We start from the raw sequence: 54,793 nt of genomic DNA on the forward strand, positions 1-54,793 counted from the left end.
TTTGGGGGTCAGCACGGATTGGACGCCGCCGTCACCCGAGCCACGATGGGCGGGAACGGAGGCGTTTCCATGGCTTTGGCAGACCGTGAACGGCGTGAGCTCGAGGAGATCGAGCAGCACCTGCTCGACGAGGACCCCGAGCTCGCGGCCAAGCTGACCAGACCCTCGGTGATCACGTTCCTGTTCGGTGGCGCGCTGCGGGCACTCGGCGTGCTCGCCTCGTTCCTCGGTGGTCTGCTCGTCGTGATCGCGGGGGTGACCTGGTCCTCGACACCGGTGATCCTGGCGGGAGCCCTGGTGTGCGTCGGGGTGTTCGCGAAGCTCTTGGTGCGGGCCCGCCAGGGCTAGAGGATCGGCGTCAGTCGTCCGGTAGCGGCTCGGTCGAGCCCTCGGCCAGCGCCCGCCTCACCTTGCCCATGATGCCCTTGACCAGCTCACCGTAAGGGTCGTGGCCCAGCGCGTCGGACGTGGCCTGTGCATTCTCGAGGAACTCCCGGGCGCTGGTCGCGTCGCCGAGTCGCCGGTGGTCGTCGGCGAGACTCAGGTACAGCGACGGCATGAACCCCCGAACCTGCAACGACTGGTCGAACCGCTGGGCGCGCTCGTCGCTCACGCCCCGGACCGCGGCGAGGGCGCGTTCGTCCCACATCAGCTCATCGCGTTGGTCGGCCTGCAGATCCGCCAGGAAGTGCGCGATCACGCAGCGGTGGAAGTCGTCGCCCCCGCCGTGCTCGACCTCGGCCCACATCGACTCGAGCTCCTCGCGGGCGGCGTCTCGCTCACCCGCTTGCCCGCGCTGCACGGTCGCCGTGATCCTGGCCATCAGGTCGTCCGCCATCCCAGCCCGTCTCCTTCGCCGGCCGCGGTCACTTCGGCGTTGCGACGATCAGGTCCGCGATCGCCGAAGGTGGTGCGGCCACGCCGGGTCCGCCGGCGTCCACCCAGTCCGCCACGCCGTGCAGCGCCTCGTCGTCCAGGATCGAGCCTACCCACACGGGTTTCGCGCCCGCGGCCCGTGCGGACGGGCTGGGCTGCACGACCACCACGTTCGACACCTCGCACGCGTCCAGGCAGTCGGCGACCTTGACGGTGGCGAGGCGGGAGCGCAGCAGGTCCAGCTGGCGGTCGTGGTCGACGTCAGGGTGCTTGCGCTCGGTGCCGCAGCAGCAGCCGCGGCACACGGTGATCCGTGCGGTCATGATCTCTGTCTACTCACTCGCGCACGGGATAGGGCGTGAACGTGCTGTGGTTCTCATCGATCGACAACGTTCGGCCCACCTGGGGGAACGCTCGCTGCGCGCACCCCACGCGCGGGCAGGTCTTGCAGCCCGGGCCGATCGGGACGGCCGCCTCGTGGTCGTCGAGGTCGAGGCCCGCCGAGTAGACGAGGCGGGAGGCGTGGCGCAGTTCGCAACCGAGGCCCACCGCGTAGGTCTTGGTCGGCGTGCCGTAGCGGTGGGGACGGCGGGTCACGGTGCGGGCGATCCAGAAGTAGCCGCGGCCGTCCGGCATCACGGCGATCTGCCGCAGCACCCGGCCCGGCGCGCTGAAGGCCTCGTAGATGTTCCACAGTGGACACGTGCCGCCGGTGCGGGAGAAGTGGAAACCGGTGGCGGACTGGCGTTTCGACATGTTGCCGGCGCGGTCGATGCGGATCAGGGAGAACGGCACGCCGCGCGATCGGGGGCGTTGCAGGGTGGAGAGGCGGTGGCAGATGGTCTCGAAGCCCAGGCCGTAGTGGTCGGTGAGGCGTTCCACGTCGTAGCGGAAGCGTTCGGCGGTGGCGAGGAAGTCCTGGTACGGCAGGATGAACGCGGCCGCGAAGTAGTTCGCCAGGCCGATTCTGGTGAGGGTGCGGGACTGCGGGTTGCGGACCTCGGCGGCCAGTGAGGTGAGCAGGTCGCCGTGTTCGGCGTAGGCGAGCTGGACGGCCATGCGGAACGCCTGCTGGCCCGGTCGCAGGCCGGCGGAGAGGTGCAGCACGCGGGTGTCCGGGTCGTAGCGGTGGCGTTCGTCCTGCGTTTCCAGGTGGGCCACGCGGATTCCGTGTGCGGCAAGGCGTTCGGTCAGGACCTGACGCACCTCGCCGCGGCGCAGGCGGCATTCCAGGGCCAGGCTTTCGGCGGGTTCGTCCAGCACACCGATGTAGTTCTGGCGTTCGTAGAAGAAGTCGCGGGCGTCCTCGTGCGGCATCGTGACGGCCTGCGGGGAGTCGCGGTCGCCGGTGAGCAGGGCCAGTTGTTCGGAGGCCTCGCGGTAGCGGCGGTGCAGGGCGATGACGGCCCGTGCGGCAGCGGGGGAGGAGTCCGCCAGTTCGGTCGGCACGGCCACGCCCAGGTCGGAGAAGACCTCGCGGAGCTCGGCGACCAGGCGCGTGACGTCGTCGTGGGCGAAGAAGGTCGCGTCGACGCCGAACGCCTCGGTGATCTTGAGCAGCACCGGCACGGTGAGCGGGCGGGCGTTGTGCAGCAGCTGGTTGAGGTAGCTGGGCGAGATCTCCAGCAGGCGCGCGACCTCGACCTGGCTCAGCGCGCGGTCGGCGATGAGCTGCCGCAGCCGTGGTCCGGCAAAGGTCTTGTCCACGGCTGCGAACTATAGCGAACCCGGCGATTGGCAACGTTCGCAAAATCGTGGAGGAAACTTGGCAGATCTTGGCTGATTGCGGCCCTCGACCAGCATTCCAGCGCCGACCTACGGTCAACGGCAACCGATCGACGAGCTGTTGGCAAGGAGATGCGCGATGACCGAGGCGAACGAGCTGGCGCGGCAGTGGTCCACCGACCCGCGGTGGCAGGGCATCGAACGCACCTACAGCGCGGAGGACGTGCTGCGGCTGCGCGGCACGGTCGTCGAGGAGCACACGCTCGCCCGGCGCGGCGCCGAGAAGCTGTGGGAGCTGATCAACACCGAGGACTACGTCCACGCCCTCGGCGCGCTGACCGGCAACCAGGCCGTGCAGCAGATCAAGGCGGGGCTGAAGGCGATCTACCTGTCCGGCTGGCAGGTCGCGGCCGACGCGAACCTCTCCGGCCAGACCTACCCGGACCAGTCGCTCTACCCGGCCAACTCGGTGCCGCAGGTCGTCCGCCGCATCAACAACGCCCTGCTGCGCGCCGACCAGATCAGCCACTCCGAGGGCGACCACAGCGTCGACTGGCTCGCCCCGATCGTCGCCGACGCGGAGGCCGGTTTCGGCGGCAACCTCAACGCGTTCGAGCTGATGAAGGCCATGATCACGGCCGGGGCGGCGGGCGTGCACTGGGAGGACCAGCTCGCGTCCGAGAAGAAGTGCGGCCACCTCGGCGGCAAGGTGCTGATCCCGACCGAGCAGCACGTCCGGACGTTGAACGCGGCCAGGCTCGCCGCCGACATCGCGGGCGTGCCGTCCGTGATCGTCGCCCGCACCGACGCGCAGGCCGCCACACTGATCACCAGCGACGTCGACGAGCGCGACCGCCCGTACATCACGGGGGAGCGCACCGCCGAGGGCTTCTACCGCGTCACCAACGGCATCGACCCGTGCATCACCCGCGGCCTGGCCTACGCGCCGCACGCCGAGCTGCTGTGGATGGAGACCTCGAAGCCGGACCTGGAGGTCGCCCGCGCGTTCGCCGAGGCGATCAAGGCCGAGTACCCGGACCAGCTGCTCGCGTACAACTGCTCGCCCTCGTTCAACTGGCGCAAGCACCTCGACGACGCCACGATCGCGAAGTTCCAGCGCGAGCTCGGGCACATGGGCTACAAGTTCCAGTTCATCACGCTCGCCGGCTTCCACGCGCTGAACCACTCGATGTTCACGCTCGCCCAGGGCTACGCCGAGACCGGCATGACCGCGTACGTGGACCTGCAGGAGCGCGAGTTCGCGTCCGAAGTGGACGGCTACACCGCGACCCGGCACCAGCGCGAGGTCGGCACGGGCTACTTCGACCTGGTCAGCACCGCGATCAACCCGGCCAGCGGCACCACCGCGCTGAAGGGCTCGACCGAGGAGGAGCAGTTCTGATGCTCAGCCACCGCATCGAGGTCGTCGGCGCGCACGACCCGACGATCCTCACGCCCGAGGCGCTCGACCTGATCGCCCGCCTCGACCAGGCCTTCGCGGGCCGCCGTTCCGACCTGCTGGCCGCCCGCCGCCGGCGCCGCGACGAACGTCAGCCGCTCGGCTTCCTCGACGGCACGCGGCACATCCGCAACGCCGACTGGACCGTCGCGGGGTACGCGCCGGGCCTGGAGGACCGCCGGGTCGAGATCACCGGCCCTCCCACGCCCAAGATGACCGTCAACGCCCTCAACTCCGGCGCCAAGGTCTGGCTCGCGGACTTCGAGGACGCCACCTCCCCGACGTGGGAGAACGTCATCGGCGGCCAGCGGAACCTCCTCGACGCCGTCGAGGGCAGGCTCGACTTCACCGAGAACGGCAAGCGCTACGCCGTCGGCGACGACCCGGCGACGATCGTGGCCCGCCCGCGCGGCTGGCACCTGGTCGAGAAGCACGTGGTGGCCGACGGGCGGCCGGTCGCAGCCGCGTTCGTCGACTTCGCGCTGTTCCTGGTGCACGCGGGCCGCAGCCGCCCGTACTTCTACCTGCCGAAGCTGGAGAGCCACCTCGAAGCCCGGCTGTGGAACGACGTCTTCGTGCTGGCGCAGGAGATCCTCGGCATCCCGCGCGGCACGATCCGCGCCACCGTGCTGATCGAGACGATCACCGCGGCGTTCGAGATGGACGAGATCCTGTTCGAGCTGCGCGAACACTGCGCGGGCCTCAACGCGGGCCGCTGGGACTACCTGTTCAGCATCATCAAGACGTTCCACGACCAGTCGTTCCCGGACCGCGCGCGGCTCACCATGACCGTCCCGTTCATGCGCGCCTACACCGAACTGCTGGTGCGCACCTGCCACCGGCGCGGCGCGCACGCCATCGGTGGCATGGCGGCCGCGATCCCCAGCAAGGACGCGGCTCTGAACGCCGCCGCGTTCGAGAAGGTCAAGCAGGACAAGGAACGCGAGGCCGCCGACGGCTTCGACGGTTCCTGGGTCGCCCACCCGGCGCTGGTCCCCGTCTGCCGCGACGCGTTCGACGAGGTCCTGGGCGGCTGGCCGAACCAGCTGGGCCGGCTCCGCGAGGACGTGGAGGTCAGCGCCGCCGACCTGCTCGCGTTCGACACGGCGGGCGACGAGGTCACGGAACCGGGGCTGCGCAACAACATCGCGGTGGCCGTGCGCTACCTCGACGCGTGGCTCGGCGGCACCGGCGCGGTCGCGCTCTTCGGGCTGATGGAGGACGCCGCCACCGCCGAGATCTCCCGCTGCCAGGTGTGGCAGTGGCTGCGGCAGGGCCTGTTCACCCGCGAGCTGGTCGAGAAGATCCTGGAGGAGGAGCTGATCGGCCTCACCCACGGCGAGGCCGTGCGCGCGTTGTTCACCGACGCGGCGCTGGGCGAGGACCTGCCGGCGTTCCTCACGCCGCGCGCCTACGCCCAGCACCTCACTCGTCAGAAGGCCTGCCCACGGGTTTGAGCGGCGTGACCTGGATGGGAAGGGGATGTGGTGCCGTCGACCGAGAACCCGGTCAGCGGCACCACTACAAGTACGCCAACCAGGCTCGCAGGTCGAAGACAGCCACCCGGTGCCCCGTGGTGACGATGAGCTCGCCGGACGGACCCAGGGCGAGGCCGCGCACGTAGGAGTCGAAGTAGAACTTCTGACGGGGCGTGGGGTTAGGTGGGACGAAGACGCGGAGCACACCGTCGATACCTGCTGTGAGAAGCACAAGGCCGTGTTCGCCGCTGTGAAGAAGAAGGGCGCTCGTGTCGTTGAGGGTGGCATCAGTGGCGAAGACGGGCCAGCACTCCGGCAGGGAGAAGATGGTGGTCTCGTAAGGGCCCGCGACCACCGCCAACGATGTGTCGACGAGGTTCACCGGGTCGTAGTCGTCGCTGCTTCGGATCCGGTCGCTGAGAGCCCGTCCGGACGCGACTGCCCGCAGTTGCAGGCTCCCCCAGCGCCGATAAGCGGCGACGAGCTCTCCGTCGACCTGACTGCAGGACAGGGAGAACGTGACCTGTTCGAGGTCCTGCGAATCCACCAAATCGGCCCCGGATCCGTCGGAGATGTCCCAGACGCGGTAGCTGCAGTCGCCTTTGGACGACCTCTGACGAGACGGATTGTCGCTGCCGATCGTGAGCAGGAAGGTGCGCCCCTTTTCGGCTCCGACGCTGAGGCTCGCGGTGTATCCCTCATGCGCCAGGAACTCCTGCCTTATTTCCAGGTTCCCGTCCAGGACCACGACACGATTGCGATCGATGACTGTGGCCACGAGGTCCGGCGGCAGCATGGCGATCCTGCCGGCGCCGCCGCGGACTTTGCGCCGGACCGCGATCTCTCCCGTCACCAGGTCGCGGAGCACGAGTTCGTCAGCTCCACCCGTGACGATGTGGGGGCGGCCTTCGTGCATCACCCAAGCCGCACCCGTGGTGGAGTCGGACGTGGCGTTGCGGCCTGCCCAGCGCAGCGCGTGGGAGAGCGTGTGCGGAGGTACGTCGGCGAGCAGTTCTTGGGCGATGTCCTCCCTGCCTGTGGTCACGGCTTCCAGATGGAGCACGACCCGACGTTCGGTTAGCCCTTCCGGCAAGGTCCACAGCTCAGGCCCGCAGATTGCAGCGGCGTTCTTGGAGATTTCGGACGGAGTCCGGCTGAGCGCGCGCTGAAGCGAGTAGGTGCTCGCGTGCAGAAGACACGTGAGGTCCTGCAGGAACTCGTCGCACCGGCCCACGGCGAGCGCGTGCACCAGCAGGTGATTCCGCGTGTAGGCGCTGGCCCCGAGCCAGCCGTCGGCGACTTCTGCGGCGAAGGCCGTGACGATCGCGTTGTGGGCTTTCGCGGGATAGATGTGGTGTTCGCCCCGCGTTCGCAGGTATTCCCGGAACGAGCGGTGCCCGATGCGGAAGGGTCCCTCGGGCAGGTCGCCGTGCAGGTGTGCGTAGCAATCGACAAGGACGTCATCGACGACGTCGTCGACCGTTGGCTGTTGGGGAAGCATGGCGCCCACAACCGCGATGAGCTGCACTCGGGTCAGACCATCTCCTTGGGCCTCGGCGATCGCGCCGAGTACCGGGCGGTAAGCCTCCCGCCACGGCGCCGGTCTTCGGCCGATGTGGCGCTTGAGGAATGCCCGGTAGAGCTCCGCCAGTCCGACGGGGAGGTCCCAGGTTGTCACGGTGCCGGAGGAGAGGAATTCGGCGACGGCGTGGACCGCGTAGAGGAAGCTGCCGTGGCTGCTGGCCGCGATGTGCGATGCCTGCTGTGCGTTCCCACCGAGCGACAGTCGTGCGTATTTCTCGATGTCGTTCTCACCCCGAGGCTGGTCAGCGGTGAGGTCGAACCGGCACGGGTTCAGGTCGCGGAGGTGGTCCGCTGCCTGACCGGGGCGGGTGGTGACCACCAGGCGCAGACGCGGTGCCGGGATGAGGCTCTCGTCACTGAGCAGGTGGGCGAGGTGGTAGCCCGGATTGCCCTCGACGGCCTCGTCCAGCCCGTCGATCAGGATCACGACGTCGCTGAGCTTGCCCTGCTGTTCCAGGTCTTGGAAGGGGCGGCGGATCGCACGGTTCCACGCCTCGCGCGGGTCGGGTTCCTCCAGCGTGAGGTGCTTGAACAGGTAGATCTTGGCGCCGGAATCGGCCTTGCCGATGTTCTGGCTGAACGTGATGGGGGCGGTGGCATGGCCAGCGCGCACCAGCGCCTCTGCGTAGTCAGGAATTCTCTTCGCGAGTTGGTCGGCCAGTTCTGCGATCACCTGGACCGGGCTGATGCTCTCCACGTCGTGGTGGCTGCACCAGTGTGCGGCGTGCAGGGCGAGCCGGGAGCAGCCCGCGGGTGCGTTGATCTTGCCGTGTGCAATGGCGTTCAGGCGCTCAGCGAAGGCGGACTTTCCAGCACCGGGACTTCCCGTGATCACCAGGCAGGGCGAGTCGCTGGTGGCCCACTCGTGCACACGGTGGAAAGCCCACTCGCGGCCTACGAACTCCTGCTGTGCCTCAAGCGGTGACATTGCCGTCGTAGCCGATGATCTCGGAGCCTGATCCAGCTCGTTTGACGTCCTGGTGGATGTCGACCGAGCCCGAGGTGGGGCCGCCTCGGTAACCGATCATCTTGCCGTTCACGTGGTCAGCGCTCTGGCGTACTTTCACACCGCTGTCGGCAGCTTGCGGGGAGCGGGCGCGCCATGCTTCCAGGGCCGCGAAGCAGACGACCAGGACCGTCGTTCCGACGATGATCGCTGGGGCAGGGCGGCCGGTCGCCAGGTTCACGCCGACGGCCACGAGCGAGCCGGTGATGGCCGACGTTGCCGCGAGCGCGGAATGCGATCGTCTCATGGCTCTAGAGACGTGCTGGAGGCGGCTGGAGTGCCTTGGCGGGCGGAAGATCACTCGTGTGGGCGACGCGTGCCCCGTGCGCATCGGCGGACGGGGCACGCGCTCGTCACGGGCAGGCAGTGAACAGCCTGCGCGTACCAGGGCCGGTGTAGGCGGCGCGGTCGGAGAACCGGCAGCCGAAGGTGTCCGCCGAGGGCGAGCCGATCGCGTCACCTGCCGGTTTCCTGCCCCGGTCGGTCCACGCCACGAGGTCGTCCCAGGCCGTGCCCGCCTCCGCCGGCGAGAACTCGCAGTGGTCGACCGTGCGGATCGCCCGTTGCACCAGCCACTTCGACTGGCCGTTGCGGGCCACGTCGTCGCGGTAGGCCTGTTCCATCGAGAACGGCACGAAGAGGTCGCCCAGGCCGTGCAGCGAGACCACCGGGACACCCGGCCTGCCGGTGATCTTCGGGATCTCGGTCAGCGACGGCGTGAGGCGGGAGCGCCAGTCGCGCGGTGCGACCCGCTGGACGGTGCGGTTGAGTTCGGCCGGCTGATAGCGGGTGAAGAGGTTGGTGGCCAGGCGGGACGGGTCGAACGCGAGCGGCGCGGCGTCGTTGGCCGGACTGGCCAGGCCGAACAGGAAGTCCTTCCAGTACGCGAACGCGGGGGTGGCGCCGGGGCGCGGGCCACCGCTGCGGTCGATGACCGAAGCGCGGAACTGGGCGCCCTGGGGTGTCACGGTGTCCGGGCCGCCGGGGACGAGGGTCGTCGTGCCGAGCTTCTGCTGCATGGCCGGGACCACGGCGGTGAGGTAGTCGGCGGGAATCGGGTAGGCGCGAGTCCTGGTGAGCGCCTGCGCGGTGAGCTGGTAGTCGAGGAAGAAGTCGAACAGCTCGTGGTCGCCGAGCACGCCGCACATGGGCAGCGCACCGTCGTAGAAGCCGGGGAACTGCTCCAGCGACCGGCCGATGACGTGGCCGCCCATCGACACGCCCGCGATGAGCACCTGCTTCGGCTTGGCGACGAGCTTGCCGAAGTGCTTGGCGAGGTCGTGCGTGGCGAGCACACCGGCGCGCACGTCGTAGCCGTTGCCGTAGTAGGAGGACGCGGCCCACGCGTAGCCCTGGCTGAGCACACGTGTGCGCAGGCCGTACGCGGGTGGGTCGACGGTGAGCACGGTGCCGGTGCCGCGGTAGCCGTGTGCCCACATGGCGAGCTTGCCGTTCCACTTGGCGGGCACCTCCACGATGTACGCGGAGTGCTCGTGGATGCCCTGGAGCACCCTGGTCGGCTGCCCGTTCACCACTTCGGGGGTGAGCGGCGGGTTGTTGACCGTGTAACCGGGCAACGGCTGGTCACCGGGCACGCCCCGGTCGGCCAGCGCGGGCGGCGCTCCGGCGAAGAGCACCAGTCCCAGCAACGACACCACGACTCGTGTGCGCATGTCGTCCATTGGACTCCTGCACACGTGTCGGCTCTACGGCCGATCGGAGCGGATCCGTGGGGTAGCGTGCCCGTCACGGCTTCGATCTTCTGGGGGAGCGGCATGACGGACGGCACTGCGGAGACCGGCGGCGTGGACCTGAGCCGGCCGAGCGCGGCACGGGTGTACGACTACTACCTGGGCGGCGCGCACAACTTCGCGGTGGACCGCGAGATGGCCGAACGAGCGATCGGCCTCTGGCCGGACCTGCCACAGATCATGCAGGCCAACCGCGCGTTCCTGCGCCGGGCGGTCGGCTACTGCGTCGACAACGGCATCCGCCAGTTCCTCGACCTGGGCTCCGGCATCCCGACCGTGGGCAACGTGCACGAGGTGGCCCAGTCGCTGGCCCCCGACGCGCGCGTCGTCTACGTGGACAACGACCCGGTGGCCGCCGCGTACAGCGAGAACATCCTGCGCGGCAACGACCTGGCCGCCGTGGTCCAGGCCGACCTGCGCCGCCCCGACGAGGTGCTGAACAGCCCCGGCGTGCGCGCGTTGCTGAACTTCGACGAGCCCGTCGCCGTGATGATGGTCGCGGTGCTGCACTTCGTCCCGGACGAGGACGACCCGGCCGCGATCATCGCGAAGTACCGCGAGGTGATGGCGTCCGGCAGCTACCTGGTCCTGTCGCACGCGAGCCAGGACGGCCAGCCGGGCCAGGCGGACTCGCACCAGGACCTGTACCGCCGCACCGCCACGCCGATGACCATGCGCACCAAGGACCAGGTGACGGCCCTGTTCGACGGCTTCGACATCGTCGAGCCGGGCGTCGTGTACTTCCCGGAGTGGCGTCCGGTCGCGCCGGAGGACGTCGACGGCAACCCGGAGCGCTTCACGGGCCGCGCGGCGGTCGGCCGCAAGGACTGATCGCTTGTCCGTGCTGCTGCTGACGGGCCCACCCGGCGCGGGCAAGACCACGGTCGCCGGGCTGTTGGCCGCTGATGCGGCGCGGCCGACCGTGCACCTGGTGACCGACGAGTTCTACCGCGCGATCCGCACTGGTTTCGTGCTGCCGTTCCTGCCTGAGGCGCAACGGCAGAACGAGGTGGTGATCGACGTGATCGCGGGCGCGGTGGCTACTTATGCGCGTGGCGGTTACGACGTGGTGGTGGACGGCATTCTCGGTCCGTGGTTCCTTGCTCCGTTCCGTGCGCTGGATCTTCCGGTCACGTACGTCGTGCTGCGTCCTTCGTTGGAGACGACCGTTGCGCGCGGTACTGCTCGTGGTGGTGCCGAGTTGACGGACGTCGAGGCGATCACGGGCATGCACAAGGCGTTCGCCGATCTGGGCGAGTTGGAGCGTTGTGTGCTCGACAGCGGCGGCCTCACCAGCGCGGAGACCGCCGCACTGGTCGAGCGGGTGGTCGCGGCGGGCACGCATCTGCTCTGACGAACGCGTTTCGCGGACTCGCGGTTTCATGATCTGCCAAGCTGGGCCGCATGGGGAACAGGGCGCGCTTCGCCGCGATCGCCGCCGTCGTCCTCGCCCTGGTGGCGTGGGGAGCGTGGGTCGGCTGGCGGCGCTACACCCTCGCGTACCTGCCGCCGGACAGCGTCTTCGGCAACACCGGCTACGTCTACGACCCCGGGACCGGGCGCAGTCAGCGGGTGCTGGCACCGGGGCCGATCACGATCTTCACGTTCCCCGCGCTGATGCTGGTGCTCGCCGCGTTCACGATCTCCATGGTCCGGGGACACCTGCGCGACATCGGGATCGGCTGGCGCGCGCTGCGGGACCGGCCGCTCGGCCTGGGCCTCGCCACCGCCCTCATGTTCCTGATGGTGCCGTGCTGCGTGTTCGTCCCGTACTGGATCCACACGGCCGGTGCGGACATCTCGCTCTCCCGGTACCTGGAGATCGGGTTCTTCACCGACATCCCGGTGACGGTGACGATCGGCGGGGCGATGCTCGTCGCCGGGGTGTTCCTCGTGGTGGCGGCACCGTGGTTGTTCGACCTGTTCCCGCGCCTGCTCCGGTTGATGGCCGTGCGGCGGATGATCAACGCGGGCAGGGCGGCCGAACCCGGTGTGCAGGCCGAGGTGGCCCGGCTCGAACGCGAGTTCGTCCAGTACCCCTACCGCAGCCAGCTCACCATGACCGTGCTCGCGCGCACCCAGCTCGCGAAGCTGGACGACGGCGAACCGCTCGACGACGCGATGCTGCGCACCATGGCGACGCTGCCGGGCCTGGAGGAACGGTCCTGGAGCCACGTGCTGTCCCCGATGCTCGACGACGTCGACGCGCGCTACCAGTTCGCTGAAACGCTGGTGACGGCCCACGTTCGGACGGACGCGGGGGCACACCTCGACGTCGCGATCCGGCTCCTCGAAGGACTGCACAGGCGGCCGCACTTCACCGTCCGCAAGGCTCAGCGCGCCAAGATCGCGTTGACGCTCGCGCACGCCCTGGTCCTGCGCGACACGCCCGCCGACACCGCCCGCGCGCAAGTGTTGATGGAGAAGGCCGCGCAGGCGACCCCGGACGAGGCCCGACTGATGCGCGCGATCCTGCTGATGCCGACCGACCTGGACGAGGCGATCACGCTGCTGCGCGAGATCGGCGAGCCGGAGGAGATGCGGCTCGCCGGCGCGCTCGTCGTCCGCTACGAACGCGACCAGGACCCGGCGGACCTGCACGAGGTCGTCGGGCTCACCGGACGGTGGCTCGCCGAGCCCGGCGAGGACCGGTCGGACGTCCTCGACCACCGCCTCAACGCCCTGGGGCACCTGGGCGACTTCGAGTCACCGGACCTGCTCGACGCGCTCGAACGGGTGGACGCGCTGCCCGCCCCGCCGTGGCAGCTCGTCCACTTCGCGACGGCGATGCGGGGCATCCGCGCGTTGGAGAGCGGCGACTCGGACGGCGCGCTGGCGCACTTCGAGCAGGTGCTGCGGATCGTGGTCCGGGCGGCGTCGCTCGGCCTGAGCCGGGCGGACCGGCAGGCCGTGCTGAACCAGTCACGGCTCGCGCCCGCCACCGTCGCCACCCTCGCGCTCACCGCCGGCCGCGTCGAACGGGCCGTCGAACTGCTGGAGCTCAGCCGGACCGTCATCTGGGCTCAGGTGCGGGAGCTGCGGACCACGACCGGCGACGAGCCGCGCATCGCCGAGATCAGCGCGGCCCTGCAACAGCCCGGACACGACGCCGGAGCGGACGACGACCTGCTCGCCGGGCACCGGCAGGCCGTGACCAGAGCGGAGCTGGCCCGCGAGTGGGACGAGCTGGCGCAGCGGCGGGCGTTCGGGCACGAGATCCGGTTCGCCGACCTGCGCGAGGCGGCCGCGGACGGCCCCGTCGTGCTGGTCAACGCCAGCGCCGAGCGGTGCGACGCGATCATCGTGTTGGCGGACGGCGCTCCCGTGCACGTGCCGCTGCCGGACCTCACCGAGGACGACGCGCGGGCGTGGGCCGAAGGGTTGCTCGACGCCCCGACCCGGCGGATGAACGCCCGCGTCATCGCGCCCCGGCTGTGGGACGCCGTCGCCGCGCCCGTGCTGGACGCCGTCGAGCCGCACCTGGGGCAGGACCGGCGGATCTGGTGGTGCCCGACCGGCGCGCTGACACCGGTGCCGTTGCACGTGGCGGGCCGCGACGAGGACTCCGTGCTGGACCGCGTCGTCTCGTCGTACACGCCGAGCCTGTGGTCGCTGCTGGACGCGCGCCGCGCTCACCGGCCCGTCGCGGAGCCGTCGATGCTGATCACGTCTTTGGAGGAGACGCCGCCGGGTACTTCGTGGGCGCCTCTGCCGCACGCCGACGAGGAGGCCTCGTTGCTCGCCGCACGGGTGGCCGGTGCCGTTCGGCTCGCGGAGGGCACGGCCACCGTCGCCGCCGTCAAGGCCGCGTTGCCCGGCAGCACGTGGGCGCACTTCGCGTGCCACGGCGACATGAACGGCCTCGTGCTGCACGACGGAAGCCTCGGCCTGGACGAGCTCGCCGGGATGGAGACGGGCGCGAACGAGGTGGCGTTCCTGTCCGCGTGCGTCACGGCCGTCCCGGACTCGGCGAACCTCGACGAGGCGCTGCACCCGGCCGCCGCCCTGCACCTGCACGGGTTCTCGCACGTCGTCGGCACGTTGTGGCACATGCGCAGCGAGGACGGCCCGGTCGTCGCCGACGAGTTCTACACGCACCTGCTCGCCGGAAGTTCGCCCGCGCTGGCGTTGCACGCGGCCCAACGCGCGCTGCGTTCCCGTGCCCCGCAGGACCCCGCACGCTGGGCCCCGTTCGTGCACATCGGACCTTGATACGGTGATCCACCGAGGGGAGTGGGGAGATGCCGTCGTTCTTCCGCCGTGGCAGGCAGGAACCCGAACCGCCGCCGCGCCCGGCCGAGGCCGCGCTGGCCGTCGCGTGGTTCTGCGACCGGCTTCCGGCGTTGCGCGCGCGAGCCGACCGGCTGGGCTGGCGGCGTGAGCTGGAGGCCGAGGTCGAGGCCGTCAAGGACGGACGACCCGCCCGCGAGGCCATGCACAACCTGATGCTCGACGACTTCGGCACCGACCGCGGTGACGGCGCGGCAGGCCTGCAGGCGCTGTGGGACCCGGCGCCCATCGGCCAGCGGTTCGCGTGCCCGCGCCACGCCTGCCCCGACAGGGGCCGCGGCGCCGACGCGTCCGAGCCGTGGTGCCACCTCGACGACCGCCCGATGACGCCGTCCACCCACCGGCTGGACCCGTAGTGGACAAACTGCTGTCCGGGCTGGGCACCAAGCTGGCCGAGCGCTGGATCAACCTGCTCGCGTTGCCGGGCGTGCTGTTCACCGTCGTGCTGGCGTTCGCGTGGTGGGTGCAGCCGGTGGGCGCGCTCGACGTGACCGCGATCGTCCGCCGCCTCGGCGAGCTCGCGGTGCCGAAGCAGAACGGGCAGCTGGCGTTGCTCGCGGCGGGTGGTGCCGTGGTCGCGACCGCGTGCGCCGGCCTCGCCGCCGAGCTGAGCAGGTTCGTCGCGCGGATGTGGACCGGCAACGGCCGGGTGGCGTCGTTCGTGTTGCGTCCGTTGCTGCGCCGCCGGGTTCGGCGGGCTCGTGCCGCCGCGCCCGCCGGGTACGACGTGCCGGAGAGGTACCTGCCCGCCCGCGCCACCAGGGTCGGGGACGCGCTTCGGCTGGCAGAGCAACGGGTCGCCGCGCAGTACGGGGTGGCGTTGATCCGGGTGTGGCCCCGGCTGTGGCATCTGTCCAGTTCGGACGAACGCGCGATGACGCAGCTGGCGTGGGACCGTTACACGGCAGCGTCTCTACGTGCGTCGTGGGCTTTTGGCTACCTGCTGGTCGGCGTGTTGTGGTGGCCTTCCGTCGTGGTGGCCCTGGTGTTGTACGTCAGCGCGGTGGCGTCGGCTCGTCGTGCGGCGGAGGACCTGCGCACGGCGATCGAGGCGTTGGTCGACGTGAAGCTGGTGGTGCTGGCCGGGGCCGTCGGGGTTCCCCTGGCGCACGGCAGGTTCACGGCGAAGGACGGGGCGGCGCTGGAAGCGGTGCTCGACAAGGGCACCTATCTGATGAAGTGATTCCGGGGGAACGAATGTCCGACGCTGCGGCGCACTACGCCGCGCTGCTCGCTGAGGAGGTGCTGCCCTCGCAGGCCTTCTGCCTCCAGCGGTCCGGCGAATCGGTGCTGCGCGAGGGTGCGGAGTCGGCGGCGGAACGCGCGTGCGTCGCGACCGGCGTGGAGGACCGGGCCGTGTCACCGCGGCGGCAGGCGGCGCGATGAAGCGCGTCGTGATCCTCGGCCGGGGAGGGGCGGGCAAGTCGACTCTGGCCAGGGCGCTGGGTGCGGCGACCGGCCTGCCCGTGGTCGAGCTGGACAAGCACTTCTGGGGCCCGAACCTGGAGGCGACGCCGCTCGAGCTGTGGGAGGTCGTCCAGGGCGAACTGGCCGCCGCCGACGAGTGGGTCATGGACGGCGACCTCGGCCCGTACGACGCGCTCGACGTCCGCCTGCGCCGCGCGGACACGGTGATCCTGCTCGACTACTCGTTCCCGCGCTGCGCCTGGCAGGCCCTGCTGCGCTCGCGCGAGAACCTCGACTTCTGGCGCTGGGTCTGGTCGTGGCGCCGCCGGCACCGGCCAGGCCTGCTGAAGGCCGTCTCCGCCGCGGACGTCACCGTGCACGTGTTCAAGGGTCCGCGGGCTACGGCGCGGTTCGTGAAGGAGGCAAGTCCGTTGGGGTGGTGAGCACCCCGGTGGTCGTCTCGGCCGGCCTCGACGGCGCACCCGGCTCGGGTGTGGTCGGAGGTCCGGGCAGCAGCGCCAGGGCCAGTGCGGCGACGGCGGCCGTGGCGACCGCGGTGCCCACCACGGCGGCGGTGCGCCGGCGGGACCGCACCGCCCGGCCGCGCCGGATCACACCCGCGGCGCCGTGGGGGTCCGGCGGCACCGCTTCCCCTTGCAGGGTGCGGAAAGTGGCGCGCAGCGTGTCCTCGTGCTCCATCACACCTCCAGCCGTGAGTGCCCGAACCCCGGACCGAGCCGGTGCCGCAACGTCTGCAACCCCTTGCTGCTCTGCGACTTCACGGTGCCCGTCGAACAGCCGAGCGCGGCGGCGACGTCGTCGATGCTCATGTCGTTCCAGTAGCGCAACACCAGCACAGCGCGTTGGCGCGCGGGCATCTTCGCCAGCGCGTCCCACACCACCAGCCCGTCCTCCGCGTCCGGCGCGGTGAACAGGCTCTCCGGCGGCGCGTCGGTGAGCTTCTCCCGGCGCCACCGCACCTTGCGGCGTTCGGCGAGGAACGTCCGCACCACGATCTGCTGGAGATATCCCTCGATCCCGCTGTGGTCGGCGAGCTTCGGCCCCACCAGGTACAGCTTCAGGAACGCCGCCTGCACCACGTCCTCGGCCTCGTGCCAATTACCGCACAACAGGAACGCCGTGAAGCGCATCGGCTCCTGGCGCCGGTCGTAGAGCAGCGCGAACTCCGCCTCCCAGCCCGGCGTCATCGGGTCTTCATGTCGTCGGTCCTGATCACGGTCGGCCGCTGCTCGGGAGGCCGGTCGACGTCCACGAGGGTGAGCGCGGCGAGAGCGAGAGCCGCGACGGCCAGCACGAAGACGGTCACCGCGATCACCAGTCCTGTGCGCACTGCCCGAACCCCGAACGTCAGTGGCACCTCCGGCGGATGCCCTCACCCCTATGAATGCGGCCGGACGACGACGGGGTTGCCCTGACTTTTCTGGCGGTTGACCGGGCGGTGCCGGATCCAAGACCATGAGAGCGTTCTCACGGATCGTCCGCGACGTCGGGGGTGGTCGGTTTGCTGCATCTGTTGGTGACCCTGCTGATGGTTCTGGCGCCGGCCGCGCCACCCGGCACCGCGACAGCCGCACCTCCCAGCCCAGCCGGATTGCCCTCCGCCCCGGCCGCACCGCCCTCCACAGCCCCTCTCGTCGCTGCTGCGGCCGTGTGCCTGCTCTCGTGCGACACCCTCGACCCCTCGCGGGCCCAGCAGGAGACGTTCCCGGTGCCCGAACGCCTGATCAACGGCCGCCGTCTCGTCCTGCACGCCTCCGACCGCGACGGCATGGCCTGGGCGAGCATCGACAACGGTGTCACCGGCGACTCCGTCTGGCTCGACCGCTCCTGGGACGGCGGCGCCACCTGGGAAGGCCTCCTCGGCAGGGCGAGCATCCCCGGCACGTGGACCGGCACCAGAACCCTCATGTACAACGTCACCGACCCCGGCCACCACCGGCGCGGCCTGCTCCGGGCGTGCGGCGACGCCAGGGCCGTGACCTGCACCGACTGGATCTATCCGACGGTGTGCGACGTGCTCTGCGACCGCACCAGCCCCACGCAGGCCCTCAACCCCGTGCAGCCGGTGCCGCCCACGACGTTGTACGGCCGCACGATCCGCCTGCAGACCGACGCGAACGGCATGGCGTGGGCGAGCATCGAGGCGGGCGGCGCCGGGGACGAGGTGTGGCTCGACCGCTCCTGGGACGCGGGCGTCAGCTGGCCGGGAGGCTCGTCCCTGGGCCGCACCGCCACCCCGGCAGGCGCGACCACGACCCGGACCAGCATGTTCGCCACCCGCGACCCGCGCGGCCGGCACTACGGCGGAGCCGTGCGGGCGTGCGGCAGGGAAGCGGCCCATCAGGAAGGCAGCTGCACGGCCTGGGCACGACCTACGCCGAGCCGTGCGCGCGCTGCGGCTGACGCGCTGCTCTACGACTATGAGCCGTCCACGGCGTGGTGGCAGTCGAGTTGGTGGAACTCGGCCACGACGCTCACGGCCGTGATGGACTCGGGGATCCGCGACTACGACTGGGTGATCGCGCGGACGTTCGACGTGAACCGGGTGCCGTTCGCGGCCGGGCAGCGCAGCACGGACCCGATCGAGGGCGACTTCATCAGCCGGTCGATCGACGACAGCGCGTGGTGGGGTCTGGCGTGGGTGGCGGCGTACGACTACACGCAGGACCGGCGTTACCTGACCATGGCCACCACCATCGCGACCTACGTGCACCAGTACTGGGACACACGGACGTGCGGCGGCGGTGTGTGGTGGGACAGGGAACGCACCTACAAGAACGCCGTCACGAACGGCCAGTACGTGAGGCTGACGGCGTCGATCAGCCGCCGTACGCCCGGCGACACCGTGTGGCTGCAACGCGCGCGCACGGCCGCCGACTGGTACCTGGCCAGCGGGATGATCAACGCGAGCGGGCTGGTCAACGACGGGATCACGCAGGACTGCCGCAACAACGGCCAGACGGTGTGGACCTACAACCAGGGGCTCGGCATCGGCGGGCTCACCGAGATCTACCGCGCGACCGGCGACGCCAAGTACCTCACGGCCGCGAAACGGCTCGCCGACTCCGCGATCACGGGCCTCACCCGCAACGGCGTGCTCACCGAGTCGTGCGACCCCAACGCGAACTGCGACGACAACCAGAAGCAGTTCAAGGGAATCTTCATGCGCTACCTCAACGACCTCTACAAAGCGACGAACGCGGTGGTCTACCAGCAGTTCGCGCGCCAGCAGTCCGACGCCGTGTGGGCGTCGGACCGCGACGCGCTGAACCGCATCGGCCAGCGCTGGTCCGGGGGCACCCCGAACCAGCGGGACTGGCGCACTCAGGCGAGCGGGCTCAACGCCGTGCTCACGGGGTGATCCGGTAGGCGTCGATCATGCCGACCGACGTGCTGCGGTTGACGACGCGGATGGTGTGCTGGGCTCTGGTGAGGCCGGACTTCTGCCACACCACCTGCTGCACCTGCCGGGTGCCTGTCGCCCGGAGGTCCACTGTGGCCTGGAAGACGTTGTCCAGATAGACGTCGACCGTGCCCATGTCGCCGTTGCGTTCGGAGATGTACTCGATCGCCGTGCCGGTGAACGTGTACGTGGCCGCGGCGTTGACGGTGGTCGAGTGGTGCGTGTCGTCGTTGTAGTCGCCGTAACCGCGGTTCGTGGTCAGGTGCCAGTTGTTGTCGTAACTGCCCTCGGTGTTGTTGATCAGACCACCGCCCGAAGCGTTGAGCCCGAGCGTGGACGCGGTGCCGCTCAACGACTTCGCGACCTGGTTCTGGCTGCCGGTGAGCCGGGTGGTCGCGTACGAGGTGAGCGGCTTGGCCGTCCGCTCGACGACGTACGTGCCGCCCGTGGCCGTGGCGAACTGGAACTCGGCCGCCGACGTCGTCAGCAACACAGCGTTGTCCGACGTGCGCCGGACCCGGACCTGCTGCGTGCCCCACGGGTTCACGACCTGGGCCGTCGCACCCCACTGGCTGCGCAGACCGACGTACTTGGTCTCGTTCGCCTCCCGCTCGCTGCTGACGAGGAACCCGCTCTTCGCCAGCAGCGTGAACTTGCCGACGAACGACGAACTGGTCGGAGCCGCCGGGAACACCCGGATCTTGTCGTTGTACGACTGCAGCAACGCCTCGTTCATCGCCGACAGGTGCACGCCGTGGTACTCGAAGACGCCGTTCGTGTTGTTGGTGAACCCGTTGGGGTAGTTCTGGTACTGCTGCAACATCCGTTTCATGCCGCTGAACGTCTGGTCGCCGAGCCCGAGCCGCGCGGCCTGCACGGCGTCGTTCGCCCACACGTTGCCGTACGGGAAAGGCCTGGTGTTCCACGTGTTCAGCGCGGTCTGGTAGTCGGGGAAGCCGATGCCCGTGACGTTGTACGGCCAGATGAGCTCCGCCGCCACGTTCTCGCCGTTGCGGGTCTGCGACAACGGCGGCTGGTGTGCCAGGTACGCACCGTTCTGCTGCGGGTAGGGCACGAGGTTGTTCAGGATCTGCTGCCACTCCGACCGCAGGTTCGCGTCGAGCCCGAGCTGCTGCGACACCTGCAACGCGATCGGGAACAGGCTGCGCACGGCCGCCAGGTCGGTGATCGCGTTGCGCACGTTCCAATACGTCTCGTGCGCGTGCGAGTTGGCCATGTAGTACTGGCCGTTGGCATCGACCGACAGCGTGCGCGAGTAGAACTTCGCCACCTCGCGGATGTACGGGTACGCCACGTTGCGCAGGTAGTTGGCGTCGTTGGTGTACCGGTACTGCAGGTACATGTTGAACGCGGCCTCGTAGCCCGTCGACAGCACGTTCTTGGTGAAGTCGCTGTTGACCGTGCCGCGCGCGTTGCCGTCCCACCCCATCGTTTCGGGCACCCACAACGCGTCTATGCCGTACCGCGTCTGCGTGTACGCCTTCAACGCGCTGTAGTTGCGGCTGTAGAGGTTGTTGAACGTGTTCATCAGGTCGACGTGGTTCGACGCGAGGAACGAGTTGTAGACGTCGCGCTGGTTCCAGTACCAGTACGCGTTGCTCCACTTCGTGCTGTCCCCGGTCGCGCGGAACACGCCGTTGATGAAGTGGAACGGGTAGTTGCCGTACCCGCCGGCCGCGATCAGGTACGTCGACAGGTAGTACACGTTCTCCAGGTAGTCGGCCTCACCGTTCAGGCCGCCGTACTGGACGAACGACTTCTGCCAGAAGCTGTGCCACCAGTTCCGGTAGTTGTTGTACGTCGTGGTGTAGCCGGTGGCCTTCACGGCGTTGAGCGCCGTCCGGGCCTGGTTGATCGAGTTGTTGCTCGGGGCGTTCAGCCGCGTGGAGACCGTGAACCACACGGTGTAGCTCGACGACGGGGTGATCGACAACCTGACGCGACTGTTGTTGATCACGGACGCGGTGTAGCTCGCGCCCTCCACGGTCGCCGCGAGCGTGTACCCGAAGCGTTGCGCGTCGGTCTGCCCGCGGCTGATCCCGGCGCCGGTCGAGTCGGCGTAGCTGCTGACGGTGCGCCAGGTGTTCATGTCCGGCACGTCACCGCTGTTGCCGAGGTTCGCGACGTCCCACAACGACAGCTCCAGCGTCACGGCGCTGACGCCGCTGCGGCCGTCCTCGACGTGGATGCCCATCACCTCGGAGTTGGGCTGCCCCATGATGGTGACGGTGCGGTTGTTGTCGTACTTCGTGGTCAGCGTGCCGTCGTAGAGCGACAGCCGTTGCTGGTAGGTGCTGTAGCTCGCGTCCATCGCGGGGGTGGTGGCGAGGTTGACGATGCCGGCGCCGAACGCGGTCTGCTGCGAGGCGTCCACGTTGGACACCTGCATGTTCAGGCCGCCGGACTGCCACACCATGGCGCCGGTGCGGCCGTTGCCGACGGTCAGCCCGTAGTTCGGGTTCGAGTTGGGGCGGTTGTAGACGACGTCGTGCTTGGACAGGTAACCGGCGTGGTCGACGTCCAGGCGGCCCGCGGAGTTCGAGAACGCGGCGTCGCCGGGAGCGGCGGTGGCGGGAGAGATGGTGAGTGAGGCGCCTACGAGCACGGCGGTGGGCAAGAGACGGGACAACCTCATCTAGCACCTTCCGAAGCAGGATGAAGGTGAACGGGTCCCCAGTGAACATCCGATGTCTCGCGGCCGTCAAGGCGCGGATCGCCCATCTTGTACCGGGATTTTCCGGAACAGGTCCGACCAATGCAGGGCTGCCGCTGCTCGGCCGGTCTGCCTGCCGCCTCGTTGCCCTCGTGCCCGGCGCGGCCTGACGCGGGCGCCGTCGGGCGGTATTTCCGGACACCGCCGACAGTGATTCGCTAATTCGATCTGGGGCACTGTCACTCGCCGAACGAATGCGAAGAGCAATTTGCGCCACGAATGATGACGTCGGCCCCTGCTGGCGGTTCCGAGGTGTACTCGCGTCACCCGCCGAGGTAGCGGGTCACCATGTCGACGAGCTCGTTCTCGATGGTCTCGACGTCGCGCTTCAGTGCCGCCAGCCGGTGCGTGTTCAGCTCGACCGTGAACACGACGAGCTCGACCGCGGTGTCCAGGTCGCGCACGTGCACGTCGGGGTGGCGGGCGAACACGTCGCGCACCTGGGCGACGCGTTGCGCGCCGTGCCGGGTGATCGTGTCGCGCAGGGCGTCGGAGACCTGACCCTCCTCGATCATGATCCGCAGCAGCCGCGGGTCGTCGCGGTGGTTGTCGATCGCGTCGCGCACGAGGGCCCGCACCACGGACTCCAGGCTGCCCGGCGAGAAGTCGAGCCGGTCGGCGTCGGTCCAGGTGCCGCGGTCGATGTGCCGGACCATCAGCTCGGCCAGGATCGCGTCCTTGTTCGGGAAGTACTGGTACAGCGATCCGATCGACACGCGTGCGCGCTCGGCGATGCGGTTCGTGGTGCCGGCGGCGTAGCCGTGCTCGGAGAAAACGTGAGCAGCCGCGGTCAGGATGCGGTCCCGGGTGAGCTCCGCGCGGACCTGGCTGGGCTTGCGACGTGGCCCTACGTCGCGGCTGTTCGTCGGCATGGTCGGCCCTTCGAAAGCGAGTATCCAGGAACTGAGCAAAAGCTCATAATAGTGCTATGAGCTGGGAAAACAATGTCCTTACGACCGCTGATGCCGTGGCGGAGGTGGTCGGGCGCCCACCTGCGGTGATCATGAAGAAGCAACTCGGGGCGTTGGACGACGGGTGCGTGACGGTGCTCGCGCGCAGCCCGGTCGCGGGGTTCGGCTACCTGGGGGCGGACGGCGTGCACCGGACCACGTACGTGGGCGGGACGCCGGGGTTCGCAAAGGTGCATTCGCCGACGCGGATCTCCTTCGCGCGGTGCGAGGAGGCGGACGGGCCCGCGTCGATGGTGTTCCTGTTGCCCGGGGTGGGGGAGACCCTGCGCGTCAACGGGACCGTGCGGCGAGGCCGGTTCGACATCGAGCAGGTGTACGTGCACTGCGCGCAGGCCGTGTTGCGGTCGGGGTTGTGGCAACCGCCGGCCCGGCCGCAGGGGTCGCCCGGCGGTGCGCTCGTGGCTGACGGTCCGCTGGGATCGCCCGGCATCGCGGACTTCCTCGCCTCCTCACCGTTTCTGGTGCTGTCCACTTGGGACGGTGACGGCGGCGGCGACACCAGTCCCCGCGGCGACCAGGGAGCGGTCGCGCGGATCGTCGACGGCCGCACGCTGCTGATCGCGGACCGGCGCGGCAACAAGCGCGCCGACACGTTGCACAACCTGTTGCAGGACGACCGGATCTCGTTCGCCGCGCTCGTGCCCGGCCGCACGGGGGTGCTGCACGGGCGGGGGCGTGCGGTGATCACCGTCGATCCCGTGCTGCTGGAACCGCTGGCGCTGCGGGGAATGCCGCCGCACGCCGCGTTGCTCGTCGACGTCGAGGCCGCCGAGCTGAGCGCGAACGACGCGGTGACGCGAGCCCGGCTGTGGACCGCCGCGACGCCGGACGACGTGCCCGACCTGATGGCGCTGGCGAGCCTGCACCTGGCCGCCAACTCGCGGAACAAGCTGCTGGTGCGACTCGCGAAACTCATGCCCGCGCGGTTGATGAGGGTCGCGATGAACTTCGCCTACCGCTCCGGCCTGCGCAAGGAGGGCTTCGACGTCGCGGACGTCCAGCCGCGCGCCGCCGAGGTGGACCCGTTGCGCGAGGTGCGGGTGGTCGAGGTGCGGGAGGAGACGCCGAGCGCCGTGACGCTGGTGCTGGAGGGCGACCGGCCGTTCGACTTCCGGCCCGGCCAGTTCTTCACGCTCGTCACGGAGATCGACGGCGTGCGGGTGCGCAGGCCGTACTCGGCGTCATCGGCGCCGGGGACGGCGAGGCTGGAGGTGACGGTCAAGCAGGTCGAGGGAGGCCTGTTCTCCCACCACGTCCGCTCGCTCGCGCCCGGCGACCGGCTGTTCGTGCGCGGCCCGTCCGGCGACTTCCACGCCGAACCCGGCCACGAGGTGGCGTTGATCGCCGCCGGCAGCGGTGTCACGCCGATGATGAGCATCATCCGCACCCTGCTCGCGCAGCCCGGCGGACGGATCTCCCTGCTGTACAGCACCAGGACCGAAGAGGACACGATCTTCGCCGCCGACCTCGCCCGGCTCGGCGCCGAGCACCCCGAGAGGCTCGCCGTCACGCACGTGCTGACGTCCCGCGACGGACGGCTCGACGCCCCCGCCGTCCAGAACTGGGCGGCCAACCTGGGGCCGGGCGCGAAGTTTTACCTCTGCGGTCCCCAGGCGCTGATGGACGTCGCGGTGAAGGCCCTCGACCTGCCGGACGGCCGCCTGCACGTCGAGAGCTACGCCAACGCCGTGACCGCGGCAGGGTCTCCCACGCCGCAACGGATGCGCGTCGAGTCCGGCGGGCGGACCGTCGGCGAGGCGATCGTGGAGCCGGGGCAGACGTTGCTCGACGCCGGGCTCGCCGCCGGACTGCCGATGCCGTACTCGTGCACGGTGGGCAGCTGCCACGAGTGCGTCGCGAAGCTCCTGAGCGGCACGGTGTCGAGGCAGGACGACGGCCAGGTGCTCACCTGCACGAGCGCGCCGCTGACCGACGTCGCACTGGAACTCTGAGGTCGATTCGAAAAATTGATGCCCACTATTTTGTCAAGTATTTCGGAGGTGAATTCCGTTAACGGTGGAGTGCGCGCGGGCGAAATAGCTGAAAATGCCCCGAGTGAGGAGCCGGACCATGGCCGAGGCGATCACCGACGCGCACGTTTCCGCTGTTCTCCGTGTTTTCGTGCGCGGCTGCGGGCCGATCGTCCAGAAACTGCGGGAAGGCGACCGCGACGACCGCGGGGTGGACTGGTGGATGAATCACGTCGGCCGGCTGACCGCCGCGGTGGCGGCGCTGCCCAGGGTCATGGGCCCGGCCGGGGACAAGCTGCCGCTGGCCGACCTGCTCGGCTCCGCGGGACAGGGGTTGCTGCTGTGCGCCATCGCGGCCGAGCACGACGTCGACGACCTGGGGACGAAGGTGCGGCTGCTCGCGTCCGTGCTGCTCCACCGGGACATCGACCCGGCGATCGCCGCCGGTGGTGACGCCGGGACGGACGAGGAGACCGCCGGACGGTGGGCACTCGCCGAGGAAGTCGGGACGAAACCTCTCGGGTGGACGCCCGCCGAGGCGGGCGAGAAGGTCCCCGCGGGGCTCGCGCCCGTCGACGAGAAGCCGGCCGGGCGGTGGGCTCTCGCCCGCAAGGACTGGAAGGGCGTGGCGAAGCGGGCGATCACCGAGCTGCCTGCCGCCGGCGGTGGCAGGGCCGTGGCGACCGCGTACCTGCTCCGGCAGCAGGGCCACCTCCTCGCCGCCGTCACCGAGGAGCTCGGCCACCGTCCGCAGGGTGGCGCGATCCACCAGGCGTTGGGCAGACTGCCCGTCGTCGGGGTGCCGATCGGCTACCTCGGCGAGCGGGCGGCGCTGAAGCAGTGCGCCGACGACGCGGCGAAGTGGCTCGCCACCACAGGCTGAAACGGGCCCTCCGGTCAAGGGAAAAGATGGCCGATGTGCGCCACCCCGTTCGTCTTGTCCACGTCAGCGGCGTCTCATTAGCGTGGGTTCTCGTAAGGCCGAACTTCCTGCCGGCACAAGGGTTGCCGGGGCCCGGAGGACTCAATGACGAGCTCGGCACTGCTCTCGGTTCAGGGACTGGTGAAGCGCTTTCCCGGCGTGCTGGCACTGCAGGGCGTGGACTTCGACGTGCGTGCCGGTGAGGTGCACTGCCTGCTCGGGCAGAACGGCGCGGGCAAGTCGACGTTGATCAAGGTGCTGTCCGGCGCGCACCGGCCGGACGAGGGGGAGATCCGCTGGCGCGGGGAGGTCGTGTCGTTCGGCAACCCGACGGCGGCGATGCGCAGCGGGGTGGCCGCGATCTACCAGGAGCTCGACCTCGTCGCCGGGTTGTCGGTGGCGGACAACGTGTTCCTGGGGCACGAGCTGGCGACGGCCGGGTTCACCCGGCGTGCCGAGGCCAGGCGGCGGACGAGGGAGCTGCTGGTACGACTGGGACACCCGGAGATCTCGCCTGACCGCGACGTCGGCCGGTTGTCCGTGGCGCACCAGCAGATCGTCAGCATGGCGCGGGCGTTGTCGCTGGACGGGCAGCTGCTGATCATGGACGAACCGTCGGCGGTGCTCGACCCCGACGAGGTCCGGGTGCTGTTCGGCATCATCCGGGACCTGACGGCGCACGGGGTCGCCGTCGTCTACATCTCGCACCGGCTCGCCGAGATCAGGGAGATCGGCGATCGGGTGACCGTGCTCAAGGACGGCCGCACCGTCGCGACGGGACTGCCCGCGCGCGAGGTGAAGACGTCGGAGCTGATCGGGTTGATGACCGGCCGGGTGCTGGAGAACGTTTACCCGCAACGGAAACCCGCCGACGCGGCCGCGCCCGAGGTGCTGACGGTGCGCGGGCTGGCCGACGGCAGTCGCTTCGAGGGCGTGGATCTCACGGTGCACGCCGGCGAGGTGGTCGGGCTCGCCGGACTCGTCGGCTCCGGGCGTTCGGAGATCCTGGAAACGATCTACGGCGCCAGGAAGCGGGCGGCGGGCACGGTCGAGGTCGACGGCAGGGCGCTGCGGCGGGGGAGTGTGGGCGCGGCCGTGCGGGCAGGCATGGGACTGTGCCCGGAGGAGCGCAAGAGCCAGGGACTGCTGCTCGACCAGGCCGTGTTCCGCAACATCACCGTCTCGTCGATGTCCGCCTTCGCCCGCTTCGGGTTCCTCGACGACGGCGCCGAACGGGCCCGGTCGCGCGAGCTCACCGAGGCGCTCGACGTCCGGCCCGCCGGCGTCGACCGGGTGGTGCGCGGGCTCTCCGGCGGCAACCAGCAGAAGGTCGTGCTGGCGCGGTGGTTGCTGCGCGAGTGCCGGGTGCTGCTGCTGGACGAACCCACCCGCGGCGTCGACGTCGGCGCGCGCAGCGAGATCTACGAGCTCATCCGCGACCTGGCCGACCGGGGTGTGGCCGTGGTCGTCGTGTCGAGCGACGTCGAGGAGGTCCTGGGGCTCGCCGACCGGGTCCTGGTGGTGCGCGAGGGCCGGGTGGTGCACGACGGCCCGGCCGACGAGATCGACGAGTCCCGGGTCCTCGACCTGGTCATGGAAGGACACGCCGCATGAGCGAGAACACCGCCGTGCCCACGCAGAAGAGCCCGCCCGTCACCAGGACCTCCGGCTTCTCGGCCCTGCTCGGGTCGGCGGCCGGGCGCAACACCGGCCTCGTCGTCGCGTTCGTCCTGCTGTGCCTGGGCGGGGTGATCACCGCGGGCGACCGGTTCGCCGACGTCGACAACGTGCTCACCATCCTGCGGCTCGCGGCCGTGATCGGCGTCGTGAGCATCGGGATGACGTTCGTGATCACCGGCGGCGGCATCGACCTGTCGGTGGGAGCGATCGTCGCGCTGTCGTCGGTGTGGGCGACAACCCTTGCCACCCAGGGGATCGCGAACGACACGCACTGGATCGTGATGGTGTTCACCGCGTTGCTGGTGGGCGGAGCGTGCGGACTCGTCAACGGCGCGCTGATCGCGTACGGGCGGGTCGTGGCGTTCATCGCGACCCTGGCGAGCCTCGCCGCCGCACGAGGCCTCGCCGAGATCATCTCCAACCGCAAGACCCAGATCGTGAACGTGCCGGGCTTCGCCGCGTTCTTCGACGCCTCGATCCTCGGCGTCCCGGTGCTCGTGGTGATCTTCGCGCTGGTCGCCGTCGGCGGCTGGGTGCTGCTCAACCGCACCACGTTCGGCCGCAGGACGTTCGCCGTCGGCGGCAACCCCGAGGCGGCCCGCCTGGCGGGCATCGACGTCAAGCGGCACACCGTGATGCTCTACACGCTGCTCGGCCTGTGCTGCGGGCTCGCCGCCGTCATGCTCGTCGCCCGCACCACGACGGGAAGCGCGACGCACGGCGGTCTCTACGAACTCGACGCCATCGCCGCGGTCGTCATCGGCGGCACGCTGCTCTCCGGCGGTCGCGGCACGATCGCCGGCACCGTCTTCGGCGTCCTGATCTTCACCACGCTGTCGAACGTCTTCACCCTCAACAACCTCTCCATCTCCGCCCAGGCCGTCGCGAAGGGCGCGATCATCGTGGTCGCGGTTCTCCTCCAGCAGCGACTGGCCCGCCGCAGCGGCGCTTGACGCCGCGACACCCGACCGCTGCCACCCGAGGAGACCAGAAACCCATGCAGTTCAAGAGAGTCGCTCTGCTCGCCGCCGCGTCCGCACTGGTACTGGCCGGATGCACGGGCAACACGCCGGAGAGCCAGGGCGGGAACAACCAGGGCGGCGGCGTCAAGGTCGCCAACGACGAACCCGGCAAGAAGGTCGTCGTCGGCTTCTCCGCCCCGGCCGCCGACCACGGCTGGATGGCCGCGATCACCAACGCCGCCAAGGCCGAGGCCGGCAAGTACTCCGATGTGGAGCTCCGCGTCGTCGAGGGCACCAACGACGTCAACCTCCAGATCAGCCAGGTCGAGACGTTCATCAACGACAAGGTCGACGCGATCGTGCTGCTGCCGTTCGACGGCGCCGCGCTCACCCCGGTGGCGTTGAAGGCCATGAAGGCCGGCATCACGGTGATCAACGTCGACCGCGAGTTCGACAGCCCGTTCGCCGCCCGCTCCACCGTGCTGGGCGACAACTACGGCATGGGCGTCTCGGCGGGCACGTACGTCTGCGAGAAGCTCAACGGCAAGGCCGACGCCGTGGTCGCGGAGATCGCGGGCATCGACTCGCTGCCGCTCACCCAGGACCGCAGCAAGGGCTTCGCCGACGCGTTGCAGGGCTGCGGCCTGAAGGTCAGCAACCGCGTCGCCGCCGAGTTCACCGTCGAGAGCGGCGAGCGGGCCGCGGCGAACCTGCTGCAGGCCGCCCGCAAGATCGACGCCATCTGGAACCACGACGACGACCAGGGCGTCGGCGTGGCCGCCGCGATCAAGAACTCCGGCCGCAGCGAGTTCTTCATGGTCGGCGGCGCCGGTTCGGCCAACGTGATGCGCGAGATCAAGGCGGACAACGGCCCGCACAAGGCCACCGTCATCTACCCGTCCACCCAGGGTGCCGACGGCATCCGCCTGGCGCGGCTCGCGGTGCAGGGCAAGAGCCTCGGCGACCTGGTCGAGGTGGAGGTCCCGCGCGAGGTGCAGCTCTACGCCCCCGTCGTGACGAAGGACAACGTCGACCGCTACCTGCCGACCGCCTTCGAGTCCTAGGCACCCGCCTTCGGCACCGGCACAAGGAGAACCGCACGTGACTGAACTTGGCATCGCGATGGTCGGCCACGCGTTCATGGGGGCAGCCCACTCCCAGGCGTGGCGGGTCGCACCGCGCTTCTTCGACCTGCCGGTGCGGCCGGTGATGTCCGTGCTCGTCGGCCGCGACGCCGACCGCGCCCGCGCCGCCGCCGACCGCCTGGGCTGGGCGGAGGCGGCGACCGACTGGAAGTCCGTGCTGGAACGCGACGACGTGCACGTCATCGACATCTGCACACCGGGTGACACGCACGCGGAGATCGCCATCGCGGCGCTGGACGCGGGCAAGCACGTGCTGTGCGAGAAGCCGATGGCCAACACCGTCGACGAGGCCGTCGCGATGGCCGAGGCCGCCGCACGGGCCGCCGAACGCGGCGTGCGGGCCATGGTCGGCTTCACCTACCGCCGCACGCCCGCCCTGGCGCTGGCCCGCGACCTGGTCGCGCAGGGGCGGCTGGGACGGATCCACCACGTCCGCGCCCAGTACCTCCAGGACTGGATCGTGGACCCCGAGGCGCCGTTGTCCTGGCGGCTCGACAAGGAGAAGGCCGGGTCAGGTGCCCTGGGAGACATCGGTGCGCACATCGTGGACGCGACCCAGTTCATCCTCGGCGACACCATCACCGAGGTGGTCGGCACGCTCGCGACGTTCGTGTCGCAGCGGCCCATCGCCTCTGCGCACTCCGGTCTGTCCGGTACCGCCGCAACCGGACAGACCGGGCCCGTCACGGTGGACGACGCCGCGTTGTTCCTGGCGCGGTTCGGCGGCGGAGCACTCGGTTCGTACGAGGCGACGCGCTTCGCCAACGGTCGCAAGAACGCACTGCGGATCGAGGTCAACGGCGCGGAGGGGAGCCTCGCCTTCGACTTCGAGGACATGAACGTGCTGCAGTTCTTCGACGGCAAGGAGGATCCGGCGGTCGCGGGGTACCGCCGGATCCTCGTCACCGAGCCGAGCCATCCGTACGTCGGTGCCTGGTGGCCCGCCGGGCACGGCCTCGGCTACGAGCACGCGTTCACCCACCAGGCCGTCGACTTCGTGCGGGCGGTGGCGGCGGGCACCGATCCCGCGCCGACGTTCGCGGACGGGCTCCAGGTGCAGCGCGTTCTCGCCGCCGTTGAGGCAAGCTCGGCATCCCGCACGTGGCAGCAGGTTTAGGAGGAGACCGGAGATGGCCCGTCCGATCACGTTGTTCACCGGCCAGTGGGCCGACCTGCCGTTCGAGGAGGTCTGTCGGCTCGCGTCGGGCTGGGGGTACGACGGCCTGGAGATCGCCTGCTGGGGCGACCACCTCGACCCGTGGCGCGCGGCCGAGGACGACGACTACGTCGCGGACCGGCTCGCGATCCTCGCCAAGCACGACCTCAAGGTGTGGACGATCTCCAACCACCTCACCGGCCAGGCCGTCTGCGACGACCCGATCGACGAGCGGCACCAGGGGATCCTGTCCGCGCGCAACTGGGGCGACGGCGACCCCGAGGGCGTGCGGCAGCGGGCCGCCGAGGAGATGAAGATGACCGCGCGGGCGGCCGCTCGTCTCGGCGTCTCGACCGTCGTCGGCTTCACCGGGTCGTCGATCTGGAAGACCGTGGCGATGTTCCCGCCCGCGCCGCAGTCGATGATCGACGCCGGCTACCAGGACTTCGCCGACCGCTGGAACCCGATCCTCGACGTGTTCGACGAGGTGGGCGTGCGGTTCGCGCACGAGGTGCACCCGTCGGAGATCGCGTACGACTACTGGACGACCGTGCGCGCGTTGGAGGCCATCGGGCACCGGCCCGCGTTCGGGCTGAACTGGGACCCGTCGCACTTCGTGTGGCAGGACCTCGACCCCGTCGGGTTCCTGTGGGACTTCCGCGACCGGATCTACCACGTCGACTGCAAGGACGCGCGCCGTCAGGTCGGCAACGGGCGCAACGGCCGGATGGGCTCGCACCTGGCGTGGGCGGACCCTCGGCGCGGATGGGACTTCGTCTCGACCGGACGCGGTGACGTGCCGTGGGAGCAGTCGTTCCGGATGCTCAACACCATCGGGTACGACGGTCCGATCAGCGTCGAGTGGGAGGACGCCGGGATGGATCGCCTGCTGGGCGCTCCGGAGGCGCTGGAGTTCATCCGCCGCAACGCTTTCGACCCGCCCTCCGCCGCGTTCGACGCCGCGTTCAGCTCGGGTGGGTGAGACGGCGCTCGTCTCCGCAGTTCCTGGCCGATGTGACAATTGTTCGATGGAGAGCTCCTTGGGTGTCGAGGCGGGATCGCCGGCCGCAGTGCTGCGCATGCTGATGGACGGCAACCCGCGCACCCGAGCGGAGATCGTGGACGCGACCGGTCTCGCCCGGTCGACCGTGCGGGCGAGGCTGGACCTGCTGGTGGCGGCGGGACTGGTCACCGGCAGCGGGACGGGCGAGTCGACCGGCGGGCGCCCGGCCGGCCGGTTCGGCTTCAACCCGCGCGCGCACCTGGTGCTGGCGGCCGAGGTGGGCGCCACGCACGCGACGGTCGCGGTGTCCGACCTGGCCTGCCAGCTGCTGGCCGTGGCGCAGGTGGACCTCGACGTGGCGGACGGGCCCGCGGTGATCCTGCCGTTGCTGGTGGCGTCCTGGCGGTCGTTGCTCGAGACCGTGGACCCCGCCGAGATCGCCGGGGTCGGGATCGGGTTGCCCGGGCCGGTCGAGCACTCCACCGGGCGGCCGAACAACCCACCGATCATGCCGGGGTGGGACGGGTTCGACGTGCCCGCGGCGATCGCGGCGGAGTTCGACGTGCCGGTGCTCGTCGACAACGAGGTCAACCTGATGGCGCTGGGCGAGCACACGGCCTCGCACCCGGACGTGCGGCACATGATCGTGGTGAAGGCCGCCACGGGCATCGGTGCCGGTCTGATCAGCAACGGCGTGCTGCACCGCGGGGCGGCCGGAGCGGCCGGGGACCTCGGGCACATCCGCGTGCCGCAGGGCGGCGAGGCGCTGTGCCGGTGCGGCAACACCGGGTGCCTGGAGGCGGTGGCGGCCGGTCCGGCGCTGGCGGAGCGGCTGCAGTCGCTGGGGCACCCGGCGTCGTCCACAGCGGACGTGGTGAACCTCGTGCGCGGCGGCAACCTGGAGGCCGGCCGGGTCGTGCGGCAGGCAGGGCGCGACATCGGTGAGGTGCTCGCCGGGTGCGTGAGCATGTTCAACCCGTCCCTGGTGGTGATCGGCGGGCTGCTGGCCGACGCGGGCGAGATGCTGCTGGCGGGCGTGCGCGAGTCGATCTACCGGCGGTCGCTGCCGCTGGCCACGGAGAACCTGCGGATCGTCGCGTCGGGCGCCGGGGTGACGGCGGGCGCACTCGGTGCGGCGGCGATGGTCGTGCGGCACGTGCTGTCGCCCGAGGTGCTGGACGCCCGGCTGGAGTCGGTCGCGGCAGGGGAGGTGCTGGTCTCCCGCTGACTATTGGCGGTGCTCAGGCCGAAGAGGGCCACGATTTGGCAACGACGTCCGGACTTTTGATTGACTGCCGCCAATAGTCCGACATACCGTCGTCATATGGCTGTGACCCGTGTAACACCGGGGGCCCGCACGGAGCCCACGGTGGCGACCCAGCGCCTGCTGGGACTCATGCGCACCGGCGCGACCGACCGCGCGATCGCCCGCGAGCTGGACGTCAGCCTGCGGACCCTGAACCGGCGCATCTCGCGCCTGCAGTCGTTGCTGGGGGCGCAGTCCCGCTTCCAGCTGGGCGCGCTGGCCACCGAACGGGAATGGCTCGCCGCAGTTCCGTCATCGGGCGAATGAACCCGCTCGCCTTTTTGTAGCCTGTTCACGCGGGCGTCCGGGGGAACCCGCGCCGGTCGGCGCGCGTCGACTCGGTGGGACACAGGGCGCTCGGGAACACGGGGACGATGACGGAAGAGACGTTCGGGCCGTACCGGATCGAGGAACTCCTCGGTCGCGGCGGGATGGGCGAGGTGCACCGCGCCTACGACACGGCACACGACAGGTTCGTGGCGCTGAAACGCCTGTCGCCCGGCTACCACGACGACGAGGACTACCGGGCCCGCTTCCGCCGCGAGGCGCAGATCGTCGCCCGACTGCGCGAACCGCACGTCATCCCGATCCACGCGTACGGCGAGATCGACGACCGCCTCTACCTCGACATGCGCCTGGTCGAGGGCGCCGACCTCTCCGACCTGATCCGCTCGACGCCCCTGGAGCCCGCCCGGGCCGTCCGCATCGTCGAACAGGTGGCGAGCGCCCTCGACGCCGCCCACGCCGACGGCCTGATCCACCGCGACGTGAAGCCGTCCAACATCCTCGTGACGTCCGGCGACTTCGTGTACCTGGTCGACTTCGGCATCGCCCGCAGCGCCTCCCCGGCCGCCACCTCGCTCACGGCTTCCGGCTCCGTCGTGGGCACTTTGGACTACATGGCGCCAGAACGCTTCGAAAGCGGCCCGGTCGACGGCCGCGCCGACGTGTACGCGCTGGCCTGCGTGTTGTTCGCCTGCCTGTCGGGACGCCGCCCGTTCACGGCGGACGGCACGGCGGCCCAGATCTGGGCACACCTGAACGAGGCACCGCCGAAGGCCTCGGTCCTGAACCCCGCCGTGCCGGTGGGGGTGGACGAGGTCATCGCGCGGGGGATGGCGAAGAAGCCGGCCGATCGGTACGCGACGGCGGGGGAGTTCGCTCGGGCGGCGGCGCTCGCGGTGGCAGGCCCGGTCACGCCCGCCGGTGGGCAGCCGATCCCCGGGACACCGGCGGGAGGCCTGCCGGGCCTTGCGGCACCAGCGACGCCTGCGGGTGGTCAGCCCGGTCTCGTCACGCCTGTGGGAGGGTCGCCGGGGTCCGCCATACCCGGTGGTCAGCCTGGGCTTGCGACTCCTGCGGGAGGTCAGCCGGCACTGGGGACGCCTGCGGGTGGTCAGCCGGGGCGTGCGATGCCTGGGCAGCCTGGCTTCGCTGGTCCGGGGGCGGTGGCCGGTGGGATCGCCACGCCGGGAACCCCGCCCGCCGGACAACCACGACCCGCGACCCCGCCCGGCGGCTACCCCGTGTCCTCGCCGGGCGGGCCGTCCACGGCCAGCCCTCCCGGCGGCGTTCCCCAGCCGATGACAGGGCCGGCGGTCGGCGGGCCCCAAGCCGCGTCCGGTCCGTTCCCCCGCCCCGCGGCCCCTCGCCCCACCACACCCGGCGGTCCTCAGCAGTGGACCTCGCCCCCGTTCCAGCCCAGGCCCCAGGCGGACCGCTCCACCAGGAAGCACCTCGCCCTCGCCGGCAGCGCGCTGGCCGTGGTGGCCGCGATCGTCGCCACGATCCTGATCGTGTCCAACAAGGACAAGACCCTCGGCAGCGGCACGTCCACCAGCAGCACGCCGACCAGCACGTCCAGCACCACCACGACGACCACGACCACGACGACCACCACCAAGCCCCCGTCGCCGCAGGACGACGCGCTCCAGGCCGCGCTGCCCGCCGTCTTCAAGACCTCCAACTCGTGCCTCACCATCACCCCGGACAAGGGACCCGTGGCGGCCACCCGGTGCGGCAGTGCGAACGCCCCTGCGGACTCCCGCTTCCCGCCGCCGACCGAGGCCGAGTTCCGGCTGTTCGCCGACCGGGCCGCGCAGGACGCCTACTTCCTCGCCCTCGTGACCAGCAAGGGCATTCCGCGCAACGACGAGCGCGGCGGTTGCCGTCCCGACGTCGACCCCATCCACTACGCGCTCTACTGGCGCAACACCTCAGGGCCGCTGCCGGGCGAGTTCACCACGTGCTTCCTCAACGACGGCAAGGCCGAGGTGTGGTGGGTCGACAGCAAGAAGCTCACCATCGGCACGTTGAAGCGACCGGGCGACCTCACCGTGCTCGGCAAGCTCGACCTGTGGTGGAACACCAACATCCTGTCGGCGGAGAACTAGGCCAGGTCCGCCTCCAGCCACGGCACGATCGCCGCCACGAAGCCGTCCGGGCTGGTCATCGGCCGCCCGTTCATCGTGGCGACGAGGTGCTCGATGCCGAACAACGCGTCCCACGTCCGGGCACGGGCGTAGACAGAGGACGGCACTGCGTGACGCACGGTGTCCCAGCCGTGCCACGCCATGCAGGCCGCGTCGACGGCGGGGTCGCCGGGCATCGCCATGTCCCAGTCGAGCACGCCCAGCAGCGTGCCGTCGGGTGACCAGTGCACGTTGGACCCACCGAGATCGCCGTGCACCAATGCGTCGGGAACGGGGTCCAGCGCCAGCACGGCGTCCAGCCGCCGCTGGCCCTCGGCACGCAACCGCGCAGGCAACAGGGGCAGGATCGACGACACGACGTCCGGCCACGACGGGCCCTGCGCCCGGTCGTCCACGACGGCCAGCAACTCAGGGGTGAGCGGCACGGAACGCACCGCTTCCAGCACCGACGCCACCTGAGCGGGATCACCGGCACCGGCGGGCAGCCCAGAACCGTCCACCCACGACACGGCGACGGCGGCGCGCGAGCCGAACATCGTCACGGGCGTCAGGGGTTCGGGCACCTGGAACGGCAGGCCCGCGGAAGCCAAGTGCCGCAACACCTCCACGCGTCGCGGCATCGAGGACGCACCCAGCGGGCGCTTGCTGACCCGCACCGCCGCCACGCCCGGGATCAGCAGCACGTCGTGGACGTTGCCTTCCGCGGCGGGGAAAGCGGCGTCCAGGCGCACACCCGGTAGCAACGAAGAGGCGATGGTCAACAAGTCCACGAACCGCAACCTACCGCGACAGCAGGCGCACCATCTCGCGGGCGACACCGGGCGCCGACGACGGGTTCTGGCCCGTCACCACCCGGCCGTCGACCACCACGTGCGGCGCGTAGACGTCACCGGCCGAGTGCAGCGCGCCACGCGACCGCAGTTCCTCCTCCAGCGAGTACGGGATCGCCTCCCAGGTCTGGCTCTCCCTCTCCTCGGCGTCGGTGAACGACGTGACGCGCAGCCCCGACACCAGCGGAGCACCGACGGCGTCCGTCAGGTCCAGCAACGCCACCGGCCCGTGGCAGACGGCACCGATCACCCCGCCCGCCCGGTAGACCGCCGAACCGAGGCGGGCGATATCGGCGTTGCCGTGGAAGTCCCACATCGTGCCGTGCCCGCCGACGTACAGCACGGCGGCGTACGCGGAAGGATCCACAGTGGACAGCACGAGCGTCGAGTCCAGCCCGGCGTCGGCGACGAACGCGCTCTGCACCGGGTCGGACAGGTCGGCGCCGTCGACGGGCGGACGGCCCCCGGCGATCGACGCCAGCCGCACGCGGTACCCGGCGTCGGTCAGCACCTTCCACGGGTCGGCGGCCTCCGAGAGCCAGAAGCCGGTCGGACGTCCCGAGTCACCCAGCGAACCGTGGCTGGTGAGCACGAACAGGACGGTGTCGGGCATCGTCACTCCTCCACTGGCGCGAGCGGGGTGTTGCCGAGGATCAGGTCCGCGGCGCGCTCGGCGATCGCGTACGTCGGTGCGTTGGTGTTGCCGCTGGTCACGGCCGGCATCACGGACGCGTCGACGACCCGCAGGCCCTCGACGCCGCGCACCCGCAGGTCGGGCGCCACCGCGGAACTCTCCGCGCCGCCCATGGCACAGCTGCTGGTCGGGTGGTGCATGGTCACGAGGTTCTCGCGCACCCAGTCGGGCACGCGGTCGTCCGGCACGCCCGGCGCGAGCTCGCCGGAGACCAGGCCGGCGAACGGCGCGCGCGCCGCGATCTCCCGCGCCTGCCGGACCCCGGCCACCAGCACGTCCAGATCGGCCTCGTCGCTCAGGTAGCCGGGGTCGATCGACGGGCCGTCGTGCGCGTTGCCCGAGGCCAGCCGGATGCTGCCCCGGCTGCGCACCGCCACCGTCGTCACCAGCACGGCCGCCTCCCGCGCACCCACCCCGGGCGGGCACACGTGGTACTGGAGATCGGGCGCGGCGAGACCGGGCTTCGTGCGCACGAACGCCCCCGCCTCACCACCGTTGGACGCCAGCGGCCCCCGCCCGAACAGCTTCCACCGCCAGTACCCGCCCAGCCGCGGCCCGGACTTCGCCTGCCACAGGGCCGTCACGCGCGGGTGGTCCTGCAGACCCTGACCGACCGACGGCGCGTCGACCTCCACCGGAATCCCGTGCAACCGCAGGTGATCCGCCGGGCCGATGCCCGACAACAGCAACAGGTGCGGCGACCGGATCGCGCCGGCCGACAACACCACCTCACGGCCGGCGCGCACCTCCTGGTCGTCGCCGCCCAGCTGGTACTGCACGCCCACCGCGCGCCCCCGCGACACCAGCACCTTCGTCACCAGCACCCCGGTGAGCACGTGCAGGTTCGGCCGAGGAGACAGGTACGCGTCCGCCGCGGACCACCGCCGCCCACGCCGAGTCGTCAACGAGTAGAACCCGGCGGCCTCCGCCTCGCCGGACAACGTCGGCACGACGTCCAGACCCGCCGAGTCCACCCAGGCCCGGGGGAGGGGACTGCGCCGGCGCGGCGCCTCCACCCGCAACCGCTCCTCGACGCGCCGGAAGTACGGCACGAGGTCGGCGTGCCCCCACCCCGTCGCCCCGTAGGCGTCACGCCACGTGTCGAAGTCCGACGAGTGCCCCCGCACGTAGATCATCGCGTTGATCGACGACGTGCCGCCCAGCACGTGCCCCTGCGGCCAGTCGACCCGGCGCCCGGCGGCGTGCGGCTGCGACACCGTCCGGTAGGACCAGTCGTACCCGCTCCCGAGCAACGAAGGCATCAAGGCCGGCACCTGGATGGCACGGGCACCACCGACGGGCCCGGCCTCCAGCAACAACACACGCACCGAAGGGTCGTCGCTGAGCCGCGAGGCGAGCACGCACCCGGCCGTGCCGCCCCCGACCACCACGTAGTCGTAGCTCATTGCTTGACCGCGCCTTCCATGATCCCGCCGACGATCTGCTTGCCCAGCACCAGGAACACCGCGAGGATCGGCAGCGTCGCGAGCGCCGTGCCGGTGAGGATCAGCGAGTAGTCCTGGAAGTACCCGGCGGCCAGGGTGGACAGTGCCACCTGCACCGTCGGGTTGTCCGGGTCGAGCACCACGAGCGGCCACAGGAAGTCGTTCCACGCCTGCATGAACGTCAGCATCCCGAGCACCGCGGCACCAGGTCGGATCGCGGGCACCACCACGTTCCAGTAGATCCGCAACGAGTGGCAGCCGTCCAGGCGCGCCGACTCGATCAGCTCGTCCGGCACGGCCTCGCTGATGTACTGCCGCATCCAGAACACCCCGAAAGCCGTGACCGCGTTCGGCACGATCACCGCCGAGATGCCGCCGGCCCAGCCGAGCTCGCCCATCATGATGTAGAGCGGGATGATCCCGAGCTGCGTCGGCACCATCATCGTCGCGATCACGAGCAGCAGCAGGACGTTGCGGCCCCGGAACCGCAGCTTGGCGAACGCGAACCCCGCCAGCGAGCAGAACACCAGCACCGACACCGTGATCGCGCCGGACACGACGAACGAGTTCCACAGCGCCAGCTGGAAGTTCGTCTGGTCGAAGACCCGGCCGATGTTCTCGAACAGGTGGCCGCCGGGCACGAGCGGCGGCGGCACGCTGCCGACGACGTCGTTGGTGTGCGAGGCAACCACCACGGTCCAGTACAACGGGAACGCGGAGCCGAGGATGACCGCGCCGAGCATCGCGTAGGTCAGCGGACCCGCGCGGTGCAACTGGCCGAGACGGCCCTTAGTGATCGTGGCCATGGGTCCCCTCAGCGGTCCGAGCGGATGCGGCGGGTGAGCAGGTAGTTGACCGCGACGGCGAGCACGATCACCAGGAACATCACCCAGGCGATGGTGGCCGCGTAACCGAAGTCGAACTCGCGGAAACCCTTCTCGTACAGGTAGACGGTGAGCGTCTGGAACTGCCGGTCGGACCCGCCGGTGACGCTGCCGGGCGTCGCGTCGAACTGCAACGGCTCCGCGAACAGCTGCATCCCGTAGATCGTCGAGACGATCACCGTGAACACGATCACCGGCCGCAGCGCAGGAATCGTGATGTGCCGGAACTGCTTCCACGTCCCGGCGCCGTCGCACGCCGCCGCCTCGTAACGATCACGCGGCACGGCTTGCAGGGCGGCGAGGTAGATCAACGCGTTGTAGCCCGTCCACCGCCAGATCACCATGATCGAGATCGCGATGTGCGACGTCGCGGTGTCCGCCTGCCAGTCGATCGGCGAGATCCCGAAGAGCCCCAGGCTCCAGTTGATCAGGCCGAAGTCGCGGCCGAACAGCTGCGCGAAGATGATCGCCACCGCCACCAGCGAGGTCACGTTCGGCAGCAGGACTCCCATGCGGAACAACGTCTTTGCCCGCAACCGCGAGTTCAGCACGTGCGCCAGACCGAGAGCCAGCGCGAGCTGCGGCACGGTCGAGAGCACCAGTAACGAGAGCGTGTTGACCAGCGCGTTCCAGAAGTACGGGTCGGACAGGAGCTTGGTGTAGTTCTCCAGCCCGATGAACGAGTGGTCGTCGCTGATCAGGTTCCAGTCGCTGAGCGACACCCAGAGCGTGTAGCCCAGCGGGAACAGCCCGAACCCCAGGAACAGCAGGAAGAACGGCGTCACGTACAGGTACGGCGACACCCGGTCGTCGAAGCCGCGGCGCCGCCTCGAGCGGTGACCGGGGGAGGGCTCCCCGGTCACCGCCGACGGCGACTCGATCAGTGCGGTCACCTCAGCCCGCCGCCGCTACGGCGTCGCGGAGCGATTTCTGCCAGGAGTCGGACGCGGACTCCTTGCCCTGCTCCACCCGGCTGATGCCGTTCTGCACCGCGAGCCGCACCGCCGCCGTCTTCGGACCCTGGTACTGCGGCTTCAGCGCCTTCGCCGCCTCACCGAACATCTTCCCGACGGGGGCGTCGTTGAAGAACGGGTTGGTGAACCCGCTCATCGCCGGATCGTCGTAGAGAGCGGGCCGCGAGGGCAGGTTGCCGATCTTCTTGAAGATGGACAGCTGCTGCTCGGGCGCGGTCAGCCACTTCGCCAGCTCGTAGGCTTCCTTGGGGTTCTTCGACTGCTTGGGCACGGTCAGCCACGACCCGCCCCAGTTGCCGCCACCGCCGTTGGGCACGGCCGCGACGTCCCACTGCCCCTTGGTGTCCGGCGCCTGGCTCTGGATGAACGCCATCACCCACGCGGGACAGGTGACCAGGGCGAAGCTGCCCTGCTTGAACCCGGTGCTCCACTGAGGACTGAACGCGGCGATCTTGGCCGACAGCCCCGCCTCGACGGCCTGCGTGGTGAGGTCGTAGGCCTGCTTCACGGCCGGGTTCGTCTCGGCGATCATCTTGTTGTCCGGCGAGTAGAACGCCTCGTTCGCCTGCCCGAGCACCGCGTTGAACAGCAGTGCGCCGGAGTCGAAGAAGCTCGCGCCGGTGTTCGCGGCCTGGAACCGCTTGCCGACGTCGAGGAACGCGTTCCAGGTCGGCCAGAGCTTCGCCACCTCCTCGCGGCCGGACGGCAGGCCCGCCTTCTCGAAGAGGTCGCGCCGGTAGCAGATCGCGAGGCTGCCGACGTCGGTGCCGAGTCCTATCTGGACGTTCCCTGCCTTGGACTGCTCCCACTTCCACGGGAGGTAGTCCTTCTCCATGTTCCCGGCGCCGAACTCGGTGAGGTCGTTGAAGTTCTGCGGTTGCGCGGTGAACTGGCCGAGGAACTCGCCCTCGACGGCGACCACGTCCGGCGCGCCGGTCCTGGCCGCGAGTCTCGTCGCGAGCTGGGTGTGGTGCGCCTGGTACTCGCTCACCTGCTCGACGATCTCGATGTTCGGGTGGTCCTTCATGTACTGCTGGTAGAGATCCTTGTAACCGAAGTCGTTGAACGTGCCGATGGTCAGCTTGATCTTGCCGTCGCCGGCGCCACCACTGCTCCCACACGCCACCGTCGTGGCGGCGATCAGCACGCTCGTCAGCAAGAGTCGGATTCTGCCCATCGGATGCCTCCTCGAACCCCGGGCCCCCGTCGCTGGGCCGAACGCTACCTGTCGAGACAGGAGATAGGAAGGGGTACTTACAGTTTCGTCGTGATCGGCAATGCGTCGAGGATGCCGCGGGCCGGGTCGTACTCGCGGACCAGCGGGTTCGCCATCAACGCGAGCAGCGCGGTGCGCCGGTCACGGGTCCTGGCCGCCTGCACGGTGAGGCGTTCGTACTGCTTCATCTGCTGGACCAAGCCGAGCATCTCGGCCGGCAAGGCGCGCTGCGGCAACGGGTGCGCGCCGTCGCGGTCGATCCGGGCCTGGACCTCGATCACCGCGTCGTCGTCGAGTCCCGGCAGGGCACCGTTGTTGCGCACGTTCACCGCCTGCACGTCACCGCGGCCGTCGTGCAGGGAGGCGATCAACGCCACGGCCGCGTCGCTGTAGTACCGCCCGCCCCGGTTGAGCAGCTGCGGTGGTTTCGTGTCGAGGGTCGGGTCCCGGTAGAGCTCCAGCAACTCGGACTCGATCTTCTGCACCTCGCGGGCGCGCAGGTGCCCGGCCTGCTGGCGGGCCAGCATGTGCTCGGTCAGGTAGTAGTAGCGCAGGTAGCGCGACGGGATGGCGCCCAGCTCGCGCAGCAGCTCCAGCGGGAACTCCAGGTACTCGGCCAGTTTCTCGCCGTGCTCGCCGAGCAGTTCGGGCATGCGGTCGACGCCGTCCACAACGGCCGATCGCTCCCACGTCAGGTGGTTGAGCCCGACGTGCTCCATCTCCAGCCGGTCGGCGTCGACGCCGAGCAGGTCGGCGGCGCGGTGCCGCAGGTGGATCGCGACGTTGCAGAGGCCGATCGCGCGGTGGCCCCCGTCCAGCAACGCCTGCGTGACGATGCCGGTCGGGTTGGTGAAGTCGATGATCCAGGCGCCCGGCGCGGCGTGCCAGCCGACCTGTTCGGCCAGGTCCAGCACGACGGGCACGGTCCGCATCGCCTTGCCGAAACCGCCGGCACCGGTCGTCTCCTGGCCGATCCGGCCGTGCGCGAGCGGCAGCGTCTCGTCGCGCAGCCGGGCCTCCTGGCCGCCGACGCGCAGCTGCACGAGCACGAAGTGGGCGCCCTCCAGGGCTTTGACCAGGTCCGTTGTGGACGTCAGGGTGCCGGTCCAGCCGTGCCGGCGCAGGATCCTGCCGCACACCGCCGCCACCGGTTCCAGCCGGGTGCTGTCGATGTCGTGCAGCACCAGTTCGTCCACGTTCAGCCGGTCGGCGAGTCTGCCGAACCCGTCGGCGAGCTCGGGGGTGTAGGTGCTGCCCCCGCCGATCACCGCGACTTTGACTGTCATCCGAATCCACCCAACTCCGAGGGTCGCTTTAATTCGTTAGGAGGGCTTACAGTATCGAACTGTGGACGATGTAGCACTACTCGCCGTGGACGGCGGCAACTCGAAGACCGACCTGGCGCTCGTCGCCGGGGACGGCACACTGCTCGCCGCCGTGCGCACTCCAGGGTGCTCACATCAGCGGCTCGGCCTCGCCGGCGCGATGAGCTCGTTGCGCTCCGGCGTGGCGAAACTGCGCACCGCCGCCGGGCGGTCCGGCGCCTACGGTCCCGCTGAGCTGGGCGTCTTCTGCATGGCGGGCATCGACCTGCCGGTGGACGACGACCGGGTCGGCGCGGCCCTGCGCGGCGAGGGCTTCGCGCACGGCCTGGAAGTGCACAACGACATGTTCGCCATGCTCTGGGCGGGCAGCCCGGCGGGCTGGGGCGTCGCGGTCGGCGCCGGCACTGGCCTGAACTGCGTCGGCCTGGCACCGGACGGCCGCGAGGTCCGGTTCCCGTCGCTCGGCCGCATCTCCGGGGACTGGGTCGCGGGCGGGCGGTGGCTCGGGGTGCGCGCCCTGGGGCAGGCGATCCGGGCGGGCGACGGCCGGGGCGAACCGACCGAGCTGCAACGCGCCGTGCCCGAGTACTTCGGGCTCAGCGACCCGATGGCGGTGGCCGAGGCCGTCTACACGGGACGGATCGAGGAACGCTCACTGCTCGCGCTGGCACCGACGGTGTTCAAGGCCGCCGCCGGAGGTGATCCGGTGGCGCGGGAGCTGATCGACTCGGTGGTCGAGGAGATCGTGAACCTGGTCGGCGTCACGGTGCGGCGGCTCGACCTCGCGGAGTCGGCCGTGCCGGTGGTGCTGGGAGGCGGGTTGCTGCACTCCGGCGACGGGATGTTGCTCGACGGGGTGCGCGCGGGGGTGCTGGAGGCCGCGCCGAAGGCGGAGTTCCGGGTGCTGGACGCACCGCCGGTGCTGGGGGCGGCGTTGTTCGGGCTGGCGAAGCTCGGGGCGGGACCGGAGGCGGCGGCCCGGCTGACCGAACAGTTGACGTACGACAGCCTGGGGGCCGTCGGGCCCGCCGAACTGGTGGAGCCGCCGGCGTGAGCCGTCAGTCGTTCTCGCTGGTCGCCGACTCCGCGAGCAGGGTGTCCCACGCCGCCGAGGTCGCCGTGCCCACCGCGCCGTGCAGCACCGCGTCCGTGCCCAGCGCCGACGTCACGACCTGCACCGACAACGGCGTCAGCGACCGCAGCGCCATCTCGATGGGGTGCAGCAGCAGGTCGCCGTTGTGGCCGACGCCGCCGCCCAGGATGATCATCTCCGGGTCGACCACGCCCGCCACCGTCGACACCGCCCGCGCGACCAGCCCGGCGACCACGTCCACGACCTCGCGGGCGAGCGGATCACCCTTGCGCGCCAGGGAGAACACCGTGCGCAACGTCGGCGGGTTCGTCATCTCGCGTGCGGCGGCCAGGCGGTCGGTCGCCTCCTGCACGGCCGGGCTCGCGAACCAGCGCGGCCACCTGGTCGCCGCGAACTCGGGGTCCGCGGTGATCGGCAGGAAGCCGATCTCACCGGCGAGGCCGTGCGCACCCCGGTGCAGACGGCCGTTGATCACCAGGCCGAGCCCCACTCCGGTGCCGATCCAGAGGTACGCGAAGTCGCCGGTCTGCCGGCCGTGGCCCTGGGTGAGCTCGCCGAGCGCGGCGAGGTTGACGTCGTTCTCGATCTTCACCGGCGCCTCGAACCGCGCCCGGATCGACTCGATCATGCCCTGGCGTTCCCAGCCGGGCAGGTTCGCGGGCAGCATCACCACGCCGCGCACCGGGTCCGCGACGCCGGGCGAGCCGACGACGACCTGGGCGACCTGCGGCCAGTCGATGCCCTTCTCGCGCATGACCGTGCGGGCGACGTCGCCGATCTGGTCCAGCAGCGTCTGGTTGCTGCGCAGCCGGGCGCGTTCGTCGTGGCGGGCGATGATCCGGCCCGAGAGATCGGCGACGGCGGCGCGCACCCAGCGGCGGCCGAGGTCGATGCCGATGACGTGCGCCGCCGAGTCGTTCACCTCGTACAGCACGGCTTTCGGGCCCTGCGTGCCGTGCGTCGACCCGGCCTCGCGGATCAGCCCCGCCGCCAGCAGTCCCGTGACGACCTCGGACGTCGTGGGTTTCGACAGTCCCACCGCACGCGCCACCTGGGACCGCGACAGGGCGCCGTGGTGCGCGATCGCCTCGACGACCGAACGCCGGTTGATGGCTCGCACCATCGACGGCTCGGCTTTCGCGAAGGTCCTGCGCTCGACGAACGTCGTCCTGTCCTCACTGCTCGAAGTGGTCTGGCTGGGTAATCGTACGGTCGCGGAGGGAGATCACCTATGACGACCCGTCCAGGACCTCCCGCGGAACTGCCCGGACCGCTGGAGCTTGCACCCGCGGACTGGTCCGTCGGGGATGTGTACCACGTGCTGACGGCTTTGGTGGTGCCACGGCCGATCGCGTGGGTGTCCACTGTGGGCGCTGACGGAGTTCCCAACGTGGCGCCACATTCGTACTTCAACCTCGTGTCGCACGACCCGCCGCACGTCGCGTTCAGCACCACGGCCGTGCGCGACACGCTGACGAATCTCCGCGCACGCCCCGAGTTCGTCGTCAACGTCGTGACGATGGACCTCGTCGAACCGATGAACCTGACGTCGGCGGACTTCCCGCCGGAGCAGGACGAGTTCCGCTGGGCGGGACTGACGGCGGTGGAGTCGCGCACGGTCGGCGTGCCGAGGGTGGGGGAGGCGAAGGCGCACCTGGAGTGCCGCGTCGTGCACGAGCTCGCCGTCGGTACGGCCACGCTCGTCATCGGCGAGGTGCTGCACCTGCACGTCGACCCCGAGGTGTGGCGCGACGGCCGGGTGGACCCTCGGCTGCTCGACCCGGTGTGCCGGCTCGCGGGCAGCGGATACGCGGCCCTGGGTGACGTGTTCAGGCTCGACCGTCCACGATGGACTGATCTGGAACGACAGGAGGCCGATGCTCGCCGGAATCAAGGGTAGTGGCACGGAGTTCCGCGCCGTGGTGGGAACGGGGCCGCACGACGTGCGTGCCGAGGAGGTGTTCCCGACCACGACGGCGGACGAGACGATCGCGCGCGTCACCGGGTTCCTGACCGCGCAGGAGGAACGGATCGAGCACGTCGGGCTGGCGTGCTTCGGCCCGCTCGACCTCGACCCGCGCTCGCCGTCGCACGGGCACATCACGTCGTCGCTGAAACCGACCTGGCGGGACTACGACCTGCTCGGGGCGGTGCGCGCGGCGCTGCCCGTGCCGGTGACGCTGGAGATCGACGTCAACGCCTCGGCGCTGGGGGAGTGCGCGGCGGGCGCGGGCGTCGGCAAGCGCAGCGTCGTGTTCATGACCGTCGGCAAGGGGACGGGGATCGGCGCGGTGCTGGGCGGGCGGCCGTTGCGCGGCCGCAGCCACCCGGAGATGGGACACCTGCCGGTCGCCCGGCATCCGTCGGACGTCTTCGCCGGCACCTGTCCCGCACACGGCGACTGCTTCGAGGGCCTGGTCAACCCGGCCGGGCTGGCCGCGCGCGGGCTCTCCGGGCACGAGCAGGCGCTGCTCGCCGCCTGGTACCTCGCGCAGGTCGTGATGACCATGACGTACTCGCTGTCGCCGGAGGTGATCGTGCTCGACGGCGCCGTGGGCACGATGCCCGGCGTCCTGCCCGCGTTGCGCGAGGCGGCGCTCGACCGGCTCGGCGCCGACCCCGCGATGGCCGGGGTGAAGGCCGCCATCGACACCTACGTCGTCGCGTCGCCGCTGGGCGGGCGCGCCGGAGTGCTCGGCACGTTGCTGCTGGACCAGGCCTACGAGAGTGAGGACGCATGACCCACACCGATCCCCGCGAGGTGCTGAACCTGATCGACGGCAAGTGGCGGCCCGCGCGGTCCGGCGAGACCCTGACCAGGGAGAACCCCGCGAACAAGGCTTCTGTTGTCGCGACCTGCCCTGCCTCGGCGGCGGAGGACGTGGACGCGGCGGTCGAGGCGGCGCGGCGGGCGTTCCCGGGCTGGGCGGCGACGTCCGTCGAGGACCGCATCGCCGTGATCCGCCGGGCGCTGGACCTGCTGACCGAACGGTCCGAGGAGATCGTCGTCGCGGACGTGCTGGAGTCCGGCAAGACCAGGGCCGACTGCGCGGGTGAGGTCGCCCGCGCGTTGTCCGCGACGAAGTACCAGCTCGACATCGCTCCCGACCTGCTGGACAGCCGCGGCGTGCTCGACTCGGGGCTGGAGGCGTGGTCGCAGCTCGCACCGGTCGGCGTGGCCGCGCTGATCACGCCGTGGAACTACCCGTTCAGCGCGGTGCTGCGCAAGAGCATCCCCGCGCTGGTGGCGGGCAACTCGGTGGTGGTGAAGCCGTCCGAGCTCACCCCGATCACCGGAGAACTGGTCGGCGCGGCTTTGGTGGACGCTGGCCTGCCCGCCGGCATCTACAACCTCGTCTACGGCACGGGCGCGGCCGCTGGTCAGCGGCTCGTGGACCACCCGGACGTCAACGCGATCTCGTTCACCGGCTCCACCCGCGTCGGGCTCGCCGTCGCCGAGGCCACCGGCGGCCGGGACGTGAAGGTCCAGGTCGAGATGGGCGGCAAGAACCCGCTGGTCGTGCTGGCCGACGCCGACCTCGACGCGGCGGTCGACGCCGCGATGCACGCCTCCTACACGGCGGCCGGCCAGTGGTGCATCGCCACCAGTCGGATCATCGTCGAGGAGCCGGTGTTCGACGAGTTCCGGGAGCGGTTCCTCGCACGCACGCGGGAGGTCCGCGTCGGCGACGGGTTCGACGAGGGCGTGCACATGGGCCCGGTCAGCTCGCGGGTGCAGTACGAGAAGGTGCTGTCGTTCTTCGAGCCGGACAAGCTGTCGGGCACCGTGCTGATCGGCGGCGGGCCCGCGCCGGACGCCCCGGACGGCTACTTCATCGCGCCGACCGTGATCGAACGGCCGGACCATGACTCGCCGGTCACCCAGCAGGAGATCTTCGGCCCGGTCGTGTCGTTGTTCGGCGCCGCCGACCTGGACGAGGCGATCTCGCTGGCCAACGGCACGCCGTACGGGCTGTGCGCGGCGATCTTCACCCAGGACCGGGAGAAGGCGGTGAAGTTCGCGCACGCCGTCGACGTCGGCCGGGTCGGGGTGAACATGCCGACGTCCGTGGGCGACCAGCAGGTGCCCGGCGGTGGCCGGAAGAACAGCGGGCGAGGGGAGTACGAGGGCGCGGACGCGGGCATCGCGTTCTTCACGCACCTCAAGCCGATCTTCTTCAAGCCCTGACGCGCTGAGTCCTGGCCATGACATCTGTCATGGCCAGGACGTGACGCCTGGGCCCCTCACGGCCGGGCTCGCGCGCCGAGCATTGAGGCATGACGGAGACAGCTGTGCGGGCCGGCGCCGCGGTGGCGTTGAACGGCCTGAGCAAGAGGTTCGGCGAGGTGCGCGCGGTCGACGGCATCGACCTCGTGATCTCGCCCGGCGAGGTCGTCGCGTTGCTCGGCCCGAACGGCGCGGGCAAGTCCACGACCGTCGACATGCTGCTCGGACTGTCCACTCCGGACGCCGGCGAGATCAGCGTGTTCGGCAGGACGCCCCGCGAGGCCGTGGTGGCGGGCCAGATCTCGGCCATGCTGCAGAGCGGCGCTCTGCTCGACGACGCGACGGTCGGCGAGGCCGTCGGGTTGATCGCGGCGCTGCACCACCAGCCGATGCCGGTCGCGCAGGCGTTGCAGCAGGCCGGGATCGCCGATCTGGCCGGTCGGAAGTGCACCAAGCTGTCCGGCGGGCAGAAGCAACGCGTGCGGTTCGCGCTGGCGCTGGTCTGCGACCCCGACCTGCTGGTGCTGGACGAGCCCACGGTCGCGATGGACGTGGAGACGCGGCGGGCGTTCTGGCACCAGATGCGCGCGTACACCGACACCGGTCGCACGGTGCTGTTCGCGACGCACTACCTGGAAGAGGCCGAGGAGTACGCCGACCGGGTCGTGCTGATGCGGTCCGGCAAGATCGTCGCGGACGGGTCGGTCGCGCAGGTGCGGGCCGCCGTGTCCGGGCGGACGTTGCGCGCGGTCGTGCCCGGAGCGGCCGACCTGGACCTGCCGGGGGTGCGCGACGTCGAACGACGCGGCGACCGGATCACCTGGACCTGCACGGACTCCGACGCCGCCGTGCGCGCGTTGCTGGCCCGCTACCCGCAGGCCCACGACATCGAGATCACCGCACTCGGCCTGGAGGACGCGTTCCTCGCGCTGACGGGGGAGGACCACTGATGAACACGCGTTTCCTGGGGCTCGAGCTGCGCAGGGCCGTCCGCAACGGCCGGTACCTGATCTTCACGATCGCGATGCCCGCCATCCTGTTCGTGCTGTTCGTGAACCTCTACGGTGGGGGCGACGGCAGGTTCCCGAACGGCCTGCCGGTCACCACCTCGCTGATGATGAACATGGCGTTGTTCGGCGTGATGGCCGGACCGCTCACGATCGGCGCGCGGATCGCGGTCGAACGAGGCCTCGGCTGGCAGCGGCAGCTGCGGCTCACCCCGCTGACCGGCTCCGGCTACCTGGGCACCAAGGGCGCGCTCGCGATGCTGGTCGGGCTGCCGAGCATCGTGCTGGTGTGCGTGCTCGGCGCGGTCGAGGGCGTGCGGATGGACGCCCTGCAGTGGGTCGGCGTGTTCGCGACGCTGTGGCTGGGCGCGATCCCGTTCGTGCTGCTGGGCATCGTGATCGGGTTGATCGCGAGCCCGGACGGCATGCAGGCGATCACGGGTCTGGCGTCGATGCTGCTCGGTCTGCTCGGCGGCATCTGGATCCCCGCGGACGTGGCACCGGCGTGGCTCGCGGGCGTCATGAAGATCCTGCCGACGTACTGGGTGAAGCAGCTGACGCAGGCGCCGTTCGTGTCCGGAGTGGACGTCAAGGAGGCGTTGCTCGTGATCGGCCTCTGGGTGGTGGCGCTGTCGCTGATCGCCGTGCGCCGCTACCGCACGCAGAGCTAGGTTCGTTCCGTGAGCGGCAACAGGTGGATCTGGTTCGGCCTCGTCTTCGTGCTGCTCTACATCCCGGCCGTGATCTACGACGTCGTGGTGAGCGACCGGGGTGTGGTGGCCCGGGTCGTGCTCGTGGTGCTGCTCGTGGCGTACGCGGCGGGCTGGCTGGTCGCGCCGAAGTTCTTCTGGGGCAGTGACAGCGAGAACTTCAACACCGCGCTGGCGGTGGGCCTGACCCTGCTGGGCCTGGTCGTCGTGTACTCGCTGGGCATGGCGTACGCGGGCCTGATGGTCTACGTCATGTCGTCGACGGCGGTGGTGCTCAAACCGTTGCGCGCCATCCTGATCGACGGGACGGTGCTCGTGCTGCTGGCCGGAACGATGTACGTGGAGCAGGACCTCGCGATCGACGGCGCCCAGCTCGGCACGTTGCTGTCGCTCTCGCTCGGCATGCTCGCGGTGGGCCGGATGATCAGGGCGAACATGGCGTTGTCCGCCGCCCAGGACGAGATCGCCGCGATGGCCCGCACCGAGGAACGCAGCCGGCTCGCCCGCGACCTGCACGACGTCCTCGGGCACAGCCTGACCACGATCACGCTCAAGGCCGGGGTGGCCCGCCGCCTGCTGGAGAACTCCTCGACGGACCGGGCGCTGGAGGAGATCCGCGAGGTCGAGCACCTGACGCGGCAGGCGTTGAGCGACGTCCGCACCACCGTCTCCGGCTACCGCGAGGTGTCGCTGTCGGCGGAGATCGTCGGCGCGCGGGCGGCGTTGCGGGCGGCCGAGGTCGAGGCGGACCTGCCGCACGCGGTGGACAACGTGCGACCCGAGCTCCAGGGGGTGTTCGGGTACGTGTTGCGCGAGGCGATCACGAACGTGCTGCGCCACGCCGCCGCGACCCGCTGCTCGGTCGTCCTCGGCGACACCTGGCTCGAGGTGTGGGACAACGGCCGCGGCACCGGCGTCGGCACGCCGGGCACCGGCTTGAAGGGCCTGGCGGAACGACTCGAGCCGCACGGTGGCAGGGTGGTCGCCGGGCCGCTGTCCGAAGGTGGCTACCGGCTGCGCGCCGAGGTCGGGGAGACGGTGTGATCAAGGTGCTGCTGGCCGACGACCAGGCGCTGGTGCGGGGCGCGTTCGCCGCCATGCTCGGCCTGGAGCCGGACATCGAGGTCGTCGCCCAGGTCAGCTCGGGCGACGAGGTGGTCGCCGAGGCCCAGCGCACGCACCCGGACGTGGCGTTGCTGGACGTGCAGATGCCGGGCAAGGACGGCCTGAGCGCCGCCGCCGACCTGCGTCGCGCCCTGCCGTCGTGCCGGGTGATCGTGTGCACCACCTTCGGCCGCCCGGGCTACCTGGCACGGGCGATGGCGGCGGGCGCGGCCGGGTTCGTGGTGAAGGACGCCTCACCGGAACAACTGGTCGACGCCGTCCGCCGGGTGCACGCGGGCCTGCGCGTGGTCGACTCGGCCCTGGCCGCGGAGTCGCTCGCCACGGGCCAGAGCCCGCTGACCGACCGCGAACGCGACGTGCTCGCCGTCGCCCGGGACGGTGGGACGGTGGCGGACCTGGCGCGGGCGTTGCACCTGTCCGAGGGGACCGTGCGCAACCACCTGAGCGCGGCGATCGGCAAGACCGGCGCGCGCACCCGTGCGGAAGCGGTGAAGGTCGCCGAGGACAGCGGCTGGCTCTAGGCGGGCTCCCGGTCGGCGAGCTTGAGCCACACGACGCCGGCGATGATCACCGCCAGCCACCCGGCCTTGGCGAGCGTGAGCGTCTCGTCGAAGAACACCGGCCCGAGCAGCGCGGCCCCGACGGCCCCGATGCCCGCCCACACCGCGTACCCGATGCCGACGTCGATCGTCCGCAGCGCCGAACTGAGCGCCCAGAGCGTGAGCAGGAAGAACACCACGGCCACGAGCGACCAGGACAACCGGGTGAAGCCCTCGCTGCCGCCGACCGACAGCGCGTAGCCGACCTCGAAGGCTCCGGCGAGGAGCAGGGTGAGCCAGGCGTTCACGCGGCACCCGCCAGCTGCAGACCGACCACGCCGCCGATGACCAGCGCGATCCCGGCGGCCTTGCGCCAGGTGAGCCGCTGTCCGAACACGAGCGCGCCGAGCACCGTGATGCCGACGCCCGCGAGCGAGGTCCACAGGGCGTAGCCGACGCCGACGTCGAACGTCAGCAGGGCGCGGCTGAGGAAGTACGTGGCGAGCCCGCCGGTGACGAGCGTGGCGGCGGTCCAGCCGCGGTGGGTGAAGCCCTGTGCCTTGCCGGCGCAGAGCGCGACGGCCGTCTCGAACACGACGGCGACCGCCAGGTGGAGCCAGTGCATGGGTTTCCTCTCGGAGTGGGTGGACCCCACGAGGGTCGAACCTGACACCAACGTCAGGTGCAAGACTCGGCGTGTGCGCATCGGAGAACTGGCGGAGGCGAGCGGCGTCAGCGTTCGCTCGCTGCGCTACTACGAGAGCGTCGGGCTCGTTCGCTCCACCCGGTCCGGGGGAGGATGGCGCGACTTCGACCCGGCGATGGTCGAGCGGGTCGTGATGATCCAGCACCTGCTGGCCGCGGGACTGTCCAGCTTCACGATCGGCGAGCTGCTGCCGTGCCTGGAGGCGACGCCGGAGGAACGCACCGGCGTGATGGAGGAGCTGCTCGCCCAGGAGGTCGTCCGGCTCGAGGCCAAGCGGCGCGACATCGACCGCGAGCTCGAGGTGCTCCAGGCGTTGCGTCGCGACCTGTGACTAGGGCCGATGCCCCTCGAGGAACCGGCGCACGACGGCCTTGGGATCGGCCGGAGTCTGCGTCGCCAGCTGGTCCACGCGCCGGGCGAGCGAGCGCATCATCAGCGGCCCGACCAGCGCGAAGAACGTGTGCCGCGGCGGTTCCACGACCAGCGCCCCGCGCCGTTGGTGGTGCAGGATCACCTCGTCGACGCGCCTGAGCAGCTTCTCCGGTTCGGTGAGCACGGCGGCCACCTCGGGGCTGAACTTCGCCTCGCGCATCAGCGTGAGCACGACGCCGCTGCGGGACTCGTAGAGGTGCGCGTAGTAGCGGACGATCGTGAGCAGGTCGGCGGCCACGTCGTCGCCGGGCGCGTCGAGGTCGAGCGCGAAGCCCGCGAAGCTGCCCCGCACCGCCAGTTTCAGCAGGTTCTCCTTGGAGGTGAACCGGCGGAACAGCGTCGCCTCGTTGATCCCGGCGGCGTCCGCGATCGTGCGCGTGGTGGCCCGTTCGTACCCGTGCTGGGCGATCACCTCCAGCATCGCGTCGAACACCGCCTGGTCGCTCACCCGGCTCGCCACTCACCCCTCCTTTGAATGCAAGTGTGCACTTGCATTGAGCGTGCCTCAGTGGCTACCTTGTTTGCAAGTGACTGCTTGCAAATCAGCCTACCGAAGGACACGGATCATGGCCGACACCAGCTTCCCCACCCGTTCCTCGGCACTCGCGCCGAGCACCGGAGAGGTCGTCGTGGGCCTTCTCGGCGCCGCGGTGGTCTCGATCGTCGTCAACGCGCTGATCGCCCTGGTCGCGGGCAAGTTCGTGCCCGAGGGAACGGAACGCGTCGGGCTCGCGCTCGCCGAGTACGCGCCGGCGACCGTCCTCGGCATCCTGCTCGGCACGCTCGGCTGGTACCTCGTGCGCCGGTTCGCGAGCAACCCGCGACGCGTGCTGCGCGTGCTGGTGCCGGTCGTCGTCGTGGTCTCGTGGGTGCCTGACCTGGGCATCCTCGCGGGCGGCGCGGCTCCGGTGAACTCGCTGGCGCTCATCCTCATGCACACCGTCGTCGCCGCGGCCACCGTGCCCGTGCTGTCCCGAGTGCTGCCGCTCGGTTCCTAGGTGGTGAACGTCGGCCGGGTCGAGCGCAGGGTCGACCCGGCCGGCCCGAGGTCACGCGGCGACGTCGACGATCCAGGTCACGCCGAACCGGTCGGTGAGCATGCCGAAGCCCGGCGACCACGGAGCGGGCCCGAACTCCTCGACGACCGTGGCGCCGTCGGCCAGGCCTTTCCAGAGCGCGCTCATCTCCTCGACGGAGTCGCCGCGCACGGACAGGAAGAACGGCTCGGTCGTGAGCGTGAGGCCGTTCTCGCGGCGGGTGTCGCCGGGGGTGACGGGGGCGTTCGCGCCGGGCACGTCGTAGGCCATGACGCGGAAGCCGTTGTCCGCCACGACCTGGCCGAACACGACGTTGCCCGCGCCGGGGAGGTCGGCGGGCATGCCGAAGTCGCCGTAGGTGGCGATGGTGGTCTGCCCGCCGAACACCTCGGCGTAGAACTCCAGGGCCCCCCGGGCCTGGCCGCGGAAGTTCAGGTGGGTGACTGCGTTGAGCGACATGGTCGTCCTTCGTCGAGATGCTGGTCGCGGGAGGTTTCCCGGGCGACGAGAACCACGATGTCGTAGGTAGAGGACAGGGAACGTCCGCTTCTCCTGGCACACTTCGGACCATGCCGACCGCGTCTGCTTCGACCACCTCCGCACGCCTGCTCGCGTTGCTGTCGATGCTCCAGGTGCGCCGCGACTGGCCGGGGACCGTGCTCGCCGAGCGGTTGTCCGTGAGTGAGCGGACCGTCCGCCGCGACGTCGACCGGCTGCGCGAGCTGGGGTACGTGGTGCACGCGGTGAAGGGGCCGGACGGCGGGTATCGCCTCGAAGCGGGCAGTCAGCTGCCGCCGATGCTGTTCGACGAGGAACAAGCGGTCGCGCTCGCCGTGGCGTTGCGGATCGCGGTCAGCGCCGGTGCGGGGATCGAGGAGGGCGCGGCGCGGGCGCTGGTGACGCTGCGGCAGGTGATGCCGTCGCGGTTGCGGCGCCGCGTGGACGCGCTGGAGGTCACGGCCGCCGGTGGGTCGTCCACTGTGGACACCGAGGTGCTGCTCGCGTTGAGCGGCGCGATCCGCGGCCTCGAAGAGGTGAGGTTCGACTACGCCTCGCCCGGTCGTGAGCCGGTTCTTCGACGCGTGCAGCCGCATCACCTCGTGGTGCGGGGTGGCCGGTGGTACCTCGTCGGCTGGAGTTCCGAACGTGCCGACTGGCGCACCTATCGCGTGGACCGGTTGTCGCTCCGCATCCCCAACGGGCCCCGGTTCGCGCGGCGCGAGGTGCCGGGCGGGAGCGTGACCGAGTTCCTGGCAGCCCGGTTCAA

The 54,793-nt window shown here is 70.5% G+C and carries 55 protein-coding genes (1 of these 55 cut by a window edge); 32 read left to right on the top strand and 23 right to left on the bottom strand.

Features of this window, described 5'->3' with window-relative positions:
* Positions 1 to 69: 69 nt before the first annotated feature.
* Positions 70 to 348: a DUF3040 domain-containing protein gene (locus tag ACFWNN_RS00005; protein ID WP_382437568.1), complete on the top strand. Its 279-nt coding sequence runs from the start codon at positions 70 to 72 to the stop codon at positions 346 to 348.
* Positions 349 to 358: 10 nt separating this feature from the next.
* Here ACFWNN_RS00005 and ACFWNN_RS00010 read toward each other — a convergent pair whose 3' ends face one another.
* Genes ACFWNN_RS00010 through ACFWNN_RS00020 form a run of 3 tightly spaced genes read right to left on the bottom strand, consistent with a single transcriptional unit; the run spans position 359 to position 2,583 of the window.
* On the bottom strand, positions 359 to 838 hold the full coding sequence (locus ACFWNN_RS00010) for a hypothetical protein (RefSeq protein WP_382437569.1): 480 nt from the start codon (positions 836 to 838) through the stop codon (positions 359 to 361).
* Positions 839 to 866: 28 nt separating this feature from the next.
* A complete protein-coding gene (locus ACFWNN_RS00015) occupies positions 867 to 1,199 on the bottom strand; it encodes a hypothetical protein (protein ID WP_382437570.1) in 333 nt (110 codons plus the stop codon).
* A 13-nt stretch (positions 1,200 to 1,212) separates the two neighbouring features.
* The gene (locus tag ACFWNN_RS00020; protein WP_382437571.1) at positions 1,213 to 2,583 is read right to left on the bottom strand and encodes a short-chain fatty acyl-CoA regulator family protein; all 1,371 of its coding nucleotides are present in this window, start codon (positions 2,581 to 2,583) and stop codon (positions 1,213 to 1,215) included.
* Positions 2,584 to 2,740: 157 nt separating this feature from the next.
* On the opposite strand from ACFWNN_RS00020, the gene aceA reads away from it, so the two are divergent.
* A complete protein-coding gene (aceA, locus tag ACFWNN_RS00025) occupies positions 2,741 to 4,003 on the top strand; it encodes an isocitrate lyase (RefSeq protein WP_382437572.1) in 1,263 nt (420 codons plus the stop codon).
* Entirely contained in the window at positions 4,003 to 5,517 is a 1,515-nt protein-coding gene (gene aceB / locus ACFWNN_RS00030) for a malate synthase A (RefSeq protein ID WP_382437573.1), read from the top strand. The genes aceA and aceB overlap by 1 nt, the downstream gene beginning before the upstream one ends.
* 64 nt (positions 5,518 to 5,581) lie before the next feature.
* Here the strand turns inward: aceB and ACFWNN_RS00035 are convergent, their stop codons facing one another.
* The 3 genes from ACFWNN_RS00035 to ACFWNN_RS00045 all read right to left on the bottom strand — a co-directional run bounded on the left by ACFWNN_RS00035 (position 5,582) and on the right by ACFWNN_RS00045 (position 9,801).
* The gene (locus ACFWNN_RS00035; RefSeq protein ID WP_382437574.1) at positions 5,582 to 8,050 is read right to left on the bottom strand and encodes an AAA family ATPase; all 2,469 of its coding nucleotides are present in this window, start codon (positions 8,048 to 8,050) and stop codon (positions 5,582 to 5,584) included.
* Complete coding sequence (locus tag ACFWNN_RS00040; protein WP_382437575.1) at positions 8,037 to 8,321, bottom strand: hypothetical protein; 285 nt, start codon at positions 8,319 to 8,321, stop codon at positions 8,037 to 8,039. Before ACFWNN_RS00040 ends, ACFWNN_RS00035 begins: the two co-directional genes overlap by 14 nt.
* 160 nt (positions 8,322 to 8,481) lie before the next feature.
* Positions 8,482 to 9,801 (bottom strand): hypothetical protein, encoded by a 1,320-nt coding sequence (locus ACFWNN_RS00045; protein WP_382437576.1) that lies wholly within the window; start codon positions 9,799 to 9,801, stop codon positions 8,482 to 8,484.
* A 102-nt stretch (positions 9,802 to 9,903) separates the two neighbouring features.
* Here ACFWNN_RS00045 and ACFWNN_RS00050 point away from each other — a divergent pair, with 102 nt between their 5' ends.
* The 7 genes from ACFWNN_RS00050 to ACFWNN_RS00080 are packed head-to-tail and all read left to right on the top strand — an operon-like array spanning position 9,904 to position 16,019.
* Positions 9,904 to 10,710, top strand: a complete 807-nt coding sequence (locus tag ACFWNN_RS00050; protein WP_382437577.1) for an SAM-dependent methyltransferase — start codon at positions 9,904 to 9,906, stop codon at positions 10,708 to 10,710.
* Positions 10,711 to 10,720: 10 nt separating this feature from the next.
* Entirely contained in the window at positions 10,721 to 11,233 is a 513-nt protein-coding gene (locus ACFWNN_RS00055; RefSeq protein ID WP_382438382.1) for an AAA family ATPase, read from the top strand.
* A 50-nt stretch (positions 11,234 to 11,283) separates the two neighbouring features.
* Complete coding sequence (locus ACFWNN_RS00060; protein WP_382437578.1) at positions 11,284 to 14,091, top strand: CHAT domain-containing protein; 2,808 nt, start codon at positions 11,284 to 11,286, stop codon at positions 14,089 to 14,091.
* A gap of 29 nt (positions 14,092 to 14,120) precedes the next feature.
* Positions 14,121 to 14,525, top strand: a complete 405-nt coding sequence (locus ACFWNN_RS00065; RefSeq protein ID WP_382437579.1) for a hypothetical protein — start codon at positions 14,121 to 14,123, stop codon at positions 14,523 to 14,525.
* A complete protein-coding gene (locus tag ACFWNN_RS00070) occupies positions 14,525 to 15,352 on the top strand; it encodes a hypothetical protein (protein ID WP_382437580.1) in 828 nt (275 codons plus the stop codon). The genes ACFWNN_RS00065 and ACFWNN_RS00070 overlap by 1 nt, the downstream gene beginning before the upstream one ends.
* A 14-nt stretch (positions 15,353 to 15,366) precedes the next feature.
* Positions 15,367 to 15,555, top strand: a complete 189-nt coding sequence (locus tag ACFWNN_RS00075; protein WP_382437581.1) for a hypothetical protein — start codon at positions 15,367 to 15,369, stop codon at positions 15,553 to 15,555.
* Positions 15,552 to 16,019: a DNA topology modulation protein FlaR gene (locus ACFWNN_RS00080; protein WP_382437582.1), complete on the top strand. Its 468-nt coding sequence runs from the start codon at positions 15,552 to 15,554 to the stop codon at positions 16,017 to 16,019. Before ACFWNN_RS00075 ends, ACFWNN_RS00080 begins: the two co-directional genes overlap by 4 nt.
* Here the strand turns inward: ACFWNN_RS00080 and ACFWNN_RS00085 are convergent.
* The 3 genes from ACFWNN_RS00085 to ACFWNN_RS00095 are packed head-to-tail and all read right to left on the bottom strand — an operon-like array spanning position 15,976 to position 16,927.
* Complete coding sequence (locus ACFWNN_RS00085; RefSeq protein WP_382437583.1) at positions 15,976 to 16,275, bottom strand: hypothetical protein; 300 nt, start codon at positions 16,273 to 16,275, stop codon at positions 15,976 to 15,978. The genes ACFWNN_RS00080 and ACFWNN_RS00085 overlap by 44 nt on opposite strands.
* Positions 16,275 to 16,784, bottom strand: coding sequence for a SigE family RNA polymerase sigma factor (locus tag ACFWNN_RS00090; protein WP_382437584.1), 510 nt, complete (start codon positions 16,782 to 16,784; stop codon positions 16,275 to 16,277). Before ACFWNN_RS00090 ends, ACFWNN_RS00085 begins: the two co-directional genes overlap by 1 nt.
* Positions 16,781 to 16,927, bottom strand: a complete 147-nt coding sequence (locus ACFWNN_RS00095; protein WP_382437585.1) for a hypothetical protein — start codon at positions 16,925 to 16,927, stop codon at positions 16,781 to 16,783. The genes ACFWNN_RS00090 and ACFWNN_RS00095 overlap by 4 nt, the downstream gene beginning before the upstream one ends.
* A 171-nt stretch (positions 16,928 to 17,098) precedes the next feature.
* Here ACFWNN_RS00095 and ACFWNN_RS00100 point away from each other — a divergent pair, with 171 nt between their 5' ends.
* Positions 17,099 to 18,958: a glycoside hydrolase family 76 protein gene (locus ACFWNN_RS00100; RefSeq protein WP_382437586.1), complete on the top strand. Its 1,860-nt coding sequence runs from the start codon at positions 17,099 to 17,101 to the stop codon at positions 18,956 to 18,958.
* Here the strand turns inward: ACFWNN_RS00100 and ACFWNN_RS00105 are convergent.
* The gene (locus ACFWNN_RS00105) at positions 18,948 to 21,656 is read right to left on the bottom strand and encodes a hypothetical protein (protein ID WP_382437587.1); all 2,709 of its coding nucleotides are present in this window, start codon (positions 21,654 to 21,656) and stop codon (positions 18,948 to 18,950) included. The two genes, ACFWNN_RS00100 and ACFWNN_RS00105, sit on opposite strands and share 11 nt — an antisense overlap.
* A 341-nt stretch (positions 21,657 to 21,997) precedes the next feature.
* Positions 21,998 to 22,606 (bottom strand): TetR/AcrR family transcriptional regulator, encoded by a 609-nt coding sequence (locus ACFWNN_RS00110; protein ID WP_382437588.1) that lies wholly within the window; start codon positions 22,604 to 22,606, stop codon positions 21,998 to 22,000.
* Positions 22,607 to 22,737: 131 nt separating this feature from the next.
* Between ACFWNN_RS00110 and ACFWNN_RS00115 the strand changes: the two genes are divergently transcribed.
* The 10 genes from ACFWNN_RS00115 (at position 22,738) to ACFWNN_RS00160 (ending at position 35,242) form a co-directional block, all read left to right on the top strand.
* The gene (locus ACFWNN_RS00115; RefSeq protein WP_382437589.1) at positions 22,738 to 24,657 is read left to right on the top strand and encodes an FAD-binding oxidoreductase; all 1,920 of its coding nucleotides are present in this window, start codon (positions 22,738 to 22,740) and stop codon (positions 24,655 to 24,657) included.
* Positions 24,658 to 24,775: 118 nt separating this feature from the next.
* Complete coding sequence (locus ACFWNN_RS00120; RefSeq protein ID WP_382437590.1) at positions 24,776 to 25,558, top strand: hypothetical protein; 783 nt, start codon at positions 24,776 to 24,778, stop codon at positions 25,556 to 25,558.
* Between the two features lie 144 nt (positions 25,559 to 25,702).
* Positions 25,703 to 27,211, top strand: coding sequence for a sugar ABC transporter ATP-binding protein (locus ACFWNN_RS00125; protein WP_382437591.1), 1,509 nt, complete (start codon positions 25,703 to 25,705; stop codon positions 27,209 to 27,211).
* Positions 27,208 to 28,230, top strand: a complete 1,023-nt coding sequence (locus tag ACFWNN_RS00130; protein ID WP_382437592.1) for an ABC transporter permease — start codon at positions 27,208 to 27,210, stop codon at positions 28,228 to 28,230. Before ACFWNN_RS00125 ends, ACFWNN_RS00130 begins: the two co-directional genes overlap by 4 nt.
* A 44-nt stretch (positions 28,231 to 28,274) precedes the next feature.
* Positions 28,275 to 29,303 (top strand): substrate-binding domain-containing protein, encoded by a 1,029-nt coding sequence (locus ACFWNN_RS00135; RefSeq protein ID WP_382437593.1) that lies wholly within the window; start codon positions 28,275 to 28,277, stop codon positions 29,301 to 29,303.
* Between the two features lie 58 nt (positions 29,304 to 29,361).
* A complete protein-coding gene (locus ACFWNN_RS00140; protein WP_382438383.1) occupies positions 29,362 to 30,501 on the top strand; it encodes a Gfo/Idh/MocA family protein in 1,140 nt (379 codons plus the stop codon).
* 13 nt (positions 30,502 to 30,514) lie between these two features.
* Positions 30,515 to 31,522 carry a sugar phosphate isomerase/epimerase family protein gene (locus ACFWNN_RS00145; protein ID WP_382437594.1) on the top strand — a complete coding sequence of 336 codons (1,008 nt, stop codon included), beginning with the start codon at positions 30,515 to 30,517 and terminating at the stop codon, positions 31,520 to 31,522.
* Between the two features lie 46 nt (positions 31,523 to 31,568).
* Positions 31,569 to 32,771 carry an ROK family protein gene (locus ACFWNN_RS00150; RefSeq protein WP_382437595.1) on the top strand — a complete coding sequence of 401 codons (1,203 nt, stop codon included), beginning with the start codon at positions 31,569 to 31,571 and terminating at the stop codon, positions 32,769 to 32,771.
* A gap of 141 nt (positions 32,772 to 32,912) precedes the next feature.
* Entirely contained in the window at positions 32,913 to 33,116 is a 204-nt protein-coding gene (locus tag ACFWNN_RS00155) for a hypothetical protein (protein ID WP_382437596.1), read from the top strand.
* Between the two features lie 107 nt (positions 33,117 to 33,223).
* A complete protein-coding gene (locus tag ACFWNN_RS00160; RefSeq protein WP_382437597.1) occupies positions 33,224 to 35,242 on the top strand; it encodes a protein kinase in 2,019 nt (672 codons plus the stop codon).
* Here ACFWNN_RS00160 and ACFWNN_RS00165 read toward each other — a convergent pair.
* From ACFWNN_RS00165 to ACFWNN_RS00195, 7 genes are all read right to left on the bottom strand, one after another.
* On the bottom strand, positions 35,239 to 36,051 hold the full coding sequence (locus tag ACFWNN_RS00165) for an aminoglycoside phosphotransferase family protein (protein ID WP_382437598.1): 813 nt from the start codon (positions 36,049 to 36,051) through the stop codon (positions 35,239 to 35,241). The two genes, ACFWNN_RS00160 and ACFWNN_RS00165, sit on opposite strands and share 4 nt — an antisense overlap.
* Positions 36,052 to 36,061: 10 nt before the next feature.
* On the bottom strand, positions 36,062 to 36,724 hold the full coding sequence (locus ACFWNN_RS00170; RefSeq protein ID WP_382437599.1) for a type 1 glutamine amidotransferase domain-containing protein: 663 nt from the start codon (positions 36,722 to 36,724) through the stop codon (positions 36,062 to 36,064).
* Positions 36,725 to 36,726: 2 nt separating this feature from the next.
* Positions 36,727 to 38,211, bottom strand: coding sequence for a GMC family oxidoreductase (locus tag ACFWNN_RS00175; protein WP_382437600.1), 1,485 nt, complete (start codon positions 38,209 to 38,211; stop codon positions 36,727 to 36,729).
* Positions 38,208 to 39,056: a carbohydrate ABC transporter permease gene (locus tag ACFWNN_RS00180; RefSeq protein WP_382437601.1), complete on the bottom strand. Its 849-nt coding sequence runs from the start codon at positions 39,054 to 39,056 to the stop codon at positions 38,208 to 38,210. The genes ACFWNN_RS00175 and ACFWNN_RS00180 overlap by 4 nt, the downstream gene beginning before the upstream one ends.
* Positions 39,057 to 39,064: 8 nt before the next feature.
* The gene (locus ACFWNN_RS00185; protein WP_382438384.1) at positions 39,065 to 39,997 is read right to left on the bottom strand and encodes a carbohydrate ABC transporter permease; all 933 of its coding nucleotides are present in this window, start codon (positions 39,995 to 39,997) and stop codon (positions 39,065 to 39,067) included.
* A gap of 31 nt (positions 39,998 to 40,028) precedes the next feature.
* Positions 40,029 to 41,285, bottom strand: a complete 1,257-nt coding sequence (locus tag ACFWNN_RS00190; RefSeq protein WP_382437602.1) for an extracellular solute-binding protein — start codon at positions 41,283 to 41,285, stop codon at positions 40,029 to 40,031.
* A 77-nt stretch (positions 41,286 to 41,362) separates the two neighbouring features.
* Positions 41,363 to 42,610, bottom strand: coding sequence for a 6-phospho-beta-glucosidase (locus ACFWNN_RS00195; protein WP_382437603.1), 1,248 nt, complete (start codon positions 42,608 to 42,610; stop codon positions 41,363 to 41,365).
* Between the two features lie 61 nt (positions 42,611 to 42,671).
* On the opposite strand from ACFWNN_RS00195, the gene ACFWNN_RS00200 reads away from it, so the two are divergent.
* A complete protein-coding gene (locus ACFWNN_RS00200; RefSeq protein ID WP_382437604.1) occupies positions 42,672 to 43,703 on the top strand; it encodes an N-acetylglucosamine kinase in 1,032 nt (343 codons plus the stop codon).
* Between the two features lie 4 nt (positions 43,704 to 43,707).
* On the opposite strand, the gene ACFWNN_RS00205 is transcribed toward ACFWNN_RS00200, so the two are convergent.
* Positions 43,708 to 44,865 (bottom strand): ROK family transcriptional regulator, encoded by a 1,158-nt coding sequence (locus ACFWNN_RS00205; RefSeq protein ID WP_382437605.1) that lies wholly within the window; start codon positions 44,863 to 44,865, stop codon positions 43,708 to 43,710.
* A gap of 108 nt (positions 44,866 to 44,973) precedes the next feature.
* On the opposite strand from ACFWNN_RS00205, the gene ACFWNN_RS00210 reads away from it, so the two are divergent.
* From ACFWNN_RS00210 to ACFWNN_RS00240, 7 genes are all read left to right on the top strand, one after another.
* Positions 44,974 to 45,642: a flavin reductase family protein gene (locus ACFWNN_RS00210; RefSeq protein WP_382437606.1), complete on the top strand. Its 669-nt coding sequence runs from the start codon at positions 44,974 to 44,976 to the stop codon at positions 45,640 to 45,642.
* Positions 45,620 to 46,483 carry an ROK family protein gene (locus tag ACFWNN_RS00215; RefSeq protein WP_382437607.1) on the top strand — a complete coding sequence of 288 codons (864 nt, stop codon included), beginning with the start codon at positions 45,620 to 45,622 and terminating at the stop codon, positions 46,481 to 46,483. The genes ACFWNN_RS00210 and ACFWNN_RS00215 overlap by 23 nt, the downstream gene beginning before the upstream one ends.
* A complete protein-coding gene (locus tag ACFWNN_RS00220) occupies positions 46,480 to 47,931 on the top strand; it encodes an aldehyde dehydrogenase family protein (protein WP_382437608.1) in 1,452 nt (483 codons plus the stop codon). The genes ACFWNN_RS00215 and ACFWNN_RS00220 overlap by 4 nt, the downstream gene beginning before the upstream one ends.
* 89 nt (positions 47,932 to 48,020) lie before the next feature.
* Entirely contained in the window at positions 48,021 to 48,920 is a 900-nt protein-coding gene (locus ACFWNN_RS00225) for an ABC transporter ATP-binding protein (RefSeq protein WP_382437609.1), read from the top strand.
* Positions 48,920 to 49,648 (top strand): ABC transporter permease, encoded by a 729-nt coding sequence (locus ACFWNN_RS00230; protein ID WP_382437610.1) that lies wholly within the window; start codon positions 48,920 to 48,922, stop codon positions 49,646 to 49,648. Before ACFWNN_RS00225 ends, ACFWNN_RS00230 begins: the two co-directional genes overlap by 1 nt.
* A 9-nt stretch (positions 49,649 to 49,657) precedes the next feature.
* On the top strand, positions 49,658 to 50,731 hold the full coding sequence (locus tag ACFWNN_RS00235; protein ID WP_382437611.1) for a sensor histidine kinase: 1,074 nt from the start codon (positions 49,658 to 49,660) through the stop codon (positions 50,729 to 50,731).
* Entirely contained in the window at positions 50,728 to 51,333 is a 606-nt protein-coding gene (locus ACFWNN_RS00240) for a DNA-binding response regulator (RefSeq protein ID WP_382437612.1), read from the top strand. Before ACFWNN_RS00235 ends, ACFWNN_RS00240 begins: the two co-directional genes overlap by 4 nt.
* On the opposite strand, the gene ACFWNN_RS00245 is transcribed toward ACFWNN_RS00240, so the two are convergent.
* Together ACFWNN_RS00245 and ACFWNN_RS00250 are read right to left on the bottom strand one after the other, a co-directional pair.
* Positions 51,330 to 51,659, bottom strand: a complete 330-nt coding sequence (locus ACFWNN_RS00245) for a DMT family transporter (RefSeq protein ID WP_382437613.1) — start codon at positions 51,657 to 51,659, stop codon at positions 51,330 to 51,332. The two genes, ACFWNN_RS00240 and ACFWNN_RS00245, sit on opposite strands and share 4 nt — an antisense overlap.
* On the bottom strand, positions 51,656 to 51,976 hold the full coding sequence (locus tag ACFWNN_RS00250) for a DMT family transporter (protein ID WP_382437614.1): 321 nt from the start codon (positions 51,974 to 51,976) through the stop codon (positions 51,656 to 51,658). The genes ACFWNN_RS00245 and ACFWNN_RS00250 overlap by 4 nt, the downstream gene beginning before the upstream one ends.
* Before the next feature lie 73 nt (positions 51,977 to 52,049).
* Here ACFWNN_RS00250 and ACFWNN_RS00255 point away from each other — a divergent pair, with 73 nt between their 5' ends.
* Positions 52,050 to 52,388 (top strand): MerR family transcriptional regulator, encoded by a 339-nt coding sequence (locus ACFWNN_RS00255; RefSeq protein ID WP_382437615.1) that lies wholly within the window; start codon positions 52,050 to 52,052, stop codon positions 52,386 to 52,388.
* Here ACFWNN_RS00255 and ACFWNN_RS00260 read toward each other — a convergent pair whose 3' ends face one another.
* Positions 52,389 to 52,949, bottom strand: a complete 561-nt coding sequence (locus ACFWNN_RS00260) for a TetR/AcrR family transcriptional regulator (RefSeq protein ID WP_382437616.1) — start codon at positions 52,947 to 52,949, stop codon at positions 52,389 to 52,391.
* A gap of 106 nt (positions 52,950 to 53,055) precedes the next feature.
* Between ACFWNN_RS00260 and ACFWNN_RS00265 the strand changes: the two genes are divergently transcribed.
* Positions 53,056 to 53,487, top strand: coding sequence for a DUF6069 family protein (locus tag ACFWNN_RS00265; RefSeq protein WP_382437617.1), 432 nt, complete (start codon positions 53,056 to 53,058; stop codon positions 53,485 to 53,487).
* A gap of 51 nt (positions 53,488 to 53,538) precedes the next feature.
* Here the strand turns inward: ACFWNN_RS00265 and ACFWNN_RS00270 are convergent, their stop codons facing one another.
* A complete protein-coding gene (locus ACFWNN_RS00270) occupies positions 53,539 to 53,985 on the bottom strand; it encodes a VOC family protein (protein ID WP_382437618.1) in 447 nt (148 codons plus the stop codon).
* Between the two features lie 110 nt (positions 53,986 to 54,095).
* On the opposite strand from ACFWNN_RS00270, the gene ACFWNN_RS00275 reads away from it, so the two are divergent.
* A protein-coding gene (locus tag ACFWNN_RS00275; protein WP_382437619.1) for a helix-turn-helix transcriptional regulator crosses the window boundary here: on the top strand, positions 54,096 to 54,793 show its 5' portion. Its footprint extends 262 nt past the window's final position; only the first 698 of its 960 coding nucleotides appear in the window; it begins with the start codon at positions 54,096 to 54,098; the stop codon falls past the right edge of the window.

Source organism: Lentzea sp. NPDC058450 (assembly GCF_042721395.1).
In the GTDB taxonomy this organism is placed as follows: Bacteria; Actinomycetota; Actinomycetes; order Mycobacteriales; family Pseudonocardiaceae; genus Lentzea.

What these genes read in the sequence shown, in the direction of transcription:
- ACFWNN_RS00250 (WP_382437614.1), bottom strand. Translation starts at nt 51,976, where the DNA reads ATGCACTGGCTCCACCTGGCGGTCGCCGTCGTGTTCGAGACGGCCGTC.
- ACFWNN_RS00210 (WP_382437606.1), top strand. Translation starts at nt 44,974, where the DNA reads ATGACGACCCGTCCAGGACCTCCCGCGGAACTGCCCGGACCGCTGGAG.
- ACFWNN_RS00060 (WP_382437578.1), top strand. Translation starts at nt 11,284, where the DNA reads ATGGGGAACAGGGCGCGCTTCGCCGCGATCGCCGCCGTCGTCCTCGCC.
- ACFWNN_RS00205 (WP_382437605.1), bottom strand. Translation starts at nt 44,865, where the DNA reads ATGGTGCGAGCCATCAACCGGCGTTCGGTCGTCGAGGCGATCGCGCAC.
- ACFWNN_RS00045 (WP_382437576.1), bottom strand. Translation starts at nt 9,801, where the DNA reads ATGCGCACACGAGTCGTGGTGTCGTTGCTGGGACTGGTGCTCTTCGCC.
- ACFWNN_RS00035 (WP_382437574.1), bottom strand. Translation starts at nt 8,050, where the DNA reads ATGTCACCGCTTGAGGCACAGCAGGAGTTCGTAGGCCGCGAGTGGGCT.
- ACFWNN_RS00215 (WP_382437607.1), top strand. Translation starts at nt 45,620, where the DNA reads ATGCTCGCCGGAATCAAGGGTAGTGGCACGGAGTTCCGCGCCGTGGTG.
- ACFWNN_RS00065 (WP_382437579.1), top strand. Translation starts at nt 14,121, where the DNA reads ATGCCGTCGTTCTTCCGCCGTGGCAGGCAGGAACCCGAACCGCCGCCG.
- ACFWNN_RS00195 (WP_382437603.1), bottom strand. Translation starts at nt 42,610, where the DNA reads ATGACAGTCAAAGTCGCGGTGATCGGCGGGGGCAGCACCTACACCCCC.
- ACFWNN_RS00190 (WP_382437602.1), bottom strand. Translation starts at nt 41,285, where the DNA reads ATGGGCAGAATCCGACTCTTGCTGACGAGCGTGCTGATCGCCGCCACG.
- ACFWNN_RS00115 (WP_382437589.1), top strand. Translation starts at nt 22,738, where the DNA reads ATGAAGAAGCAACTCGGGGCGTTGGACGACGGGTGCGTGACGGTGCTC.
- ACFWNN_RS00110 (WP_382437588.1), bottom strand. Translation starts at nt 22,606, where the DNA reads ATGCCGACGAACAGCCGCGACGTAGGGCCACGTCGCAAGCCCAGCCAG.
- ACFWNN_RS00080 (WP_382437582.1), top strand. Translation starts at nt 15,552, where the DNA reads ATGAAGCGCGTCGTGATCCTCGGCCGGGGAGGGGCGGGCAAGTCGACT.
- ACFWNN_RS00125 (WP_382437591.1), top strand. Translation starts at nt 25,703, where the DNA reads ATGACGAGCTCGGCACTGCTCTCGGTTCAGGGACTGGTGAAGCGCTTT.
- ACFWNN_RS00005 (WP_382437568.1), top strand. Translation starts at nt 70, where the DNA reads ATGGCTTTGGCAGACCGTGAACGGCGTGAGCTCGAGGAGATCGAGCAG.
- ACFWNN_RS00145 (WP_382437594.1), top strand. Translation starts at nt 30,515, where the DNA reads ATGGCCCGTCCGATCACGTTGTTCACCGGCCAGTGGGCCGACCTGCCG.
- ACFWNN_RS00220 (WP_382437608.1), top strand. Translation starts at nt 46,480, where the DNA reads ATGACCCACACCGATCCCCGCGAGGTGCTGAACCTGATCGACGGCAAG.
- ACFWNN_RS00180 (WP_382437601.1), bottom strand. Translation starts at nt 39,056, where the DNA reads ATGGCCACGATCACTAAGGGCCGTCTCGGCCAGTTGCACCGCGCGGGT.
- ACFWNN_RS00175 (WP_382437600.1), bottom strand. Translation starts at nt 38,211, where the DNA reads ATGAGCTACGACTACGTGGTGGTCGGGGGCGGCACGGCCGGGTGCGTG.
- ACFWNN_RS00270 (WP_382437618.1), bottom strand. Translation starts at nt 53,985, where the DNA reads ATGTCGCTCAACGCAGTCACCCACCTGAACTTCCGCGGCCAGGCCCGG.
- ACFWNN_RS00085 (WP_382437583.1), bottom strand. Translation starts at nt 16,275, where the DNA reads ATGGAGCACGAGGACACGCTGCGCGCCACTTTCCGCACCCTGCAAGGG.
- ACFWNN_RS00265 (WP_382437617.1), top strand. Translation starts at nt 53,056, where the DNA reads ATGGCCGACACCAGCTTCCCCACCCGTTCCTCGGCACTCGCGCCGAGC.
- ACFWNN_RS00230 (WP_382437610.1), top strand. Translation starts at nt 48,920, where the DNA reads ATGAACACGCGTTTCCTGGGGCTCGAGCTGCGCAGGGCCGTCCGCAAC.
- ACFWNN_RS00140 (WP_382438383.1), top strand. Translation starts at nt 29,362, where the DNA reads ATGGTCGGCCACGCGTTCATGGGGGCAGCCCACTCCCAGGCGTGGCGG.
- ACFWNN_RS00050 (WP_382437577.1), top strand. Translation starts at nt 9,904, where the DNA reads ATGACGGACGGCACTGCGGAGACCGGCGGCGTGGACCTGAGCCGGCCG.
- ACFWNN_RS00150 (WP_382437595.1), top strand. Translation starts at nt 31,569, where the DNA reads ATGGAGAGCTCCTTGGGTGTCGAGGCGGGATCGCCGGCCGCAGTGCTG.
- aceB (WP_382437573.1), top strand. Translation starts at nt 4,003, where the DNA reads ATGCTCAGCCACCGCATCGAGGTCGTCGGCGCGCACGACCCGACGATC.
- ACFWNN_RS00130 (WP_382437592.1), top strand. Translation starts at nt 27,208, where the DNA reads ATGAGCGAGAACACCGCCGTGCCCACGCAGAAGAGCCCGCCCGTCACC.
- ACFWNN_RS00015 (WP_382437570.1), bottom strand. Translation starts at nt 1,199, where the DNA reads ATGACCGCACGGATCACCGTGTGCCGCGGCTGCTGCTGCGGCACCGAG.
- ACFWNN_RS00105 (WP_382437587.1), bottom strand. Translation starts at nt 21,656, where the DNA reads ATGAGGTTGTCCCGTCTCTTGCCCACCGCCGTGCTCGTAGGCGCCTCA.
- ACFWNN_RS00120 (WP_382437590.1), top strand. Translation starts at nt 24,776, where the DNA reads ATGGCCGAGGCGATCACCGACGCGCACGTTTCCGCTGTTCTCCGTGTT.
- ACFWNN_RS00010 (WP_382437569.1), bottom strand. Translation starts at nt 838, where the DNA reads ATGGCGGACGACCTGATGGCCAGGATCACGGCGACCGTGCAGCGCGGG.
- ACFWNN_RS00075 (WP_382437581.1), top strand. Translation starts at nt 15,367, where the DNA reads ATGTCCGACGCTGCGGCGCACTACGCCGCGCTGCTCGCTGAGGAGGTG.
- ACFWNN_RS00160 (WP_382437597.1), top strand. Translation starts at nt 33,224, where the DNA reads ATGACGGAAGAGACGTTCGGGCCGTACCGGATCGAGGAACTCCTCGGT.
- aceA (WP_382437572.1), top strand. Translation starts at nt 2,741, where the DNA reads ATGACCGAGGCGAACGAGCTGGCGCGGCAGTGGTCCACCGACCCGCGG.
- ACFWNN_RS00090 (WP_382437584.1), bottom strand. Translation starts at nt 16,784, where the DNA reads ATGACGCCGGGCTGGGAGGCGGAGTTCGCGCTGCTCTACGACCGGCGC.
- ACFWNN_RS00170 (WP_382437599.1), bottom strand. Translation starts at nt 36,724, where the DNA reads ATGCCCGACACCGTCCTGTTCGTGCTCACCAGCCACGGTTCGCTGGGT.
- ACFWNN_RS00135 (WP_382437593.1), top strand. Translation starts at nt 28,275, where the DNA reads ATGCAGTTCAAGAGAGTCGCTCTGCTCGCCGCCGCGTCCGCACTGGTA.
- ACFWNN_RS00225 (WP_382437609.1), top strand. Translation starts at nt 48,021, where the DNA reads ATGACGGAGACAGCTGTGCGGGCCGGCGCCGCGGTGGCGTTGAACGGC.